The organism is Salipiger marinus, assembly GCF_035481585.1.
In the GTDB taxonomy this organism is placed as follows: Bacteria; Pseudomonadota; Alphaproteobacteria; order Rhodobacterales; family Rhodobacteraceae; genus Salipiger; species Salipiger marinus.
The window spans coordinates 1-56,406 of record NZ_JAYKSL010000006.1 but is presented as its reverse complement, the minus strand read 5'-3'; the positions used below and the strand labels follow the sequence as shown (position 1 = coordinate 56,406).

At 67.9% G+C, this 56,406-nt stretch carries 51 protein-coding genes and 1 tRNA gene (1 of these 52 only partly in view); 22 read left to right on the top strand and 30 right to left on the bottom strand.

Going from position 1 to position 56,406, the window contains the following annotated elements; translation table 11 throughout:
• Positions 1–693, bottom strand: the 5' portion of a protein-coding gene (gene gltX, locus VK682_RS09730) for a glutamate--tRNA ligase (protein WP_230794362.1). It extends 714 nt beyond the left edge of the window; only the first 693 of its 1,407 coding nucleotides appear in the window; its start codon is at positions 691–693; its stop codon lies off the left edge, out of view.
• 76 nt (positions 694–769) lie between these two features.
• Here gltX and VK682_RS09725 point away from each other — a divergent pair, with 76 nt between their 5' ends.
• Positions 770–2,824, top strand: coding sequence for a ComEC/Rec2 family competence protein (locus VK682_RS09725; protein WP_230794363.1), 2,055 nt, complete (start codon positions 770–772; stop codon positions 2,822–2,824).
• On the opposite strand, the gene lexA is transcribed toward VK682_RS09725, so the two are convergent.
• The 7 genes from lexA to VK682_RS09690 form a co-directional block, all read right to left on the bottom strand.
• Positions 2,818–3,516, bottom strand: coding sequence for a transcriptional repressor LexA (gene lexA / locus VK682_RS09720; protein ID WP_230794364.1), 699 nt, complete (start codon positions 3,514–3,516; stop codon positions 2,818–2,820). The genes VK682_RS09725 and lexA overlap by 7 nt on opposite strands.
• 78 nt (positions 3,517–3,594) lie before the next feature.
• On the bottom strand, positions 3,595–4,761 hold the full coding sequence (locus VK682_RS09715) for a molybdopterin molybdotransferase MoeA (protein WP_230794365.1): 1,167 nt from the start codon (positions 4,759–4,761) through the stop codon (positions 3,595–3,597).
• Complete coding sequence (gene moaC / locus VK682_RS09710) at positions 4,758–5,234, bottom strand: cyclic pyranopterin monophosphate synthase MoaC (RefSeq protein ID WP_230794366.1); 477 nt, start codon at positions 5,232–5,234, stop codon at positions 4,758–4,760. The genes VK682_RS09715 and moaC overlap by 4 nt, the downstream gene beginning before the upstream one ends.
• Complete coding sequence (gene trpC, locus VK682_RS09705) at positions 5,231–6,034, bottom strand: indole-3-glycerol phosphate synthase TrpC (RefSeq protein ID WP_230794367.1); 804 nt, start codon at positions 6,032–6,034, stop codon at positions 5,231–5,233. Before trpC ends, moaC begins: the two co-directional genes overlap by 4 nt.
• On the bottom strand, positions 6,031–6,690 hold the full coding sequence (locus VK682_RS09700; RefSeq protein WP_230794368.1) for a uracil-DNA glycosylase: 660 nt from the start codon (positions 6,688–6,690) through the stop codon (positions 6,031–6,033). The genes trpC and VK682_RS09700 overlap by 4 nt, the downstream gene beginning before the upstream one ends.
• Entirely contained in the window at positions 6,687–7,709 is a 1,023-nt protein-coding gene (gene trpD / locus VK682_RS09695) for an anthranilate phosphoribosyltransferase (protein WP_230794369.1), read from the bottom strand. Before trpD ends, VK682_RS09700 begins: the two co-directional genes overlap by 4 nt.
• Positions 7,706–8,287: an anthranilate synthase component II gene (locus VK682_RS09690; RefSeq protein WP_230794370.1), complete on the bottom strand. Its 582-nt coding sequence runs from the start codon at positions 8,285–8,287 to the stop codon at positions 7,706–7,708. The genes trpD and VK682_RS09690 overlap by 4 nt, the downstream gene beginning before the upstream one ends.
• A gap of 141 nt (positions 8,288–8,428) precedes the next feature.
• Between VK682_RS09690 and VK682_RS09685 the strand changes: the two genes are divergently transcribed.
• On the top strand, positions 8,429–9,925 hold the full coding sequence (locus VK682_RS09685; protein ID WP_324781730.1) for a divergent polysaccharide deacteylase family protein: 1,497 nt from the start codon (positions 8,429–8,431) through the stop codon (positions 9,923–9,925).
• Between the two features lie 145 nt (positions 9,926–10,070).
• Here VK682_RS09685 and VK682_RS09680 read toward each other — a convergent pair whose 3' ends face one another.
• Positions 10,071–10,244 (bottom strand): hypothetical protein, encoded by a 174-nt coding sequence (locus VK682_RS09680; protein ID WP_165616814.1) that lies wholly within the window; start codon positions 10,242–10,244, stop codon positions 10,071–10,073.
• A 195-nt stretch (positions 10,245–10,439) separates the two neighbouring features.
• On the opposite strand from VK682_RS09680, the gene VK682_RS09675 reads away from it, so the two are divergent.
• Complete coding sequence (locus VK682_RS09675; RefSeq protein ID WP_230794372.1) at positions 10,440–11,531, top strand: PA0069 family radical SAM protein; 1,092 nt, start codon at positions 10,440–10,442, stop codon at positions 11,529–11,531.
• A 76-nt stretch (positions 11,532–11,607) separates the two neighbouring features.
• Here the strand turns inward: VK682_RS09675 and ssb are convergent, their stop codons facing one another.
• On the bottom strand, positions 11,608–12,150 hold the full coding sequence (gene ssb / locus VK682_RS09670) for a single-stranded DNA-binding protein (protein ID WP_230794373.1): 543 nt from the start codon (positions 12,148–12,150) through the stop codon (positions 11,608–11,610).
• Between the two features lie 188 nt (positions 12,151–12,338).
• Here ssb and VK682_RS09665 point away from each other — a divergent pair, with 188 nt between their 5' ends.
• Positions 12,339–12,950, top strand: coding sequence for a lytic transglycosylase domain-containing protein (locus VK682_RS09665; protein WP_230794605.1), 612 nt, complete (start codon positions 12,339–12,341; stop codon positions 12,948–12,950).
• 20 nt (positions 12,951–12,970) lie between these two features.
• Here VK682_RS09665 and VK682_RS09660 read toward each other — a convergent pair whose 3' ends face one another.
• The 4 genes from VK682_RS09660 to miaA form a co-directional block, all read right to left on the bottom strand.
• Positions 12,971–13,579 (bottom strand): glutathione S-transferase family protein, encoded by a 609-nt coding sequence (locus VK682_RS09660; RefSeq protein WP_230794374.1) that lies wholly within the window; start codon positions 13,577–13,579, stop codon positions 12,971–12,973.
• Between the two features lie 25 nt (positions 13,580–13,604).
• Complete coding sequence (locus tag VK682_RS09655) at positions 13,605–15,281, bottom strand: ABC transporter substrate-binding protein (protein ID WP_230794375.1); 1,677 nt, start codon at positions 15,279–15,281, stop codon at positions 13,605–13,607.
• A gap of 62 nt (positions 15,282–15,343) precedes the next feature.
• Complete coding sequence (locus VK682_RS09650) at positions 15,344–16,195, bottom strand: helix-turn-helix transcriptional regulator (RefSeq protein WP_230794376.1); 852 nt, start codon at positions 16,193–16,195, stop codon at positions 15,344–15,346.
• A complete protein-coding gene (miaA, locus tag VK682_RS09645; protein ID WP_230794377.1) occupies positions 16,196–17,146 on the bottom strand; it encodes a tRNA (adenosine(37)-N6)-dimethylallyltransferase MiaA in 951 nt (316 codons plus the stop codon).
• Between the two features lie 41 nt (positions 17,147–17,187).
• On the opposite strand from miaA, the gene pyrH reads away from it, so the two are divergent.
• On the top strand, positions 17,188–17,913 hold the full coding sequence (pyrH, locus tag VK682_RS09640; protein ID WP_089847359.1) for a UMP kinase: 726 nt from the start codon (positions 17,188–17,190) through the stop codon (positions 17,911–17,913).
• 177 nt (positions 17,914–18,090) lie between these two features.
• On the opposite strand, the gene trpE is transcribed toward pyrH, so the two are convergent.
• The 4 genes from trpE to VK682_RS09620 all read right to left on the bottom strand — a co-directional run bounded on the left by trpE (position 18,091) and on the right by VK682_RS09620 (position 23,177).
• On the bottom strand, positions 18,091–19,605 hold the full coding sequence (gene trpE, locus VK682_RS09635) for an anthranilate synthase component I (RefSeq protein WP_230794378.1): 1,515 nt from the start codon (positions 19,603–19,605) through the stop codon (positions 18,091–18,093).
• A 5-nt stretch (positions 19,606–19,610) separates the two neighbouring features.
• Positions 19,611–21,458: a peptidyl-prolyl cis-trans isomerase gene (locus VK682_RS09630; RefSeq protein WP_230794379.1), complete on the bottom strand. Its 1,848-nt coding sequence runs from the start codon at positions 21,456–21,458 to the stop codon at positions 19,611–19,613.
• Between the two features lie 33 nt (positions 21,459–21,491).
• Complete coding sequence (locus VK682_RS09625) at positions 21,492–22,688, bottom strand: aminotransferase (RefSeq protein ID WP_230794380.1); 1,197 nt, start codon at positions 22,686–22,688, stop codon at positions 21,492–21,494.
• 63 nt (positions 22,689–22,751) lie between these two features.
• Positions 22,752–23,177, bottom strand: a complete 426-nt coding sequence (locus VK682_RS09620; protein ID WP_230794381.1) for a winged helix-turn-helix transcriptional regulator — start codon at positions 23,175–23,177, stop codon at positions 22,752–22,754.
• Between the two features lie 93 nt (positions 23,178–23,270).
• On the opposite strand from VK682_RS09620, the gene VK682_RS09615 reads away from it, so the two are divergent.
• On the top strand, positions 23,271–24,140 hold the full coding sequence (locus VK682_RS09615) for an SDR family oxidoreductase (protein ID WP_230794382.1): 870 nt from the start codon (positions 23,271–23,273) through the stop codon (positions 24,138–24,140).
• Positions 24,141–24,161: 21 nt separating this feature from the next.
• Here the strand turns inward: VK682_RS09615 and gpt are convergent, their stop codons facing one another.
• Together gpt and fabI are read right to left on the bottom strand one after the other, a co-directional pair.
• Positions 24,162–24,647, bottom strand: a complete 486-nt coding sequence (gpt, locus tag VK682_RS09610; RefSeq protein WP_089847369.1) for a xanthine phosphoribosyltransferase — start codon at positions 24,645–24,647, stop codon at positions 24,162–24,164.
• Between the two features lie 15 nt (positions 24,648–24,662).
• Complete coding sequence (gene fabI / locus VK682_RS09605; RefSeq protein WP_230794383.1) at positions 24,663–25,469, bottom strand: enoyl-ACP reductase FabI; 807 nt, start codon at positions 25,467–25,469, stop codon at positions 24,663–24,665.
• A 99-nt stretch (positions 25,470–25,568) separates the two neighbouring features.
• On the opposite strand from fabI, the gene pdxH reads away from it, so the two are divergent.
• The 6 genes from pdxH (at position 25,569) to VK682_RS09575 (ending at position 33,876) form a co-directional block, all read left to right on the top strand.
• On the top strand, positions 25,569–26,174 hold the full coding sequence (pdxH, locus tag VK682_RS09600; protein ID WP_230794384.1) for a pyridoxamine 5'-phosphate oxidase: 606 nt from the start codon (positions 25,569–25,571) through the stop codon (positions 26,172–26,174).
• Positions 26,175–26,290: 116 nt separating this feature from the next.
• A complete protein-coding gene (locus VK682_RS09595; RefSeq protein WP_230794385.1) occupies positions 26,291–26,824 on the top strand; it encodes a cold-shock protein in 534 nt (177 codons plus the stop codon).
• A complete protein-coding gene (locus VK682_RS09590; RefSeq protein ID WP_230794386.1) occupies positions 26,794–27,267 on the top strand; it encodes a DUF192 domain-containing protein in 474 nt (157 codons plus the stop codon). The genes VK682_RS09595 and VK682_RS09590 overlap by 31 nt, the downstream gene beginning before the upstream one ends.
• A gap of 47 nt (positions 27,268–27,314) precedes the next feature.
• A tRNA-Pro gene (locus tag VK682_RS09585) sits at positions 27,315–27,391 on the top strand.
• A gap of 213 nt (positions 27,392–27,604) precedes the next feature.
• Positions 27,605–29,731 carry a calcium-binding protein gene (locus VK682_RS09580; RefSeq protein WP_324781729.1) on the top strand — a complete coding sequence of 709 codons (2,127 nt, stop codon included), beginning with the start codon at positions 27,605–27,607 and terminating at the stop codon, positions 29,729–29,731.
• Positions 29,732–30,234: 503 nt separating this feature from the next.
• Positions 30,235–33,876 (top strand): vitamin B12-dependent ribonucleotide reductase, encoded by a 3,642-nt coding sequence (locus tag VK682_RS09575; protein WP_324781728.1) that lies wholly within the window; start codon positions 30,235–30,237, stop codon positions 33,874–33,876.
• Between the two features lie 35 nt (positions 33,877–33,911).
• On the opposite strand, the gene VK682_RS09570 is transcribed toward VK682_RS09575, so the two are convergent.
• From VK682_RS09570 to VK682_RS09545, 6 genes are all read right to left on the bottom strand, one after another.
• Complete coding sequence (locus VK682_RS09570; RefSeq protein ID WP_230794389.1) at positions 33,912–34,889, bottom strand: endonuclease/exonuclease/phosphatase family protein; 978 nt, start codon at positions 34,887–34,889, stop codon at positions 33,912–33,914.
• Complete coding sequence (gene ugpC, locus VK682_RS09565) at positions 34,889–35,962, bottom strand: sn-glycerol-3-phosphate ABC transporter ATP-binding protein UgpC (protein WP_230794390.1); 1,074 nt, start codon at positions 35,960–35,962, stop codon at positions 34,889–34,891. The genes VK682_RS09570 and ugpC overlap by 1 nt, the downstream gene beginning before the upstream one ends.
• Positions 35,962–36,804, bottom strand: coding sequence for a sn-glycerol-3-phosphate ABC transporter permease UgpE (ugpE, locus tag VK682_RS09560; RefSeq protein WP_089847449.1), 843 nt, complete (start codon positions 36,802–36,804; stop codon positions 35,962–35,964). Before ugpE ends, ugpC begins: the two co-directional genes overlap by 1 nt.
• Before the next feature lie 4 nt (positions 36,805–36,808).
• Positions 36,809–37,780 (bottom strand): ABC transporter permease subunit, encoded by a 972-nt coding sequence (locus tag VK682_RS09555; RefSeq protein WP_089847386.1) that lies wholly within the window; start codon positions 37,778–37,780, stop codon positions 36,809–36,811.
• A 114-nt stretch (positions 37,781–37,894) separates the two neighbouring features.
• On the bottom strand, positions 37,895–39,190 hold the full coding sequence (locus VK682_RS09550; RefSeq protein WP_230794391.1) for an extracellular solute-binding protein: 1,296 nt from the start codon (positions 39,188–39,190) through the stop codon (positions 37,895–37,897).
• Between the two features lie 117 nt (positions 39,191–39,307).
• Entirely contained in the window at positions 39,308–40,003 is a 696-nt protein-coding gene (locus VK682_RS09545; RefSeq protein WP_089847390.1) for a M48 family metalloprotease, read from the bottom strand.
• Positions 40,004–40,133: 130 nt separating this feature from the next.
• On the opposite strand from VK682_RS09545, the gene VK682_RS09540 reads away from it, so the two are divergent.
• Entirely contained in the window at positions 40,134–40,670 is a 537-nt protein-coding gene (locus VK682_RS09540; RefSeq protein WP_230794392.1) for a GNAT family N-acetyltransferase, read from the top strand.
• Positions 40,671–40,748: 78 nt separating this feature from the next.
• Here the strand turns inward: VK682_RS09540 and gyrA are convergent, their stop codons facing one another.
• Positions 40,749–43,517, bottom strand: a complete 2,769-nt coding sequence (gyrA, locus tag VK682_RS09535) for a DNA gyrase subunit A (protein ID WP_089847394.1) — start codon at positions 43,515–43,517, stop codon at positions 40,749–40,751.
• A 192-nt stretch (positions 43,518–43,709) separates the two neighbouring features.
• Here gyrA and VK682_RS09530 point away from each other — a divergent pair, with 192 nt between their 5' ends.
• Positions 43,710–43,979, top strand: a complete 270-nt coding sequence (locus tag VK682_RS09530; RefSeq protein ID WP_089847396.1) for an usg protein — start codon at positions 43,710–43,712, stop codon at positions 43,977–43,979.
• A 108-nt stretch (positions 43,980–44,087) separates the two neighbouring features.
• Here VK682_RS09530 and VK682_RS09525 read toward each other — a convergent pair whose 3' ends face one another.
• Positions 44,088–44,642, bottom strand: coding sequence for a lipid-binding SYLF domain-containing protein (locus VK682_RS09525; protein WP_089847398.1), 555 nt, complete (start codon positions 44,640–44,642; stop codon positions 44,088–44,090).
• Positions 44,643–44,777: 135 nt separating this feature from the next.
• Positions 44,778–45,776 carry a porphobilinogen synthase gene (gene hemB, locus VK682_RS09520; protein ID WP_089847400.1) on the bottom strand — a complete coding sequence of 333 codons (999 nt, stop codon included), beginning with the start codon at positions 45,774–45,776 and terminating at the stop codon, positions 44,778–44,780.
• A gap of 110 nt (positions 45,777–45,886) precedes the next feature.
• Here hemB and VK682_RS09515 point away from each other — a divergent pair, with 110 nt between their 5' ends.
• Both VK682_RS09515 and mfd read left to right on the top strand, forming a co-directional pair.
• Positions 45,887–46,411 carry a component of SufBCD complex gene (locus VK682_RS09515; protein WP_089847402.1) on the top strand — a complete coding sequence of 175 codons (525 nt, stop codon included), beginning with the start codon at positions 45,887–45,889 and terminating at the stop codon, positions 46,409–46,411.
• Positions 46,412–46,462: 51 nt separating this feature from the next.
• The gene (gene mfd, locus VK682_RS09510; RefSeq protein WP_230794393.1) at positions 46,463–49,936 is read left to right on the top strand and encodes a transcription-repair coupling factor; all 3,474 of its coding nucleotides are present in this window, start codon (positions 46,463–46,465) and stop codon (positions 49,934–49,936) included.
• Positions 49,937–50,159: 223 nt separating this feature from the next.
• Here mfd and VK682_RS09505 read toward each other — a convergent pair whose 3' ends face one another.
• Entirely contained in the window at positions 50,160–50,816 is a 657-nt protein-coding gene (locus VK682_RS09505; protein WP_230794394.1) for an HAD family hydrolase, read from the bottom strand.
• 211 nt (positions 50,817–51,027) lie between these two features.
• Here VK682_RS09505 and VK682_RS09500 point away from each other — a divergent pair, with 211 nt between their 5' ends.
• The 6 genes from VK682_RS09500 to VK682_RS09475 all read left to right on the top strand — a co-directional run.
• Positions 51,028–52,140 (top strand): Ppx/GppA phosphatase family protein, encoded by a 1,113-nt coding sequence (locus VK682_RS09500; RefSeq protein WP_089847408.1) that lies wholly within the window; start codon positions 51,028–51,030, stop codon positions 52,138–52,140.
• Between the two features lie 93 nt (positions 52,141–52,233).
• Entirely contained in the window at positions 52,234–52,950 is a 717-nt protein-coding gene (locus VK682_RS09495) for an RlmE family RNA methyltransferase (RefSeq protein ID WP_089847409.1), read from the top strand.
• Between the two features lie 41 nt (positions 52,951–52,991).
• On the top strand, positions 52,992–53,627 hold the full coding sequence (locus VK682_RS09490) for an SGNH/GDSL hydrolase family protein (protein WP_230794395.1): 636 nt from the start codon (positions 52,992–52,994) through the stop codon (positions 53,625–53,627).
• A complete protein-coding gene (locus VK682_RS09485; RefSeq protein ID WP_230794396.1) occupies positions 53,624–54,091 on the top strand; it encodes a lipocalin/fatty acid-binding family protein in 468 nt (155 codons plus the stop codon). Before VK682_RS09490 ends, VK682_RS09485 begins: the two co-directional genes overlap by 4 nt.
• A 118-nt stretch (positions 54,092–54,209) precedes the next feature.
• Positions 54,210–55,880, top strand: coding sequence for a CoA-binding protein (locus tag VK682_RS09480; RefSeq protein ID WP_269061870.1), 1,671 nt, complete (start codon positions 54,210–54,212; stop codon positions 55,878–55,880).
• Between the two features lie 3 nt (positions 55,881–55,883).
• Positions 55,884–56,406 (top strand): DUF4147 domain-containing protein (locus VK682_RS09475; RefSeq protein WP_324781727.1); only part of this gene is annotated, 523 nt, incomplete at its 3' end.

Sequence of the window (56,406 nt, the reverse complement as noted above, 5' to 3'; positions counted from 1 at the left end):
GTGGATCAGCGGAATATGGGCATAGACCGGCAGCGGCCAGTCCATGCTGGTGTAAATCCCCATCTGGCGGGCCGCGTTGTTCAGGTGGTCATCCCCCCGGATCACATGCGTGACGCCCATGTCGTGATCGTCCACCACCACGGCCAGCATATAAACCGGCGTGCCATCGGAACGTAAAAGAATCATGTCATCCAGCTGATCATTGCGGATGGTCACGCGGCCCTGCACCTCGTCCTCGATCACCGTCTCGCCGGTTTCGGGGGTGCGCAGGCGGATCACGAACGGGGCGTCGGGATGGCTGGCGGGATCGGCGTCGCGCCACGGGCTGCGGAACAGCGTGGACTGTCCGGCCTCGCGCGCCGCTTCGCGGAACGCCTCGATCTCGTCCTGGGTGGAGAAGCATTTATAGGCGCGGCCCTTGGCCAGCAGCTCATGCGCCACCTCGGCATGGCGGGGGGCGCGGTCGAACTGGCTGATGACCTCGCCATCATGGTCGAGCCCCAGCCACTCCAGCCCCTTGAGGATGGCGGCGGTGGCTTCGGGGGTGGACCGGGCGCGGTCGGTATCCTCGATCCGCAGCAGGAACTTGCCGCCGCGGCCCCGGGCGTAAAGCCAGTTAAACAGCGCCGTGCGCGCGCCGCCGATATGCAGATAGCCCGTGGGCGAGGGCGCGAAACGGGTGACGACCGTCATGAGATTTAACCTCCCGGTAACCGTGTTGGGCGTAGGGTCTGGCGTTCCTTAACCAGAGGGCGGCGCAGGGGCAAGCATGGGGCACGGGCTGGGCCGGATCGGGACGGCGCTGGAAGGCCAGCGCGGGCATCTGTTTCCTTGGGTGCCGGTGTTTCTGGGCGTGGGCATCGGCGTCTATTTCCTGTGGCCGTCGGAGCCTGCGGTGCTGCTGCTGGTGCTCGCGGGTGGCGCGGGCGTGCTGCCGCTGCTGGTGCAGCACCGTCTGCCGCCGGGGCTGGCCCCGCTGCCGGTGGCGCTGGGGCTCGCGCTCTGCGGTTTTGCGCTGGCGGGGGGGCGGGCGCATCTGGTGGCGGGGCCGCAGATCGACTTTCGCTACTATGGCCCGATCGAGGGGCGGATCGCGGGAATTGACCGCTCCGCCTCGGATGCGGTGCGGCTGGTGCTGGACCGGGTGGTGCTGGACATGCCCCCCGACCGTGTGCCGCAGCGCGTCCGGGTGGCGCTGCATGGCGACCAGCACCAGCTTGATCCGCAGCCAGGCCAGCGGGTCATCCTGACCGGGCATCTGGCCGCCCCCGGTGGCGCGGTGGAGCCGGGCGGCTTCGATTTCCGCCGCAATGCGTGGTTCCTGCGCCTTGGGGCCGTGGGCTATACCCGCACGCCGGTGCTGCTGCTGGCAGAGCCCGTGGGCGGGCAGGTGGTGCTGCGCTCGCGTATGGCGCTGTCGCACCGGGTGCAGGCGCGCCTGCCGGGCGAAACCGGCGCCTTTGCCGCAGCGCTGGTCACCGGGGACCGCAGCGCCATGTCGCAGGCGACGCTGGAGGCGCTGAGGCACAGCAATCTGGCGCATCTTCTGGCCATTTCCGGGCTGCATATGGGGCTGCTGGCGGGCTTCGTCTTTGGCGCGCTGCGGGTGGCGCTGCTGCTGGTGCCGCATGTCCGGCATTACTGGCCGGTCAAGAAGATCGCGGCGGCGGCGGGGCTGGCGGCGGCGGCAGGCTATCTCGCGCTGTCCGGGGGCAACGTCGCCACGGAACGTGCCTTTGTAATGGTCGCGGTGATGCTGGGGGCGGTGATGCTGGACCGTCGCGCGCTGTCGCTGCGGGCGGTGGCGCTGGCGGCGCTGATCGTGCTGGCGCTGCGTCCCGAGGCGCTGCTTGGCCCCGGCTTCCAGATGTCCTTTGCCGCCACCGTGGCGCTGGTGGCGGTGTTCGGCGCGCTGCGCGATCTGGGGCACGAGCGCGCGGTGCCGGGCTGGGCGCGGGGGGCGATGTCGCTGCTGGTTTCGTCGCTGACCGCCTCGCTCGCCACCGGCCCCATCGCCATGGTGCATTTCAACCTGCTGTCGCAATACGGGCTGCTGGCCAATCTGGTGTCGGTGCCGGTCATGGGGCTGCTCATCATGCCCATGGCGGTGATGGCGGCGCTGCTGATGCCGCTGGGGCTCGACTGGATCGCCTTTGCGGTGATGGCGCCGGGGCTGGACTGGATCCTTGCCGTCGCGCAGGAGGTGGCGGGCTGGCAGGGCGCCTCGCGGCAGGTGGTGGCGCCCGGTCCCTTGGTGCTGCCGCTGCTGGCGGCGGGCGGGCTGATGCTGGCGCTGTGGCAGGGGCATGGGCGCTGGACCGGGCTCGCACCCCTGCTGCTGGCGGCGCTGCTGTGGTCGCAGACGGCGCGGCCCGATCTGCTGATCGCCGATACCGGTGGTCTGGTCGGGCTGCTGACGCCGCAGGGGCGCGCCCTGTCCAAGGCGAAGGGCAGCGGCTTTGCCGCCGAGACATGGCTGGAAAATGACGGGCAGGCGGGCGGGCAGGCCGAAGCGGCGGCGCTGTGGCCCGGCCCGCCGGGGCCGGTGGCCCGGGCCGGTCTGGGGGGCCTGCAGGTGGTGCATCTGCAGGGCAAGCGTGCGGCGGCGGCCTTTGGCGGCTGCACCGGCGGCGAGATCGTGGTGGCGAGCACTGATCTCGACGATCTGCCGGGCTGCGAGATCTACGATCCCGAACGGCTCGCGCGCACCGGGGCCGTGGCGCTGTGGCTGACGCAGGACGGTGCGCGCCTGCGCCATGCCAGAGAGGGGGGCGCGCGCCTGTGGCAGGACCGCCGCGCCCCCCGGTCTGCGGAAGATCAGTAGGTGCGGATCAACCCGACAAGCCGTCCCTGAACCCGCACCGATCCAATCGGCAGCACCCGCGGCTCGTAAGCCGGGTTGGCAGCCTCCAGCACGATGCGGTCACCCCGGCGGCGGAACCGCTTCAGCGTCGCCTCGTAGCCTTCGACCTGCGCCACCACGATATCGCCGTTTTCGGCAGAGGTGGTTTCGCGGATGATGACCACATCGCCGTCATTGATCCCGGCTTCGATCATGGAATCTCCCTTGACCTCCAGCGCGTAGTGATGGGCGTTGCTGGCCAGCATCGACCCCGGAACCGCAACCTGCGGCGGAATTTCCGAGATGGATTCGATCGGCACTCCGGCGGCGATCCGGCCCAGCAGCGGCAGTTCCATCGCGTCCACCGCGGACTCGACGCCCTGCGCCTTGGCGGGGCGGGCATCGGGACGGTCGCCATCGACCACATGTGCCACAAACCCTGCGGCCCGGCCGCCAAGGCTTTCCGGCAGCTTCACGATCTCGATCGCGCGGGCGCGATGTGCCAGACGGCGGATGAAACCACGTTCTTCCAGAGCTGTAATCAGCCGGTGGATCCCGGATTTCGAGCGCAGATCCAGCGCGTCCTTCATCTCGTCAAAGCTGGGCGGCACGCCGTCATGCAGCAGACGCTGATTGATGAAATCCAGAAGATCGAGCTGTTTCTTTGTCAGCATATTCTATATCCCCGTTTTGCGTTCGGGTTTGTTCTAAGCATGTTCTCCTTTTGTGTCAATCCTCTGAAGGAAGTTTTGTCACAAAGGCACGAACTCGACCATCTCGCCTGCGGCGCGGGCTCCGTCACGCGGCGGACGCACCACCAGCGCATCGGCGGCCCCCAGCACCGACAGCAGCGCGCTGTCCTGCCGGTCGAACACCTCGATCCCCTGCGGGGTCAGGCGGGCGCGCATGTAATGTTCGCGCGGGCCATTCGCCTCGATGCCGCGGCTCAGCGCCATCTGGCGGCGCGGCGCGGGGGCTTTGCCCAGTCCCAGCATGGCGCGGATCACCGGCGCCAGAAACACATGCCCGCAGACCATAGCCGAAACCGGATTCCCCGGCAATCCCAACATCATGGCCTCGCCAATTCGTCCGGACATCAGCGGTTTTCCGGGGCGCATGGCCACGGTGTGAAAGGCCTGTTCCATGCCCAGATCGCCCGCCACGCGCGCCACAAGATCGTGATCGCCGACCGAGGCGCCGCCGATGGTCACCACCAGATCGGCATCCTCCACCAGCGAAAACACCATGCGCAGCGCCGCGTCGGTGTCGTGCGCAATGGGCAGCAGTCGCGGCTCCGCGCCAAGCTGCTGCAGCAGCACGTAAAGCCCGAAGGTGTTGGAGGCGATGATCTGGTCCGGCCCCGGATCCTCGCCCGGCATCACCAGTTCGTCGCCGGTGGAGATCAGCGCGACACGCGGGCGGCGGGTCACCGGCACCTCGGCCACGTTCATGGCGGCGAGCAGGGCAATCTCCTGCGGGCCCAGCAGACGTGGTGCTGCCAGTTCGGTGCCGCTGGTAAAATCGCCCCCCATGGGGCGGATATTGGGGCCGGGGCCCAGCCGGTCGGTCAGAAGGATGGTGTCGCCGTCGCGGTCGACATCCTCTTGGATCACCACGGTTTTTGCCCCCTCGGGCACCGGCGCGCCGGTAAAGATGCGCACGGCCTCTCCGGCACCGACGCGGCCAGCAAAGCGGCGGCCCGCCGCCGCCTCGCCGATCACTCGCAGGCGCAGACCCTGTGCTGCCTCGGTCACCGCGTAGCCATCCATGGCGGAGGCGGCAAAGGGCGGCTGATCGCGCCGCGCGCGCACGCTGCGGGCCAGCACGCGGCCCCCGGCCTCGCGCAGCGGCACCAGGTCCGGCTCCAGCACCGGGGCAAGGGCGAAGAGCCGGTCGAGGGCTTCGGATACAGAGATCATTCCGCCTCGTACCGCCCTGATTTTCCGCCATCTTTCAGCAGAACGCGCAGCCCGCCGATCTCCATGCCGCGATCGGCGGCCTTCACCATGTCATAGACGGTGAGGGCGGCTGTGCTGGCGGCGGTCAGCGCCTCCATCTCCACGCCGGTCTGGCCGGTGGTCTTCACGGTCGCCTCGATCCGCAGGCCGGGCAGCGCGGGATCGGCAGTGATCTCCACCGCGACCTTGGTGATGGGCAGCGGATGGCAGAGCGGGATCAGCTCGGCGGTCTTCTTGGCGCCCATGATCCCGGCCAGCCGGGCAACGCTGGCCACATCGCCCTTCTTGGCGCGGCCTTGGGTAATCAGATCAAGCGTTTGCGGCAGCATCTTCACCCATGCCGCAGCCGTCGCCACCCGCGCCGTCACCGGCTTGTCGGAGACATCGACCATATGGGCATCGCCCTTGGCGTCAAAATGGGTGAGCCCGCTCATGCCGCCACCGGATCCGCCAGCAGCGTCCGGGTGGCCTCTGCCACATCCGCCTGCCGCATCAGGCTTTCGCCGATCAGGAACGCACGCGCGCCATAGCCCGCCATATCCGCCAGATCGGCGGGGGTCGACAGCCCGGATTCCGACACCAAGAGCCGCCCCTCTGGCAGACCGCGCGACAGCTGCCGCGTGGTGTCGAGCGTGGTCTCGAAGGTCTTGAGGTTGCGGTTGTTCACCCCGATCAGATCCGATTTCAGCCGCAGCGCGCGGTCCAGTTCGGGGGCGTCATGCACCTCGATCAGCGCGTCCATGCCCCAGGACCGGGCGGCGTCCTCCAGTTCGGCGGCCTGCGCGTCGCTGACGCTGGCCATGATGATCAGGATGCAGTCGGCATTCAGCGCGCGCGCCTCGGCCACCTGATAGGGGTCATACATAAAATCCTTGCGCAGCGCGGGCAGGCGGGTGGCGGCGCGCGCCTCGGTCAGGAAGGCCTTGGCCCCCTGAAACGAGGGCGTGTCGGTCAGCACCGACAGGCAGGTGGCGCCGCCGTCCTCATAGGCGCGGGCGAGCGTCGCGGGATGGAAATCCTCGCGGATCAGGCCCTTGGACGGAGAGGCCTTCTTGACCTCGGCGATCAGCCCGTAACCGCTTGCCATGGCCCGCCGCAGCGCCGCCCCGAAGGGGCGCACCGGATCGGCGGCACGGGCGCGCGCCTCGATCTCTGCCAGCGGGGTCGCGGCCTTGTCGGCGGCGACCTCCTCCAGCTTGTAGGCCTTGATCTTGTCGAGGATCGTCTGGGTCATGGCATCCTCCGCTCGGGGGTGGTCCAGTTGAGGGGCGTGTCACCTCTGGCGATAAGCCAGTCGTTCACGCGGGAAAAGGGGCGCGAGCCGAAAAAGCCGCGCCGCGCCGACAGCGGCGAAGGATGGGCGGTGGCGATCACCAGATGCCCGTCGCCGTGGATATGTTTGGCAAAGCCCTGCGCATGGCCGCCCCAGAGCAGGAAGGCCCGCGGCCGGTCCGACAGTGCCTCCAGCACCTCCGCCGTCAGCCGCGCCCAGCCGAGCTTGGCATGGGCATTGGCCTCGCCCGCGGGCACGCTGAGCGAGGTGTTGAGCAGCAGCACGCCCTGACGGGCCCAGAACCGCAGGTCGCCGGTGTCGGGCGCGGCGCCAAGATCGGTCTGCAACTCTTTGAAGATGTTGGACAAGGACCGGGGCAGGGGGCGGACATGCGGCTCTGCCGAAAAGGCCAGCCCATGCGCATGGCCCGGGGTCGGATAGGGATCCTGCCCAAGGATCACCACCCGAATCTGCTCGGGCGGACAGGCCTCCAGCGCGGCAAAGCGCTGCGGCGCGGGGGGCAGGATCTGGCGCGTCTCCGCCTCAAGCGCTGCGGTGATGCGCGGCAGATCGCGCTGGAAGAACGGCAGATGCGCCCATGCGGCGGGAGGGGTCATGCGCCCGCCACAGCCGTCGCCGCCGCCAGCGCCGTGACCTTGCCAAGCGCCGCCCCGCTGTCGAGGCTTTCGCGCGCCTGTGCCACGCCTTCCTTCAGATCGCCCGCATGGCCCGCCACGATCAGCGCCGCCGCCGAATTCAGCAGCACCGCGTCGCGATAGGCCCCCGGTGCCCCGTCGAGCAGCGCGCGGAAGGCCGCGCCATTTTCGGCGGGGCTGCCGCCAAGGATATGCTCGAACGGGTGCAGCGGCAGGCCTGCCTCCTCGGGATGCAGTTCGAATTCGCGCACCACGCCGTCTTCAAGCGCCGCGATCCAGCTGATGCCGGAGATCGCCAGCTCGTCGGTGCCGTCGGACCCGTGCACCAGCCATGCCCGTTCCGATCCCAGCTGCGCCAGCACCTCGGCCATGGGGCGGATCAGGTCGCGGGTGAAGGCGCCGGTCAGCTGCCGGGTGACCCCGGCGGGGTTGGTGAGCGGCCCGAGGATATTGAAGATGGTGCGCGTGCCCAGTTCCATCCGGGGCGGGCCCACATGTTTCATCGCCGGGTGATGCATGGGCGCCATCATGAAGCAGATGCCCACCTCCCTCAGCGCCTTCTCGGCCACCGCAGCGGGCACCATGACATTGATGCCCATCTGCCCCAGCGCATCGGCGGATCCGGATTTGGACGACAGGTTGCGGTTGCCATGCTTGGCCACAGGCACGCCCGCGCCCGCCACCACAAAGGCCGTGGCGGTGGAGATGTTCAGCGTGCCCTTGCCGTCGCCGCCGGTGCCCACGATGTCCATGGCGCCCACCGGGGCCGCCACGCGGTTGCAGCGCGCGCGCATCACGGCGGCGGCGGCGGCATATTCATCCACCGTCTCGCCCCGGGTGCGCAGCGCCATCAGCAGCCCGCCGATCTGGGCGGGGGTCGCCTCGCCCTCGAACAGGATCTCGAAGGCGGTCTCGGCCTCCTCGCGCGACAGCGGGCGGGTGCAGGCGGCCCCGATCAGCGGTTTCAGGCGGTCACTCATGCCGGAACTTTCAGGGTCTGCAGGAAATTGCCGATCAGCGCATGGCCATGTTCGGAGGCGATGCTTTCGGGATGGAACTGCACGCCATGGATGGGCAGATCGCGGTGGCGCAGACCCATGATCGTGCCATCCTCCAGCCACGCATTGGCAATGAGCGTGTCAGGCAGATCGTCGCGCGCCACCACCAGCGAATGATAGCGCGTCGCCTCGAAGGGCGAGGGCAGCCCGGCAAAGACGCCGGTCGCGTCGTGATGCATCGTGCCCATCTTGCCATGCACGATCTCGTCATGGCGCCGCACCGTGCCGCCAAAGGCCTGCCCGATGGTCTGGTGGCCCAGACAGACCCCCAGCAGCGGGGTGCGGGTTTCGGCGGCGGCGGCGGTCAGGGCAAGGCAGATGCCCGCCTCGGAGGGCGTGCAGGGCCCGGGCGACAGCAGGATGCCCGCAGGGTTCAGCGCCATGGCCGCCTGCACGTCGATGGCATCGTTGCGGATCACCTTCGCCTCGACGCCCAGCTCCCCCACATAATGCACCAGGTTCCAGGTGAAACTGTCGTAATTGTCGATCAGAAGCAGCATGATGGTCTCTCGGGGCTGGCGGGCGGAGCCGCGGTCGGGGTATACATGCGCCCGCAGGCGGTGCAGCGTCAAGGGCAAGTCCGGCTTGCGCCCGCGCAGGGTGATCCGGCGCCGCGACCAAGGCAACAAGGGAAGAGCGAGATGGCACGAGGGTTCCTCGCAGGGATGATCTGGGGTGTGGTGGTGACGGGGGCGGTGGCGGGCACCGCGTCGGTGCTGATGCCGCTGCCGGTCCCGCCGCCCGCATCGGAGGCTGCGCCCGCGCCGCAGGTGGCGCCTGCCGAAGCCACGCCGGAGCCCGCGCCCGCCGAGACGCCGGAGCCCGATCCGGCCCCCGCCGAAACCACGCCGCCCGCCGCTACGGTCACGCCCGCGCCCACGGAGTCCGCAGAACAGACCCCGCCCGCCGCCCGCCGTCCCGCCGCCGAAGCAGGCCAGCCCGCGCCCGCTCCCGCGCCCGGCCTGTCAGAGCCGCCCGTGCCCGCCGGAGGCAGCCGCCCCGACACGGCGCCCGCCGCCCGGCCGGAGGCTGAAACCCGCGCCACGGCTCCGGAGGCACCCGGCACGCCCGAGGCGGCGGCCACGCTCAGCGGGGTCGGCGAGGCGCCGGTGCAGCCCGGCACCCCGGCCCTGCCGCCCGAGGCGCCGCTGGCCGAAGAAAAGCCCGCGCTTGCCACCGATCCCGCGCAGCCGCCCCAGCCGCCGCTGCCCTCGGAGCCGAGCGGCCTTGTCGCGGAGCCGGAAGCCCCGCCCGCCGCCGACACACCCCAGCCAGAGCCACAGCCGGAAGACGGCACCCCCCGCGTCACGCTCCGCATCCCTGACCCCGCCGCCGCGCCCGAAGCGGCCCCCTCCGGTCCCGCCATCGGCACGCCCGGTTTGTCGCTGCTGGACCGCGACGGCGACAGCCCCAGCCCCAGCCCCGATGCCGACGCCGCGCCCGCCGCCGAGATACCGCCGCTGCGCCGCTTTGCCGCCGATCCGGGCGATCTGACCGACGGCGAGCCGGAACTGTCGGTGGTGCTGCTGGACGAAGGCGCAGGCCCGCTTGGTCCCGTCACGGTAGAGGCTTTTCCCTTCCCGGTCAGTTTCGCCATCCCGCCCTCGCATCCCCGCGCGGCAGAGGCCGCCGCCGCCTATCGTGCCCGCGGCTTCGAGGTGCTGGCGCTGGCGAGCCTCCCCGAAGGCGCCAGTGCCAGCGATGTCGAGGTGACGCTCGAAGGCGCGCTGCAGGCGGTGCCCGAGGCCGTCGCGGTGCTGGAGGCGCCGGGGGGCGGGCTGCAGGCCAGCCGCGCCACCGCCGAACAGGCAGCGGGATTTCTGGCGGCTTCGGGGCATGGGCTGGTGCTGATGCCGGGCGGGCTCAGCTCCGCGCTTGGCTTTGCGCAGCGCGACGGTGTCGGCGCGGCCTTGGTCTTCCGGGATTTTGACGGATCGGGGCAGGCGCCAGAGGTGATGCGGCGCTTTCTGGATCAGGCGGCGTTCAAGGCGCGGCAGGAAGGCGCTGTGGTGATGCTGGGGCGGCTTCGGGCCGATACGGTGTCGGCGCTGCTGCTCTGGGGGCTGCAGGACCGCGCGGCCAGTGTCGCGCTGGTGCCGGTGTCGCATATCCTGCAGGCCGCCCAGACCGCGGACTGACCAGAACAAGGCCTGAGCCCGTCTTCATCTTGCCCGGCAAACTCCGGGGGGAATTGGCGCGGCACGCGCCAAGGGGGGCAGAGCCCCCAAGGCCAAGACGTCAGGCACGCCACATCGTCATCACAGTTGGAACAGAGCCAGAGGCTCAGGCGCGGCCATCATCCGCAGGCGCGCTCGACAGCGCCCAGCGTCCCAGCAGGGCCAAGGCCAGAAGCAGCGGAATCACCTTGCCCGCGCCCCAGGCGACAAAAGCCCAGACGGTCAGGCCCGCCGACGCGAGAACGGCAATGATGAGCGCCACGAAGGTTGTCACCGGCATGATCGTCTCCTTTCGCTTGGGATAAAGATAGGGTGGCTGCCCCCCAAAGGCAAAGAGAAATCCGGTATTTGCCGGATTGCCTGGACACAGCGCTAACGGCTGGTGAAGACCGCCGCGCGGCCTCCCGGCACTGCCCCTGCGCTGCGGCGCGGCAGGGGTTGCGCAAGTTCCCTATTTGTTCGTATGCTGCGCGCCATGACCCGACCCGAGCGTGACCGCCCCCTGACCGCTGACCGCCGCCCCGGACGCGGCGCCGCCTCCCGCGACAGCGGGCGGTTCGAACGGCTGAGCTATGCGGATGTGTCCGATGGCTGGGACATTCCGGAGGATCTGCCGCCGCTGCGCACCGAGGTGGCCGAAGAACGCCCGCGCAGCATCATCACCTATAACCGCTCCCCCGATCTGCCCTTTGACCGGTCGATCAACCCCTATCGCGGCTGCGAACATGGCTGCGTCTACTGCTTCGCGCGCCCCAGCCATGCCTATCTGGGCCTGTCGCCGGGGCTGGATTTCGAAACGCGGCTGATAGCCCGCCCGCAGGCCCCGCAGGTGCTGGCCCGCGAACTGCGCGCCCGCCGCTATCAGCCCGCGCCGCTGGCCATCGGCACCAATACCGACCCCTATCAGCCGGTGGAGCGGGACCGGGGCATCATGCGCGCCTGCCTGGAGGTGCTGCGCGACTTCCGCCACCCGGTCGCCATCGTCACCAAGGGCACGCTGGTCGAGCGCGACATCGACATCCTGTCGGAGATGGCGGCGCTTGGCCTTGCGCGCGTCGGCATCTCTGTCACCACGCTGGACCGCGATCTGGCCCGGCGGATGGAACCGCGCGTGCCGTCGCCCGCGCGCCGCCTTGCCACCATCCGCCGCCTGTCGGAAGCGGGCATCCCGGTGCGGCTGATGGTGTCGCCGGTGGTGCCCGCGCTGACCGATCCGGAGCTGGAGCATATCCTTGCCGCCGGGGCCGAGGCGGGGGCCTGTGCCGCAAGCTGGATCATGCTGCGCCTGCCGCTGGAAGTGGCGCCGCTGTGGCGGGACTGGCTGGCGGAACATTACCCCGATCGGGCGAGGCGGATCATGGCGCGGCTGCGCGAGATGCATGACGGCGCGGATTATTCCGCGCGCTGGCATCACCGGATGCGCGGCGAGGGCGCCTATGCCGCGCTGATCGCGCAGCGCTTTGACCTTGCGGCGCGGCGGCTGGGGCTGGACCACGCGCAGCCGCCGCTGCGCTGCGACCTGTTCCGCCCGCCGCCGCAGCCCGGCGACCAGCTTGCGCTGTTCTAGCAGCGGGTCGCGGCGCAGGAAAAAGGGCCGGTCCCCGCGGACCGGCCCTTTGCCATTTCCGCCGGGGCGGATGTGCTCAGAACGGGATTTCGTCGTCCAGATCGCGGGCCGGGGGACGCCCGCCGCCCGAGCCACCGGAGCCGCCAGAGCCGCCACCGTAATCGCGCCCGCCACCCGAGCCGCCGCCATAGTCGCGCCCGCCGCCCGAGCCGTAATCGCCCCCGCCCGAGCCGCCGAAATCACCGCCGCCGCCGCCAGCGCCGCCTGCGCGGCTGTCGAGCAGGGTCAGTTCGCCGCGATAGGGCCGCAGCACGATTTCGGTGGTGTAGCGGTCAGCGCCGGACTGGTCCTGCCATTTGCGGGTTTCCAGCTGGCCCTCAAGATAGACCTTGCTGCCCTTGCGCAGATACTGCTCTGCGATGCGGGCCAGCGGTTCGGAAAAGATCGCCACCGAATGCCACTCGGTGCGCTCCTTGCGCTCCCCGGTGGTGCGGTCTTTCCAGGTCTCCGAAGTGGCGATGCGCAGGTTGCAGACCTTGCCGCCGTTCTGGAATGTGCGCACCTCGGGATCTGCGCCCAGGTTGCCCACCAGGATCACCTTGTTCACGGAACCGGCCATGTCGTCCTCTCTGATCGTCCAATCGCGAATCCCCGGAACCGGGGGTTGGCAGACCCTACACCACAGGATCAGGCTGAACAAAAGCCTAACCCGGCAGCAAGGCGGGCGGGAAGGCTGGAACCGGCCGCTAATTTATGTATAGTCCGGCCCCAAGGGACAGGAAACGGAACAGGGACATCATGCGCAGGATGACAACGCGCGTGCTTTCGGGCGCCGTATTTTTGCTGGCGACCGGGGGCAGCCCCGCGCTGGCCGAGGTCGTGTCGACCCAGAACCGGGTCATGCTGTTTTCCAGACAGACCAGCGTTCTGGACAGCCGCGCGTCCGAGCAATACCGCAATTCGGTAAAGCTGCAGCCTGCGCGCGTGGTCACCCCCACCAAATGGGGCCCGATGGGCGCAGAGCAGGGCACAGCCCCCGCCTATCGCGGCAAATATCGCGGCGTCTATGCCGATATGGCCCGCATCGCCGCGCGCCGCCATGGCGTGCCGGAGGATCTGTTCCTGCGGCTGGTGCAGCAGGAAAGCGGCTTCAACCCCGGCGCGCTGTCGCACAAGGGCGCCATCGGGCTTGCGCAGCTGATGCCCTTCACCGCGCAGCGTCTGGGGGTGGATCCGCATGATCCCGAACAGAACCTCGAGGGCGGGGCGCGCTATCTCAAGCAGCAGTTCCAGAAATTCGGCACGTGGCGGCTGGCGCTTGCCGCCTATAATGCCGGGCCGGGTGCGGTGGAAAAGCACAAGGGCGTGCCGCCCTATGCCGAGACCAAGAATTACGTCAAGGTGATCTGGGGCAGCTGAGCCTGCCCCAGCCGCGCCGGTCAGGCGCCGGCGCGGGCCTTGTCCTCCGCGCTCACGCGCCTCATCGCGGGGCGGGACAGGCAGCGGTCCACCCAGTCGCGGATGCGGGCATCGTCTGGCATCAGCTGCGGCAGCCAGCCATAGGTGGAACTGACAAGGATGTCCGCCGCACTGAGGCGGTCATCCACCAGCCAGTCGCGTTCCGCCAGCGCCGCCTGCAGGCGCGCCACGGCGGCGGGCACGTCGCGCAGGCTGGCGCTCAGCGCCGGATGGCTCAGCTGCGCGAAATGCAGAAGATGCACCGGCTCGAACACGTTGCCATACCATGCCAGCCACGACAGATAGGCGCCGCGCGACGGATGGCCCACCGGGCGGCCAAGCGCCGTGTCGGGGTAAAGATCGGTCAGATACAGCATCACCGCATTGCTTTCGCTGACCTGCGCGCCGTCATGCTCCAGCAGCGGCACCTTGCCTTCGGGATGCGGGTTGCCGGGATCGCGCCCGCCCGATCCGTCCATCCGCGGGATCTGCGTCAGGCGCAGGTCCACCTCCGCCTCGATGCCCATTTCGGCAATCAGCTGCACGATCCGGGTGGACCGGGACTGTGGCGCGTGGTGCAGGATCAGCATGGGGCAGGCTCCCGAAAAGGTGGCGTCAGGCGGTGATGCCAAGCCGGTAAAGGTGGATTTCAAAGGACGGGTGCATGTCCGCCCCGGTCACGCCCGGGCGGCTGTGCCGGTAGAGCGAGCGCCAGAACGGCTGCACGATCACGGCATCTTTCTGCAGCAGCTGCTCGATCTCGGCCATGAGGCTGCGGCGTTCCTCGGCATCGGCGATGGTCAAGGCGCGGGCCAGCAGCGCGTCGAACTCCGGATTGGCATAGCCCGTCTCGTTCCATGCCTCGCCCGAGCGATAGGCCAGCGCGAGGATCTGCACGCCAAGCGGGCGGTGGTTCCATTCGGTGATCGACAGCGGATAGCTGCGCCAGTCCTGCCAGAAGGCCGATCCCGGCAGCACCCGGCGTCGCACCTTGATGCCCGCATCGCGCAGCATCGCCGCCGCCGCATCGCCGGTGCGTCGGGTCAGCCCGTCATCCAGCGTGACGATCTCGTGCTCGACCCCGGCCAGATCCGCCTCCTCGATCAGCGCGCGGGCGCGGGCGGGATCATATTCGGTGCCGCCCACCGGGGCGTAATCGGGATGGATCGGCGCGACATGGTGGTTCTCGGCGACCTGACCACGGCCCGCATCGCCCAGTTCCAGACAGACCGCGTTGTCGATGGCCAGCTGCAGCGCGCGGCGCACCCGCAGATCGGCATAGATGGCGCGCCCGTCCACCAGCGCGTCCTGATTGCCGCGCAGCACCACGGTGGCGCCGGTCTGCACCTCTGACCGGGTCCAGCCCATCTGATCGGCAAGGTCGATGAAATCGCCGACATTTTCATAAAGCATGTCGATCTCGCCCGCCTCGGCGGCGGCGAGCCATGCGGCGGGATCGGTGCCGTAATCCAGAAACTCGATCCGGTCGAGCGTGGCGCCGCCCCAGCCCTCGGCGGTGTCACCCCACCAGCGATGCGCGCGGTTGCGCACCAGCACGGCGCGGCGGGCGGGGTCCAGGCTTTCGGGCAGATAGGGGCCGGTGCCCACTGGATCGGTCAGCATCGACGCCGGATCATGCCGCATATGCACCACGGCGGCGGGATAGTCCGACAGCCCCGCCATCAGCGCCACATCGGGCTGCGACAGGTGCAGGCGCAGGGTCAGGTCATCCAGCACCTCCACCGCGCCTGCGCGCAGCCGGTCGGTTTCGGGATCGATGAGCGCCTGCAGCCGGCTGGCCATGGAATTGCCCTCGACGCTGCGGTCGCACCAGTAGTCGAAGTTGCGCGCCACATCGGCGCTGCCAAAGGGTTCGCCCGTGGTCCAGACCACGCCGGGGCGGACCCGCAGCACATAGGAGGTGGCATCGTCATTGGCCTGCCAGCTGTCCAGCAGCATGCCGCGCAGGCTGCCGTCATGGCTGTATTCCACCAGATATTCCAGCCAGCCCCGGGTGAAATTCGCGATCTCGGACCAGTCGAAGGTGCGCGGATCCCGAAGCGGGCGCACCTCCATCTGGATGCGCAGCGTGGTGGGTCCGGGGGGGGCGGGGTCGGTCTGTGCCATGGCGGGGCGGGGCAGGCCCGCCAGCGCATAGGCTGCGGCAGCCCCCACCCCCAGCGCGGTGACACGGGTCAGAAAATCGCGGCGGCTCTGCTGGCCCCGCGCCAGCGCCACAGCCTCGGCCCGCGCGGCGGGATGGATCCAGTGCGGATCATGGCATGGGGTCATCGCGGCCTCCTGCGGTGATGGGGCATCGGCTGCGCGTATTGCGCATGGAAGCGCCATCCGCGTCAACGCAAGATGCGCCGCACCGGCGCGGGCGGCAGCCGGGCAGGCCCGCCGGGCCGCGTGCCGGGCGACTGCTGCGCCAGCGCCCGCAGGTCGCTGGGCGACTGTCCGGTCAGGCGGCGGATGAAGCGGGTGAAATAGGCCGCACTGTTGAAGCCCAGATCCCGCGCGATCTGGCCAATGGGCGGGGCAGGCTGCGCCAGCAGGCGCCGCGCCTCGTGCAGGCGGCGTTCGGACAGGATGTCGAGCGCGCTGCGCCCGCAGGCGGTGCGGCAGGCGCGGGTCAGATGGGTGCCGGTCACCCCCAGCTCGGCAGCCAGATCGCCGGGCCCTGCGGCGCTGCGGAACCGGGCGGACACCGACCCGGCATAGGCCACCGCCAGCCGCAATGCGGCGCAGTCGGGTGGATGGTCGGCGGCGCCCGCCGCCTCCTGACGGCGCAGCCAGACGCCTGATAGCTGCACCTGCGCGGACAGCGCCTCGGCCAGATGCGGACGGTTTTGGCTGATCTCGCGCTGCATCCCCTCCAGCAGTCCGGTCAGTTCGGCCTGCGCGCGGGCATCGCGGATGCGCAGATGCAGCGGCTCGTCGGGGAACAGCGCATCTTCGGACGCGGGCGCGTGCAGGACCAGCGTCAGCGCCTGCGGGCCGGGGTCAAGCGCGAAGAGCACACCCGGCGGCACGAACACCGCGTTATGGGTGCCAAGCCCGCGCCGGATGCCGTTGACGGTGATGCGCCCCTGTCCGCGCGTGATCCAGAGCAGCGTCATGGCGGGCCGGTCGTGCAGCAGGCCGTAGTGCCAGGGCGGAAGCTGGCCGGGAGAGACAAGCCTGATCCCGGCGGGCGTAGTCATTCAGCGCAGATCCGCAGGGCTGATCCGGGGCCAGTCGGCCATCCGGGCGCGGAACCAGCTGCGCTGCCGCTTGGCGAACTGCCGGGTCAGGATGCTGGCGCGGTCGATCGCCTCTTCCAGCGGCAGGGTGCCGCGCAGATGCGCCATCAGCTCCGCTGCGCCGATGGCCTTGGCCGAAGGCAGGTCGGGGCGCCAGTGCGGCAGGTTGGCCTGCGCCTCTTCCAGCGCGCCGGTCTCGACCATCTGGCGGAAGCGGTCGGCGATGCGGGTGTTGAGCCAGTCGCGCTCCGCCTGCACCAGCACCGGCTGGACCTGCGCCAGCGGCAGCAGCGGCGGCGGGGTGTCGGCCTGCCAGCAGGCCAGCCCGCGCCCGGTGGCCTGCAGCACCTCCCACGCGCGCTGCACCCGCATCGGGTTCAGCACGTCGATGCGGGCGCGGGTGGCGGGGTCAAGCTCTGCCACCATGTCGGGGCGTTCGCCCGCCTCCAGCCGGGCCATGGCAGTGGCGCGAATCGCAGGCGGCGTGGCGGGGATGCTGGCCAGCCCCTCGGTCAGCGCGGCGAAATAGAGGCCCGTGCCGCCCACGATGATGGGCCGGGGCCCCGCGCGCAGCAGCGGCGCCAGATCGCGCAGCCAGTCGCCCACAGAATAGGCGACATCCCCCGGCACATGGCCATAAAGCGCATGGGGGGCGCGCGCCTCTTCGGCGGCGGAGGGGCGGGCGGTGAGCACGCGCCAGTCGGAATAGACCTGAATCGCATCGGCGTTGACGATCACGCCGCCCGTGGCCTCGGCCAGCCGCAGCGCCAGCGCCGATTTGCCGCTGGCCGTCGGGCCCGCGATCAGGATCGGGGCATCGGGATCGGGCGCAAGCCTGTAAAGCGGATCCGTCACGCCTGTTCTTTCCTGTCGTGCCTGTGCACCATTGCGGCGCCGGGGGTTTTCCGTCATCTATGCGCGCGATTTTGAACCCTGCCGGAACGGAGCGCAACATGGCCGATCAGCCGCAGACCACCTTCAAGCGCGTGATGCTGAAAATTTCTGGCGAGGCGCTCATGGGCGACCAAGGCTACGGCCTGCATCCGCCCACCGTCGAGCGCATCGCCCGCGAAGTCAAATCCGTGCATGACATGGGGGTCGAGATCTGCATGGTCATCGGCGGCGGCAACATCTTCCGCGGCCTCGCCGGATCGGCGCAGGGCATGGAGCGCACCACCGCCGATTACATGGGCATGCTCGCAACGGTGATGAACGCGCTGGCCATGCAGTCGGCACTGGAAGAAATGGGCGTCTTCACCCGGGTGATTTCCGCCATCCGCATGGACGAGGTGGCCGAACCCTATATCCGCCGCCGCGCCGTGCGCCATCTGGAAAAGAAGCGGGTCTGCATCTTTGCCGCAGGAACCGGCAACCCCTATTTCACCACCGACACCGCGGCCACGCTGCGCGCCAATGAAATGGCCTGCGAGGTGATCTTCAAGGGCACCAAGGTAGACGGGGTCTATGACAAGGATCCGATGAAACATGCGGATGCAGTGCGCTATGACCGGGTGAGCTATGACGACTGTCTGGCCAAGCACCTGAAAGTCATGGACGCCTCGGCCATAGCACTTGCCCGCGACAATGACCTGCCGATCATCGTGTTTTCGCTGGACGAGCCCGGCGGCTTCCGCGGCATCCTCTGCGGCGAGGGCACCTATACCACCGTGCATGCCTGAGGGCTTGGGGGCTGCGAGGGAGGGGGCGCTGCCCCCTCTTGGCCTGCGGCCAATTCACCCCCGGGATATTTGGGGTCAGAAGAAGCTGCAGAGCAGACCCCGCCGTTTCTTCTGACCAGAAATATCCCCGCCGGAGGCAGGCCGACCCGAGCCGACCGTGCCTCGCCGGGGCAAGGGTCAGCCGTTGCCGTTGCCGGTGAAGCGCGCGGCATCGGCGGCGGCGCGGCGGATGGCGTTCGATTTATGGACGGTTTCCATATATTCCGCGTCGGGATCGCTGTCATAGACGATGCCGCCGCCCGCCTGGATGTAGAGCTTTTCATCCTTCACGATGGCGGTACGCAGGGCGATGCACATGTCCATGTCGCCGCCCGCGCTGAAATAGCCGACCCCGCCGCCATAGACGCCGCGCTTTTCCGGCTCCAGCTCGTCGATGATCTGCATGGCGCGGACCTTGGGCGCGCCGGACACGGTGCCTGCGGGCATGCCCGCAAAAAACGCCGAAAGCGCGTCATGTTCGGGGGCAAGCTCCCCCACCACGTTCGACACGATGTGCATGACGTGGGAATAGCGTTCGATGATGAATTTTTCGGTCGGGCGCACCGTGCCGATCTTGGCGACGCGGCCCACATCGTTGCGGCCAAGATCAAGCAGCATCAGATGTTCGGCCAGTTCTTTCTTGTCCGACAGCAGGTCGGCTTCCAGCGCGCGGTCTTCCTCGGGGGTGGCGCCGCGCGGGCGGGTGCCCGCGATCGGGCGGATGGTCACCTGATTGCCGAAAACCCGCACGAGGATCTCCGGGCTGGCGCCGATCACCTGAAACCCGCCGAAGTTGAAATAGAACATGAAGGGCGAGGGGTTGGTGCGCCGCAGCGAGCGGTAAAGCGCGAAGGGCGGCAGCGGAAACTCCTGCGTCCAGCGCTGCGCGGGCACCACCTGAAAGATGTCACCGGCGCGGATGTAATCCTTGGCCTTCTCCACCGCCGCCTTGTAGCTGTCGCGGGTAAAATTCGACACCGGGGCTGCGGCTTCATGCGCCTCGCCCAGTTCGCGGCCCGCCTGCGGCAGGGCGCGTTCCAGATCGCGCACCGCGTCCATCACCCGTTCGGCGGCCTGCGCATAGGCGGCGCGGGCCGACAGCCCCGACTGCACCCATGCCGGGGCGACCACGGTGACCTCGCCCTTGACGCCGTCCAGCACCGCCACCACCGACGGGCGCAGCATCACCGCATCGGGCAGGCCGACCGGATCGGGATTCACATGCGGCAGATGTTCCACCAGCCGGATCATGTCATAGCCGAGATAGCCGAACAGCCCCGCCGCCGCCTGCGGCAGATCCTCGGGCAGCTCGATCCGGCTTTCGGCGATCAGCGCGCGCAGTTCGGTCAGCGGGTCGCGGTCCTGATCCTTGAACGCGTCGGGGTCAAACCGCGCCTGCCGGTTGATCCGCGACCGCGTGCCGTCGCAGCGCCAGATCAGGTCGGGCTTCATGCCGATGATGGAATAGCGCCCGCGCACCTCGCCGCCGGTCACCGATTCCAGCATGAAGGCATCCTTGGCGGCCCCCGTCAGTTTCAGCATCAGAGACACGGGCGTGTCCAGATCGGCGGCCAGCCGGGCGTGTACCACCTGATTCTGGCCGGCCTCGTAGCCGCGGGCGAAGTCGTTGAAGGTGGGAAACAGGCTGGCCATGGCGATCACTGGAAGCTGGTGTGGACGGCGGTGACCGCCTGCTGGTCGATCCGCACCCCGGCGCGGTTCTGGATGTCGGTGGTGAAGGCGCGGTAAAGGTCATTGGCCACGGCGGAGGCGGCGCGGTCGCGCAGCAGCCCGGCCAGCGCCTCGGCCTCGGGGGTGGTGCGGTCCACCGGGGTCACCGCATCCAGCCGCAGGATCAGCGCGCTGCCATCGCCGGGCAGGGTGGCGGTGGTGCCGGGCTCCAGCGTGAAGGCTTCGGGCAGCAGCGCGTCGGGCAGGCCTTCGATGCGGGCATCGCGGGTCAGACCTTCTTCGGTGACGGGCTCCAGCCCCAGATCGGCAAAGCTTTCCCCGGCGGCGATGCGGTCCGCCAGCGTGCGGGCCTGTGCCAGCAGCGCCTCGGTGGCCTGTTCGGCGTCATAGCCCTGTCCGACCTGATCGCGCACCGCGTCAAACGGCTGCGGGGCGGGCGGGCGGATTTCGTCGAGCCGCAGCGCGAAGATGCCGCCATCGCCCAGATCGCGGATCTCGGGGTAATCCTCGGCGGTGATCGCGGCGGCGGCCTCGCGGAAGGCGTCATAGCCCGCGATGCCGCTGTCGCTGGCTTCGGTCCAGTCGATCTGGCCCAGATCCAGCTCGGTCTCCTCGGCCAGATCCTCCAGCGTGGCGCCACCCGCCAGATCGTCGTCAAGGCTCTGCGCCATGCCCGCGATCACGCGGCGGGCGCGGTCCAGCGCCAGTTCGTCGCGCAGCTGCGGCACGGCATCCTCATAGGGGGTTTCCTGCGCCTCCAGCACGCCGTTTACGCGGTAAAGCGCGGGCCCCAGATCGGAGGGCAGCGGCCCGACGACCTGACCGACCTCTGCGGCAAAGACCGCAGCGCCCGCCTCGTCCAGCGCGCCCTCGGGCAGATCGCCCAGATCGATGTCCGACAGCGCCAGTCCGCGCTCGTCGACCACGGTTTCGAAATCGGTCTCGCCTGCGGTGATGCGGTCCAGCGCCGCCTGTGCCTCGGCGTCATTGCCAAAGACCAGACGTTCGACCAGCCGCCGCTCCGGCAGGTTGTATTCGGCGATCCGCTCTTCATAGGCGGCGCGCAGCGTGTCCTCGTCCACCTCGACCGTGTCGAGGATCATGTCCGGCGTGATCCATGCATAGGTCACGGCCTTGGCTTCGGGCAGGGTGAAGAGGTCGATGTTTTCCTCATACCACGCCTGCAGATCCGCCTCTGACGGCACGGGCAGGCCGGTGTTCAGGCTGTCGCGGCCAAGCCGGGCCCAGGTGAAATTGCGGGTCTCGCCCGCCCAGGACAGCAGCGTGTCCACATAAGTGTCGGGCAGGGCGGTGCCGGACAGGATCGCGCCGGTCAGCAGCGAACGCGCGCTTTCGCGGCGCAGATCCTCTTCGAATTCCGCCTCGCTCAGCCCGGCATTGCGCAGCGCCATGGCGTAGCCGTCGCGGCTGAAGCTGCCATCGGGGCCCTGAAACGCGGAGATTGCCGCCAGTTCCTCGGCCACCTGCGCGTCGCCCACCGACAGGCCGATGCGGCGCGCTTCCTCGTCCAGCGCGGCACTGGTGACCACCTGCGCCAGCGCGCGGTCGGTCAGCCCCCATTGCTGCGCCTGCGCCATGGTGACCGGCTGGCCGGTCTGGGCCTGCAGCGCCTGCATTTCATTCTGCAGCGTCCGCGCATAGGCGTCGGAGGTGATCTCGGTCTGGCCGACATCGCCCAGTCCCCGCACGCCGCCCGAGAAACTGACCGTGCCGAAGGCGCCGAAGCCCATCACCACAAGGATCAGAAGGCCCCAGACAAGGGTCTTGGTGATGCTGCTTTTGCCGCGTGCCATGGAAGCCTCGTGTTGTCTTGGTTCTGGCGTGGTCTACTTGGCCGGACCCGGGGTCGCAAGAGCCCAGTCAAGCGCTGCGAGCCGGTCGAAGAGCGTGGCGATCTGCGCGCGGTCCACATTTGCGAAGGCCAGCCGGAACTGCCGGGCGCCGCGCGGGTCGTCCTCGGGCATGAACATGGTGCCGGGCAGGGCCAGCACCGAAGCCTCCGCCACCAGCCGGGGGGCAAGCTGCGCGGAGCTTTCCGCGAAGGGATGTTCCAGATAGGCGAAATAGGCGCCAAGGCCCAGCAGGCGCCAGCCCTGCGCCTCCAGCTGCGGCATGTGTTCGGCGATGGCGGCGCGGCGGTCAAGGATTTCGGCCCGTTCACCCGCCACCCAGTCGCCAAGGTTGCGCAGGCCCCAGAGGGCTGCGCGCTGGCCCAGCTGCGGCGCGCAGATGGTCACGGTATCAAGGAATTTCTCGATCTCGGGCAGCAGCGAGACGGGGCCGATCACTGCGCCCACCCGATGCCCGGTCAGCCGATACGCCTTGGAAAAGCTGTAAAGCTGCACCAGCGTGTCGCCCGCATCGGCCAGCAGGTCATGCGGCGCGCCGCTGCGGCTGTCGAAATCCTTGTAGGTTTCGTCAACGATCAGGTGAATCCCCGCCTCGCGCGCCAGATCCAGAAAGCCGCGCAGCACCTCGGCGGGATATTCCGCGCCGCCGGGATTGTTGGGCGAGACCAGCACGATGGCACGGGTGCGCGGGGTCAGCAGGGCGCGGGCGGTGTCGGGCTGCGGGATCAGGTGGTCATCGGCGGGCAGCGGCACGGCGCGCACGCCGTCCATGTCGAGCCACATCTTGTGATTGAAATACCACGGCGTCGGCAGCAGCACCTCGTCGTCTTCGCCGCAGATCGCCGAAATGGTCGCGGCAAAGGCCTGATTGCAGCCTGCGGTGATGGCCACCTGTTCGGCGGCGACCGGCGCGCCGTAATGGGCCGACCAATGCGCGGCAAGCTCCGCGCGCAGCTCGGGCAGGCCCAGCACCGGGCCGTAAAGATGGGTGGCGGGATCGGCCAGTGCCTCCGCCATCGCGGCGACAAGCGGCGCGGGCGGCGGCTCCACCGGGGCGGCTTGGCTTACGTTGATAAGCGGACGGTCGGCGGGAAACTCCACCCCGGCCAGCCAGCGCCGCGCCTCCATCACCGGGGGGGCAAAGGTGGTCTGGGTGCGGCTCATGCGGCTCATGTGGTGGTCTCCCTGTCGATGCCGGCGGACGCTAGCAGCGGGAGGGGGCGGGGAAAAGGGGGGTCACCCTTCGGCAGCGTCAAAGCGGGCGCGGGCGGCGCGGATCGCGCCATGATGCCGGTCGGCCCAGACCAGCAGCAGGCCGATCGGATCCAGCGCCGACCGGCCCAGATCGGTCAGGCTGTATTCCACCGCAGGAGGTTTGGTCGGAAACACCTGCCGCGCCACCATCCCGTCGCGTTCCAGCTGCCGCAGCGTCTGGGTCAGCATCCGCTTGGAGATGTCGCCGACCTGCCGGTGCAGCTGCGAAAACCGGCGCGGGCCGGGTTCCAGCGCCACAAGGATCAGCAGCGTCCATTTCTGGCCGACCCGGTCCAGCACGTCGCGCACCGGGCATTGCCCGGCATCGGCGGGCGCCCCCGTCCACTGCGCCATGCTGTTCAGCATCCCGCGCACCGCCACAAGGTTCCCTTGCTGTGCCTTGGTCATCAAAAGGTGCCTCCTTCACGGATCGCCGGGGGTGGTCTAGATCAGAGACCATAGACCGTCTGTGAACCGCAGACCATATGCAAGGATGCTGCCATGACCCCTTCGCTTGACTATCTCGTCACCGGCGCCAGCGGACAGCTGGGCGCGCTGGTGCTGGCCGGGCTTCGGGCCGCAGAGCCCGGCGCGCGGATCGGCGCGCTGGTGCGCCGCCCCGAGACCGCCGAGGCGCTGGCGGCGCAGGGCTTTGAGGTGCGGCTTGCCTCTTATGACGACAGCGCGGCGCTGGAGGCGGCGCTGCAGGGCGTGGGCAAGCTGCTGCTGGTCTCCTCCAGCGAGGTGGGCAAACGCGCGGCACAGCATGCCCGCGTGATCGAGGCCGCCAAGGCCGCAGGCGTGGGCTTTGTCGCCTATACCTCGATCCTGCGCGCCGACAGCTCGCCGCTGTCCATGCTGCCGCCGGAACATCTGGAGACGGAGCGCGCGCTTGCCGCCTCGGGGCTTGACCATGCCGTGCTGCGCAATGGCTGGTATACCGAGAACCACGTGATGAGCGCCGCCCCCGCGCTGGCCCATGATGCGCTGATCGGCGCGGCGGGCGAGGGGCGGATTTCCTCTGCCGCGCGGGCGGATTACGCCGCCGCCGCCGTGGCGGTGCTGACCGGGCCGCAGCCCGCGTCCGGCACCGTCTATGAACTGGCGGGGGATGACAGTTACAGCCTGTCCGACTTTGCCGCAGCGCTGTCTGATCTGGCGGGAAAGCCTGTGCCTTACGTCAGCATGACCGAAGCGGCCTATGCGGCGGCGCTGACCGGGGCGGGGCTGCCCGCGCCGCTGGCCGAGATGCTTGCGGACAGCGATGCGGGCGCGGCGCAGGGCGGGCTTTACAGCGACGACCACACGCTGTCGCGGCTGATCGGGCGGCCCACCACACCGTGGCGCGACACGCTGCGCGCGGCGCTGTAGACGCGGGCAAGGCCGGGGCGCTCAGGCGCCCCGGTAAGGTTCCACATATTGCAGGGCCATGTCCCACGGGAAGAAAATCCACGTGTCCTGGCTGACCTCGGTCACATAGGTGTCGACCATGGGCCGCCCCTTGGGCTTGGCATAGACCGTGGCCACATGCGCCTTGGGCAGATGGGCGCGCACCACTTCCAGCGTGCGCCCGGTATCCACCAGATCGTCGACGATCAGCACGCCCTCGCCATCACCCATCACCTCCATGTCGGGAAACTTGATGACGCGCGGTTCGGACTGGGTCTGGTGGTCATAGCTCTTGACCGAGATCGTATCGACCATGCGGATGTCCAGCTCGCGCGCGACGATCATCGCCGGGGCCATGCCGCCCCGGGTGATCGCGATCACGGCGCGCCAGTCGCCTTGCCCCTGCAGCCGCCACGCCAGCGCGCGGCTGTCGCGGTGCAGCTGGTCCCAGCTGACGTGGAAACCTTTTTCGTGGGGCAGACGGTCCATGCGCGTGTCTCCGGCTCAGGTTTTGGTGATGTCGGGGGCGTCGACGGCCTTCATGCCGACAACGTGGTAGCCAGCGTCGACGTGATGCGTCTCGCCGGTGACGCCCGACCCCAGATCGGACAGCAGATAAAGCGCGGAGCCGCCGACATCCTCGATGGTCACGTTGCGGCGCAGCGGCGAATTGTATTCGTTCCACTTCATGATGTAGCGGAAATCGCCGATGCCGGAGGCGGCCAGCGTCTTGATCGGACCCGCCGAGATGGCGTTGACGCGGATGCCGTCCTTGCCCAGATCCTCGGCCAGATAGCGCACGCTGGCTTCCAGGGCCGCCTTGGCCACGCCCATCACGTTGTAATGCGGCATGATCCGTTCGGCGCCGTAATAGGTCAGCGTCAGGGCCGAGCCGCCCCGCGTCATCATCTTTTCGGCGCGCTGCATCACGGCGGTGAAGCTGTAGACCGAAATGTCCATGGTCATGGTGAAGTTGCCGCGGCTGGTGTCGACATAGCGCCCGCGCAGCTCGTTCTTGTCGGAAAAGCCGATGGCATGCACGATGAAATCGAGACTGTCCCAGCGGTCGCGCAGGCCGTCGAACAGCCCGTCGATGGAGGCCTCGTCGCCCACGTCGCAGGGCAGCACGATGTCAGAGCCCAGTTCCGCCGCCAGCGGACCGACCCGCTTTTTCAGCGCCTCGCCCTGATAGGAGAACGCAAGCTCGGCCCCGGCCCCGCGCAGCGCCTTGGCGATGCCCCAGGCAATGGACTTGTCATTGGCAAGTCCCATGATCAGGCCGCGTTTGCCCGCCATCAGAGTGTTTGACATCCCGCATCTCCACCCGGCATTGAAATTCTCGAACCCTTTAGGCGATTGCCGGGGGGGCATCAAGAGCAGCCTCTTCCCAGAGGCAGAAGGAGCAGGATCATGACCGACCGGGACGGGATTTTTGCCGGGGACGACCCCTTTGCCATCGCGCGCCGCTGGCTGACCGAGGCAGAGGCGACAGAGCCCAACGACCCCAATGCCATCGCGCTGTCCACCGTGGATGCCGATGGCATGCCCAATGCGCGCATGGTGCTGCTGAAAGAGATCGAGGCCGCAGCTTTCGTCTTTTACACAAATTACACCAGCACCAAGGCGCGGGAGATCGAACAGGCGGGCAAGGCCGCCTTCGTGATGCACTGGAAGTCGCTGCGCCGCCAGATCCGCGTTCGCGGTACGGTTGTGCGCGAAGAGGGGCCGCAGGCGGATGCCTATTACGCCTCGCGGTCGATGAAGTCGCGGCTGGGGGCGTGGGCCTCGGCGCAGTCGCAGCCCCTGTCCTCCCGCGCGGCGCTGATGGCGGAGGTGGCGAAGGTCACCGCGACCAAAGGTCCGAACCCGCCGCGGCCGCCATTCTGGGGCGGATTTCGCGTGACGCCGACGGAGATTGAATTTTGGGCGGACGGCGCCTTCAGGTTGCACGATCGCTTTGTCTGGCGTAGGAATTCCGAGGCCGATCCGTGGGCTATCCACAGGTTAAATCCATGAATTTCACGTCGCGTGAACGGCTGGCAGGCAGAAAATACAGGTTGCAATGACTTGCATTCCCGCATCCGCTTGGCGAAAGAGGGACGGGGATACGCAGACTACCAGTGGAAACGCATTTGACACAGAACGAGAGCGAGACGCGCCGCGTACTTGGCCGCGTGAAGTGGTTCGATCCCGTCAAGGGTTTCGGCTTCGTCATCGCGGACGAGGGTGGTCCGGACATCCTGCTGCATGCGAATGTGCTGCGCAATTTCGGCCAAAGCTCGGTGGCCGATGGGGCGCGGATCGAAATTGGCGTGCAAAAGACCGAACGCGGGATTCAGGCCACCGAGGTTCTGAAGATCGAGCCGCCCGAAGCGCCCCCGGGGGCGCCTCTGGCCGATTTCGAAGGGATCGACCCCGAAGTGATGCGCGCCGCACCGCTGCAACCGGCGCGGGTGAAGTGGTTCGACAAGGCCAAGGGCTTTGGATTTGCCAATATCTTCGGCAAATCCGAGGACGTGTTCATTCACATTGAAGTGTTGCGCCGCTCGGGTCTGGCGGATCTGCAGCCCGGCGAAGCGCTGGCGATCCGCGTGATCGACGGGCGCCGCGGCCAGATGGCAACGGAGGTTTCGGCATGGGAAACGGCACTTTCCGTCTCTGTCTGAGCGCGCTTGCGTTCGCACTGATCGGGCAGGGGGCGCAGGCCGCGTGCCGGGACGATACCGTCTGGCTGCGTGGCGACTGGGGCTCTGCCAGCTTCCGCGTGGAGATCGCCGATGATGCCGCGTCCCGCGCGCAGGGGCTGATGCATGTCGAAGAGATGCCCGCCAGCGCGGGGATGCTGTTTGTCTATGAGCGCGAGGCGCCGGTGTCGTTCTGGATGAAGAACACGCTGATCCCGCTGGATATGGTGTTTGCCGACGCGCAGGGCCGCGTGGTGTCCGTGCATGACCGTGCGGTGCCGGGCGATCTGACCCCCATCCCCAGCGGGGCGCCGTCGCAGTTCGTGCTGGAAATCAACGGCGGGCTCGCGGACCAGCTGGGCATCGTGCCGGGCAGCGAGATGCGCCATCCGGCGATTGCCGAACCTGTTTGGCCCTGCGAGTGATTTCGTGTCTTTCCAATCCGCGTTCCCGGTTGTAAGCGGGTCCGCGTCGGGGCGTAGCGCAGCCTGGTAGCGCGACGGTTTTGGGTACCGTAGGTCGTAGGTTCGAATCCTATCGCCCCGACCAGTTTTCTTCCCTGCCGCAGCCTGCGGTCCTCCGGACAGAGGGGGTCATGCGGGCGACACAGCAGGCGGATTGCCAGTTCACAGCTTCGTGTATCAGAAAAAGTCGTGGCCCGTCAGGGGCTTGGGCTAATTCCGCATGGGCGCTGAAAAAGCTTCTGAAACTCCTGTCGCGTGCCATCCGTGCCTACGGGGCCACGTTGCTACAGGAGGACTCATGGCACATCTTGCGAACAGCTACACGTCTTACGCGGCCTTCCTTGAAGGGGCGGATGCGTTCTGGAAAGTCGACTTCGATGCGCTCAACAGTTCCGGCGTCTCCGGAACCGCAATCCTGGCCACGGCCACCGAGGAGGATGGCACCCAATATCTGAACGTCGCGATCACCGCTGAAGGGCTGACGCCCGGCATCGGCCATATCCAGCACATTCATGGCCGGTTTGACGAGGCGGGCAATCCGATCAATTCGGTGTCCCCGACGCTGGCCAATGACACCGACCGCGACGGCATGGTCGAGGTTCTGGAAGGCGTGGGGCAGTATGGCGACGTGCTGCTGACGCTGCAGGACGCTGACGGCGAATTCACCCCCAGCGATGCCATGGGGCAGCTGAGCTTCTTCCAGTCCTACGATCTGGGCGATGACAGCCAGTTCATGAGCCCGGTGACCGGCACGCAGTATGAAGCGTCCGACATCATGCCGCTGGCCCTGCGCGAGATCGTTCTGCACGGCGTCACCGTGCCGGATGGCATCGGCGAGGGCACGATGGGCGAGGTGAATGGCGGTGAAAACGGCTTCATCCCGATCCTTCCCGCCGCTGCGGGCGAGATCGAAACCATCGACATGGCCGAAGCCATGCGCCTTCTGGGCGTGCAGCGCGACATCGCCAGCGACATGTTCAACCTTGGCAACGGCAACGACACCTTTGGTGCCGGGCCGGGCGATGACACGGTCTTCGGCAATGGCGGCGACGACTTCCTGAATGGCGGCGCCGATGACGACGTGATCTCCGGCGGTGCCGGGAATGACCGGCTGATCGCCGGGTCGGGCCGCGATGCCGTTGATGGCGGCGACGGCAATGACCGGATTGATGCCGGGGTGGCCGATGACAACCAGATGGATGCCGCAAGCACGGCTGCTGCTGGCAACCTGCCGCTGTCGGAATATGACAACGGCCTGACCGGCGGGGCGGGCAATGACCTGATCCGCGGGCGCGACGGCGATGACATCATCACCGGCGACGATGACAGCCGTGTGCAGGCCGTGACTGGCCGCGCCTTTGATGCCATGGCTGATGGCTCTGACACCATCTTTGGTGGTGCGGGCAATGACGAGATCCACACCGGCAGCTGGGCCGATAGCGATCAGGGCTTTGCCAACGTGTCCACCGGCAGGATGGGCGACGTGGCCTATGGCGAAGACGGCAACGATATCCTGCGCGGTGCGGGGGGTGACGATTACCTGCATGGCGGCAATGGCAATGACAATATCGGCGGCGGTCTTGGCGCTGACACGCTGATCGGCGGCGAAGGGTCGGACACCTATCTGGTGGATGACGCGGCGGCGATGGTCATGGAAAGCCGCAAGTGGGAAGGCACCGATACCGTCATCTCCACCGTGGACTTTGCGATGGGCCGTCAGCACATCGAAAACCTGACCCTGTCGGGCACGGCGGATCTGACCGGTGTGGGCAACGGCCTTGCGAATGTCATCACCGGCAATGCGGGCAGCAACACGCTGGACGGCATGGGCAACCTTGACACCCTCGTGGGTGGCATGGGTGATGACATCTACCGTGTGCGCAACGGTGCCGAAACCATCGTCGAGATGGACGGCGAGGGCACCGACAGCGTCTTTGCCTTCAACAGCTACCTGCTGGCCGACAATGTCGAAAACCTTGCGCTGCAGACCACGGCCGATCTCAACGGTATCGGCAACGCCATGGACAACATGATCACCGGCAATTCCGGCGACAACGTTCTGGCGGGCCGGGGCGGCAATGACTGGCTGCGCGGTGGCGCCGGTGCCGACAGCTTCGTGTTCGACATGACCCCGAATGCCGAGTCCAACGTCGACATCGTCGCCGACTTCGGTGTGGGCGACGACATGATCGTTCTGCGCAGCAAGGTCTTCTCGGGCCTTGATGCCGAAATGGACGGCACGCTGATGGCGGACCAGTTCGCCATGGGCAGCATGGCCATGGATGCAGATGACCGCATCATCTACGACGCCGAGCTGGGCAATGTCTATTACGACGCCGATGGCGCGGGTGGCATGGACCAGATGCTGTTCGCCCGCATCTCCAACGGGGCGATGCTGGAAGCCGACGATTTCATGATCGTCTGATCCTGATCGCGACTCACGTCGCGCGGGACCGGGGGGCAGCGGGCGACCGCTGCCCCTTTTTTGCGTCGGAATGCGCAAACCCGCTGTGGCATTGCTGCAGCGCGGGTCGGCGCTTTTGGCGCGGGTCGTGCGCGGTCCGGGGGGCTTGTGGATAAGCCGGGCACCGGGGGCGGAATTGTGAGGATTTGCCGCCTGCTTGGCCCGGGACGGGGATGTGGATGAAACCGGGACTAACCGGGGATAGCCGCCGGATAACCCATATCCCTAGTGGTCGAGGGGGTTATGACCTACCAAATATATCGCAGACGCGGGTCAAAATCCCGTTGACCCTGTCTGCTGATCTGCGTCAGTTTGACCCTGCCGGATCAGCGCCCGCCTTGTCTGGCGGGGCTCGGCGGGGACAGGACGGACCAGCAGATCACCCGATGACCCGGGGCGCGCGCCGCGCCCTGCGGGACGGCTGGCAGGTCCGGGTGTAGTGCGATTTCTGAGGCGAGGCAGCGATGAAGATCGAGAGGAAATTCACCACGGCGGGCAAGGATGCCTATGCCGGGATCGAATTTGTCACCACGAGTTCGGAAATCCGCAACCCCGACGGCAGCACCGTGTTCCGGCTCGACGCGCTGGAGGTGCCCGCAGGCTGGAGTCAGGTCGCCTCTGACGTGCTGGCGCAGAAATACCTGCGCCGCACCGGGGTGCCGCAGGCGCTGCGCCCGGTGCCCGAAGCGGGTGTGCCGGACTTCCTGTGGCGGTCCGAACCTGCGCAGGCCGACACGCCCAAGGGCGGCGAAAGCTCTGCCCGGCAGGTCTTTGACCGGCTGGCGGGGGCATGGACCTACTGGGGCTGGAAGGGCGGCTATTTCAGCACCGAAGCCGATGCGCAGGCCTATTACGACGAGATGCGCGTGATGCTGGCCCGGCAGATGGCCGCGCCCAATTCGCCGCAATGGTTCAACACCGGGCTGCACTGGGCCTATGGCATCGACGGTCCGGGGCAGGGCCATTATTACGTCGATCACGTCTCCGGCGATCTGGTCAAATCCCGCTCTGCCTATGAACGTCCGCAGCCGCATGCCTGCTTCATTCAGGGCGTCTCCGACGATCTGGTGAACGACGGCGGCATCATGGATCTGTGGGTGCGCGAGGCGCGGCTCTTCAAATACGGATCCGGCACCGGCACCAATTTCTCGGGCCTGCGCGCCGAGGGCGAGCGGCTGTCGGGCGGCGGGCAGTCCTCCGGCCTGATGGGCTTTCTCAAGATCGGCGACCGTGCGGCGGGGGCGATCCGGTCGGGCGGCACGACGCGGCGCGCGGCCAAGATGGTCATCGTCGATGCCGACCACCCGGATATCGAAGCCTTCATCAAGTGGAAGGTCACCGAAGAGCAGAAGGTCGCGGCGCTGGTCGCCGGGTCCAAGATGCATGAAAAGATGCTCAACGGTCTTTTCGCGGCAATCCGGAGCTTTGACGGCAGCGCCGAGGGCGCCCATGATCCCGCCGCCAATCCCGCGCTGAAACAGGCCATGCGAGAGGCGAAGAAGCTCGCGATCCCCGAAACCTACGTGAAGCGCGTGCTGGATTACGCGCGGCAGGGGTATGACAGCATCGAATTCCCGGTCTATGACACCGACTGGGATTCAGAGGCTTATGCCAGCGTGTCGGGGCAGAATTCCAACAATTCCATCCGCGTGACCGATGCCTTCCTGCGCGCGGTGCGCGAGGATGCCGACTGGGCGCTGATCCGCCGCACCGATGGCGGCGTGGCCAAGACCGTCAAGGCGCGCGATCTTTGGGACCAGATCGGCCATGCGGCCTGGGCCTGCGCCGATCCGGGGATCCAGTTCCACGACACGGTGAACGCGTGGCACACCTGCCCGGCGGATGGCGAGATCCGGGGATCGAACCCCTGTTCGGAATACATGTTTCTGGACGACACCGCCTGCAACCTCGCCTCGATGAACCTGCTGGCCTTCCTGACCGAGGGCCGGTTCGATGCCGACAGCTTTGTGCATGCCACCCGGCTCTGGACGCTGACGCTGGAAATCTCGGTGCTGATGGCACAGTTCCCGTCGCGCGAGATCGCGCAGCGGTCGCATGACTTCCGCACGCTGGGGCTGGGCTATGCCAACCTTGGCGGTCTCCTGATGACGCTGGGCCATGGCTATGACAGCGCCGAGGGCCGCGCGCTCTGCGGCGCGCTGACCGCGATCCTGAGCGGCGTGGCCTATGCCACCTCGGCAGAGATGGCGGCGGAGCTGGGCGCCTTTGCGGGTCATGCCCGCAATGCCGACGCCATGCTGCGGGTGATCCGCAACCACGCCCGCGCGGCAGAGGGGCAGGCCGAGGGTTACGAGGGGCTGGCCGTGCCGCCGGTGCCGCTGGATCACGCCCATTGCCCCGATGCGCGGCTGGTGGCGCTGGCGCGCAGCAGCTGGGACGAAGCGCTGCGGCTGGGGCAGCGCCATGGATTCCGCAACGCGCAGGTGTCGGTCATCGCCCCCACCGGCACCATCGGGCTGGTGATGGACTGCGACACCACCGGGATCGAGCCGGATTTTGCGCTGGTGAAGTTCAAGAAGCTGGCGGGCGGCGGCTATTTCAAGATCATCAACCGCGCGGTGCCCGCAGCACTGGACCGGCTGGGCTATACCCCCGCCCAGATCGAAGACATCGCGGGCTATGCCGTGGGCTATGGCACGCTCGCCACCGCCCCGGGCGTCAACCACACCGCGCTGATCGGCCATGGTTTTGGCGCGGCGCAGATCGACCGGATCGAAACCGCCCTGCGCGGCGCCTTCGACATCCGCTTCGTCTTCAACCAGTGGACGCTGGGGGCAGAGTTCTGCCGCGAGGTGCTGGGCATCCCGGCGGAGGAGCTGGCCGATCCCACCTTCGACCTGCTGCGCCATCTGGGCTTTTCCAAATCCGACATCGAGGCCGCGAACATCCATGTCTGCGGGACCATGACGCTGGAAGGCGCGCCGCATCTGGATCCGGCGCATTACCCGGTTTTCGACTGCGCCAATCCCTGCGGCAAGCACGGGCGGCGCTTCCTGTCGATGGAGGCGCATATCCGGATGATGGCCGCCGCACAGGGCTTCATCTCGGGCGCCATTTCCAAGACCATCAACATGCCCGGCACCGCCACCATCGCGGACTGCCAGCGCGCCTATGACCTGAGCTGGTCGCTGGGGCTGAAGGCCAACGCGCTGTATCGTGACGGATCGAAACTGTCGCAGCCGCTGGCCTCGGTGCTGGTGGAGGAGGATGACGAGGCCGCCGAGGTCATGGAGACCGGCACGCCCGCGCAGAAGGCGCAGGTGCTGGCCGAGAAGATCGTGGAGAAGGTGGTGATCCGCGAGGTCATCCGCTCGCATCGCGAAAAGATGCCCGACCGCCGCAAGGGCTATACCCAGAAAGCGATCATCGGCGGGCACAAGGTCTATCTGCGCACCGGCGAATATGCCGATGGCAGCCTTGGCGAGATCTTCATCGACATGCACAAGGAAGGCGCGGGCTTCCGCGCCATGATGAACAACTTCGCCATCGCGGTGTCAGTGGGCCTGCAATATGGCGTGCCGCTGGAAGAGTTTGTCGATGCCTTCACCTTCACCAAGTTCGAACCGGCGGGCGTGGTGCAGGGCAATGACAGCATCAAGAACGCGACCTCGATCCTTGACTACATCTTCCGCGAACTGGCCGTGTCCTATCTGGACCGCACCGATCTGGCGCATGTGAAGCCCGAAGGGGCAAGCTTCGACGATCTGGGCCGGGGCGAGGAAGAGGGCGTGTCGAACCTGCGCGAACTGTCCGAAGGCGCGGCGTCGCGGTCGCTGCAGGTGCTGAAGCAGATCAGCTCCACCGGCTATCTGCGCAAGCGGCTGCCGCAGGAACTGGTGGTGCTGCGCGGCGGTGCCGATCCGATGGCAGCACTTGGCACGCTGGTGCCGGAAACCCGCGCGGCGGCGGGCAATGTCACCACGCTGACCGGCAGCAGCTCGGCCATGGCGCTGGATGCGCGGACCAAGGCGCGGATGCAGGGCTATGAGGGCGAGGCCTGCGGCGATTGCGGCAATTACACGCTGGTCCGCAATGGCACCTGCCTGAAATGCAACACCTGCGGCGCAACCTCCGGCTGCAGCTGATCCATGGCGGGGGGCGTCACCGCCCCCCATGCCTCTTAGTCGAGGCCGAGGATCTCGGTCACCAGCGCGTCGTGATCCGACAGCGGGCGGCCGCCTGCATCCAGCGAGGGGCGGATCACCGTCTCGCCCATGCGCAGGCCCCGGCTCAGGAACCAGTCCAGCTTCATGGCGCGGTCGGGCCAGCGGGTGATCAGGCTGGGCCGGGTGGTGGTCTGTTCCTCCGGTCCGCCATGGGCGGTGAAGCCCGCGCGGCGGGCATGATCGAACAGCCCTTCGGCGCGCCAGTCGCCATTGTTATGGTTGCCGGTGTTCAGATCGCCGCCGATCAGGCAGGGCAGGCCGGGAAATTCCGCGTCGATCTGCGCCAGCAGCCCCGCGACCTGTGTCGCGCGGTGATCGGGGCCGCAGGCGCTTTCCAGATGGGTGGAGACCATCAGCACCGGCCCGGCCTCGGTCTGGATCTGTGCGCCAATGGCGATGCGTTCGCCAAGGCGCGGCTGTTCGGCATCTTCGAACCACTGCCGCCGCCCCCAGAGCCGCAGCGCAAACGGCGCCTCAAGCGCCGTCTTCGCCATCAGCCCGTTGCCGTGATAGCCGCGCGTATTGTGATCGTCGGTGCAGAATTCCAGCTCCACCGGAGAGCCAAGACCCAGTTCCAGAAACTCCACCGCATAGGCATAGCCCATGCCCAGCGAGGCGGCCATCTCGCAGGTGGTGTTGCGCTGGCTGCTGCGGGCCATGCCGTGATCCATCTCCGACACCAGCACCACGTCGCAATCGGCGACATGCCGGGCGGCAGGTTCGGGGAACAGGCAGCGTTCAAGGTTCCATGCCGCCACCCGCACCGGCAGCGCCAGCGGGACAGCGCCCGCCACACCGCCAGTTTCGATCAACGACATCCCCGGCACCTGCGCCATATGCGCATCATGCGCGGCGATGGTGCGGGGCAGGTCGTGGAGCGCCAGATCGGCGGCTGTGGGCACGGGCAGATCGGGGGTGGTGGCGCGGAACATCAGAGCACGGCTTCCGGCTGCCGCTGGTGGGCGTCCTCCAGCCGCCGCCCGGTGGCGGTGTCGAACAGATGCAGCCGCGCGGGATCGATCGCCACATGCACCGCGCCCGACACGCGCTGGTCGCCGGTGTCGATCACCGCCAGCGGCTGGCCGCCGATGCTGCCATGCACGATGCGCTGCGCGCCCAGTTCTTCGACATGCTCCACCACCATGGGCACGCCTGCGGGGGCCAGCCGCAGATCCTCGGCGCGCAGGCCCAGCGTGACCGGCCCCGCGGCCCGGCCCACGGGACCCAGCCGGTGCCCGTCCAGCATCACCGCGCCGTCGGTCACGACCGCGTCGAGCAGGCTCATGGCGGGCGCCCCGATGAAGGAGGCGACAAAGGTCGAGGCGGGACGGCGGTAGATGTCCAGCGGGGCGCCGATCTGTTCGATGCGCCCGCCGTTCAGCACCACCAGCCGGTCGGCCAGCGTCATCGCCTCCAGCTGGTCATGGGTGACGTAAAGCGAGGTGGTGCCCAGCCGTTTCTGCAGCTTGCGGATTTCCATCCGCATCGACACGCGCAGCTTGGCATCCAGATTGGACAGCGGCTCGTCGAAGAGGAACGCGGCAGGCTGGCGCACGATGGCCCGGCCCATGGCGACGCGCTGGCGCTGGCCCCCCGACAGGGCGCGCGGCTTGCGGTCCAGATAGGGCCCAAGCTCCAGCATCCGCGCGGCTTCGGCCACCCGTTCCGCGATCACCGCCTTGGACTCGCCGCGGTTCTTCAGCCCGTAGGCCATGTTGTCGCGCACGGTCATATGCGGATAAAGCGCGTAATTCTGGAACACCATGGCGATGTCGCGCTCGGCGGGGTCAAGCTGGTTCACCAGCCGGTCGCCGATGTGGATCTCGCCTTCGGAGATGGTTTCCAGCCCCGCCACCATGCGCAGCAGCGTGGATTTGCCACAGCCCGAAGGCCCGACCAGCACGATGAATTCGCCATCGGCAATGTCGATGTTCACGCCCGCGACGGCGGCCTGCGCCCCGCCCGCATAGGTCTTGCCGACATTCTTGAGGGTTAGGTTCGCCATCACTTGTCGCTTTCCGTCAGGCCCTTGATGAACATGCGCTGGAAGATCACCACCACCGCAACGGGGGGGAGCATGGCCAGCACGGCAAGGGCGAAGGCTTCGTTGTAATCGGGGATCTGGCTGCCGATCCAGACCTGCAGGATCGACTTGATGCCCCGCATCAGCGTGTAGAAACTTTCATCGGTGGTCATCAACAGCGGCCACAGATACTGGTTCCAGCCATAGATGAACATGATGATGAAGATGGCCGCCATCATCGTGCGCGACAGCGGCACAAGGATGTCGATGAAGAATTTCAGCGGCCCCGCGCCATCGATGCGCGCCGCCTCCAGCAGCTCGTCGGGGACAGAGCGGAAGAACTGCCGGAAAAAGAACGTGCCCGTGGCCGAGGCCAGCAGCGGCACGACCAGCCCGGTATAGCTGTTGAGCAGGCCCAGCGTCGACATCACCTGATAGGAGGGCATGATGCGCACCTCCAGCGGCAGCAGCAGCGTGGTGAAGATCATCCAGAACAGCAGCGTGGCAAAGCGGAAGCGGAAATAGACCAGCGCATAGGCCGCCATCATCGACAGCACGATCTTGCCCACGGCAAAGGCGATGCCCATGATCAGCGAATTGGTCAGCATCCGCAGCCCGGTCACGTCGCCGGTAAAGCCGCCGCGATGGGTCAGCACCTTGGTATAGGTGGCCAGCGCGTCGCTGCCGGGGGTGAGATAGACGCCGTTGCTGTGGATCTCGACCGCGCTGTGGGTCGAGGACATCAGCGCCATCAGCACCGGCGCCATCAGGAACAGCGTGCCAAGGATCAGGATCAGGTGATCCAGAGGTTTTGTGCGTTGCATCATGTCACCCGTAATGAACGCGGCGTTCAAGAAAGCGGAACTGCAGCACGGTCAGCGCCGCCACCACCACCATCAGGATCACCGACTGCGCGGAAGACCCGCCGATGTCGTTGCCCTTGAAGCCGTCCAGATAGACCTTGTAGACCAGCGTGATCGGGTTGTTGGCGGGCTTGTCCTTCACCACCACGTCGATGATCGGGAAGGTGTCGAACATCGCATAGGTGATGTTGATGACCAGCAGGAAGAACGCGGTGGGGGCCAGAAGCGGCAGGGTCACGTCGCGGAACCGCCGCCAGCCGGAGCGCGCGTCGATCAGTGCCGCCTCGCGCACCGAAACCGGCACGGATTGCAGCCCCGACAGGAAGAAGATGAAGTTATAGGGGATCTGTTTCCAGACAGAGATGGTGATCAGCGCGATGGCCGTATCCCAGTAATTGATGCCCACCTGCAGGTCATAGCCGAAGAAGGCGGCCAGATCGGTCAGCGGGCCGATATGCAGGTCAAAGATCATCATGCCGATCAGCCCCGCCACCGGCGGCGCGATGGCATAGACCGAAATCAGCAGCGTCTTGTAGCTGGATGCCCCCCGGATCACCTTGTCGGCCTTGACCGCCAGCAGCAGCCCCAGCCCCAGCGACAGCGCGGTGACCACAAGGCAGAAAAAGGCGGTGAAGAGCGCGGTGCTGGCATATTGGCTGGACTGCAGCGCGTCGGCGTAATTGTCGGTGCCCACGAAAGTGGCGCCAAAGCCGAACGGATCCTCCAGATAGAACGAGGAGGTGACGGCCTGCACCGAGGGCCAGTAGAAGAACACCACCACCACCGCCAGCTGCGGCAGCAGGAACAGCCACGGCGTCAGCGGCGCGTCGAACTGCACGCGCTTGGCGGGGTTCGGGGTTTCGGCGCTGTGCCAGGCGCGCAGGCGGTCCAGCAGGGAACGGTGGCTTGCGGCGGTGCGAAGCGATGTGTCGGTCACGAGGCAACCCGATCTTTCCGGAGGGGCGGGCGGGCAGGGCAGGCCTGCCGCGCCTATGGCAAACGGGGGCCCGGACAGATGCCCGGGCCCCCGCCATCAGGGCAGGTGAAGCGGTCAGCCAGCGGTCTTGGAGAAACGCTCCAGCAGCTGGTTGCCTTCGTCCTCGATGGTCTGGAACGCGTCCGGCACGCTGACTTCGTTCGAGAAGATGCGGTTGAACTCGCGCTCCATCACGGTGCGGATCTGCGGGTAAAAGCCCATGCGATAGCCTTTGGACCATTCGCCGCCTTCCAGCATCAGCTGCTGGATGCCGACTTCGGCCACGGGCTTCTCGTCGTAATAGCCTTCGCTCTTGGCCAGCTCATAGGCGGCTTCGGTGATCGGCACATAGCCGGTGGCCTTGTGGTAGAACACCTGCGTTTCCGGCGAGGTCAGGAAGGAGAAGAACTTCGCGGTGCAGGTGTTTTCGGCCTCAGGCTTGCCGGACATGGCGAACAGCGCCGCGCCGCCGATGAAGCTCTGGGTGCCAGCGCCTTCGATGACGTCCCAGTAGGGCATGAAATCGGCCGAGAATTCGAAATTGGCCGTCTGCTGCAGGCCGCCGAACGACCCCGAGGAGCCGATCCACAGCGCGGATTCGCCCTGCTCGAACGGCTTCTGGTTGTCGGCCCAGCCTGCGCCGTAGAAGCCGAACAGACCGGCATCGGCCCATTCCTTCAGCTTCTCGAACATCATGACCTGATTTTCGTCGGTCACGAGGATCTGAGTGCCTTCGACGCTGTCATAGCCGTTGTTGTTGGTGGCGAACTGCTGGTTGTTCCGCGACTTGAAGTTTTCCACCATCATCCATGTCAGCTGCGACGCGGTGAGCGGCAGATACCCGGCTTCCTTCAGCGCGGGGGCCACGGCTTCGAATTCTTCCCAGGTCTTCGGCGGCTCGACCCCGGCCTTCTCGAAGGCCTCGACATTGTAATACATGATCGGCGCCGAGGAGTTGAACGGCATGCCGATGAACTTGCCGTCGCTGTCGGCGTAGAAATTGCGCACGCCCGCGATGAACGCTTCGCGGTCGAACTCTTCGCCTGCGGCGGTGATCAGGTCTTCGGCGGCGACGGTGGCGCCTTCGGCGGCGATGATGGTGGCCGCGCCGGCGTCAAACACCTGCAGGATGTTCGGCTGTTCGCCCGACCGGAAGGCGGCGATGCCCGAGGACAGCGCCTCTTCGTAGGTGCCGCGCGACACCGGGGTCAGCACGCATTCGGACTGCGCGTCGTTGAACATCTGCGAGATCTCGTTGATGACCTCGCCGTTGCGGCCGCCCATGCCGTGCCACCAGCTGATCTCGGTCTGCGCCATGACCGTGGTGCCCATCAGGGCGAAGGCAAGTGTCGTGGTTGCGGTCTTCATCATGTCGCTTGTCCCTTGGCGATACGTTTCGCGCGACGCATAGACCCGCTTCTTGACGGTTCCGTTTTGCTTTGATGACAGTTCGATGATGTCGCGCGGGCAGGGACGGGCCCGCAGCGGTCAGGTCCGGGGCGCCGGGGTCCAGCGCGCTTCCAGCGCCTCGAGGGCGGCGATGCGCTCCTCGGTCTTGGGATGCGACAGCAGCCATGCGGGCGTGCCGCCGCCCGCGCCGCCGGTCAGCGCGCCCAGCTTGCGGAACAGCGATTTCTGCGGCGCGGTGCCGATGCCCGCCTTGGCCAGCAGGGCGGCGGCATAGGCATCGGCCTCGTATTCGTCACCACGCGACAGCCGCGCCGCCAGAAGCGAGGTCACCAGCCCCGCCAGCATCGGGCCAATGCCGGGGATGAACCGGCCCAGCACCATGGCCAGCGCGGTGCGGATGGCATTCTGCCCGGAAAAGTCGATCATGCGCCGCCGCGAATGCCCCAGCGCCACATGGCCCAGCTCATGCGCGATGACCGAGGCGAGTTCCTCCGCCGTCACCTCGCCGGCCTTGTAACGGTTGAAAAAGCCGCGCGTGATGAAGATGCGGCCATCCGGCGCCGCAAGCCCGTTGACCGGGGCGATTTCATAGATGTTGACGCGGATGCGCGGCAGATCCAGCGCTTTCGCCATGCGGTCGGTCAGCGCCTTCAGCTTGGGATCGGCAAGCTCCGTCGACCGCGCGTCCAGCTCTCGCTTCGTCCGCCATGCGGAGAAGTGATAGGCCACCACGGCATAAAGGATCGCAAGCAGGATGGGGGCAAAACGCAGCATGGCTCAGATATGGGGGTTCTGCGCCAGCGAGGGAAGCGGCGATGTCGAAAAAAGCCGCGCAGCCCGCCTTGTGCGAGGGCGCGCTGCGCGGGGGCTGTCCCGGCATCGCGAACCGTGCTTAAACCCCCGCATGACCCGGCCCGAGATCGAAACCGCGCGGCTCCGGCTCAGAGGCTGGAGGCCAGAGGACCACGCGCCCTTTGCGGCGCTCTGTGCGGATCCGGATGTCATGCGCCATATCGGCAGCGGCGCCACCCGGACCCCGGAGGAGGCGGCGCGCGCCATCCGGTCGTTCGAACGGGGATGGTCCACGCGCGGCTACGGGCTGTTTGCGGTCGCAGACAAGCGGAGCGGCGGTCTGATCGGCTTTGCGGGCCTCTCATCGCCGCAGTTCCTGCCCGAAATCCTGCCTTCCGTCGAAATCGGCTGGAGGTTTGCCAAGGCAAGCTGGGGCAGGGGTTACGCCACCGAAGCCGCCTCCGCCGCGCTGGCCTTTGGGGTCACCGATCTGGGCCTCACCGACATCGTGAGCATCTGCCAGACCGGCAATGCCGCGTCAGAGCGCATCATGCAGAAGCTCGGGATGTGCCTTGACCGCAGAACCATCGATCCAAGCTGCGGGCGCGCGGTCACCGTCTACCGTCTGCCGCGACCGGAGATGCCGTAAGGCAAGCCGCCCCGGATGCAAAAAGGCCGGACCCTGCGGTCCGGCCTTTCCTGTCGTCACGCGCCTGTCGGCACCGGATCAGGCTTCGGGCTCCGGCTCCGCCTCGTCGCCCTGATCGGCGATCCATGCCACCGAGACCACGGTCTCTCCCTCGCGGGTGTTGAACACCCGGACCCCGCCCGCGCTGCGCGAGCGGAAGGAAATGCCCTCGACCGGCACCCGGATCGACTGGCCGGTGGAGGTGGCCAGCATGATCTGGTCGTCCATCTCCACCGGGAAAGAGGCCACGATCTCGCCGCCGCGCATGGATTTCTCCCACGCGGTGACGCCCATGCCGCCGCGTCCGCGCACCGGATAATCGTGGCTGGAGCTGAGTTTGCCCAAGCCCCGCGCGGTGATGGTCAGGATCAGGTTCTCTGCCGCCGACATTTCGGCATAACGTTCGGGCGGCAGCGGGCTGTTGGCATTGCCCTCGGTGCCCTCGTCCTCTTCGGGTGCCTCGACGGCGTCGACATCATCCGCCAGCCCCGCCATGGCGCGGCGCATCTTGAGATAGGAGGCGCGTTCATCCGCCTCCGCCTCGAAATGCCGGATCACCGACATGGACACGACCTCGTCGCCATTGGACAGCTTCACGCCGCGCACGCCGGTGGAATTGCGCGAGTTGAACACCCGCACCTCCGGCACCGGGAAGCGGATGGCGCGGCCCGAATTGGTGACCAGCATCACGTCATCGCTTTCCGAACAGATGCGGGCGTTGATCAGCCGCGTCTCGGCATCCTCGCCCTCGAACTTCATCGCGATCTTGCCGTTGCGCATGACATTGGTGAAATCCGACAGCCGGTTGCGGCGCACCGAGCCCTTGGAGGTGGCGAAGACGATCTGCAGATCGGCCCAGTCGGCCTCATCGCGGTCCACCGGCATGATCGCGGCGATGGACACGCCCGTGGGCATGGGCAGGATGTTGACGATGGCCTTGCCCTTGGAGGTGCGGCCCCCCTGCGGCAGGCGCCAGCATTTTAGCTTGTAGACCATGCCGTCGGTGGTGAAGAACAGCAGTTGCGTGTGGGTATTGGCCACGAACAGCTGGGTCACCACGTCGTCATCCTTGGTCGACATGCCCGACAGGCCCTTGCCGCCGCGCCGCTGCGCGCGGAATTCCGACAGCGGCGTGCGCTTGATCCAGCCGGACTGGGTGATGGTCACCACCATGTCCTCGCGCTCGATCAGATCCTCGTCTTCCATGTCGCCGGCCCAGTCGGCGATCTCGGTGCGGCGCGGCACGGCGAACTGGTCGCGCACGGCCTTGAGCTCGTTGGAGATGATCTCCATGATCCGCTCGCGCGAGCCAAGAATATCAAGGTATTCCTTGATCTTGCCCGCCAGATCCTCCAGCTCGTCGGTGACCTCCTTGACGCCAAGCTGGGTCAGGCGCTGCAGGCGCAGATCCAGAATGGCGCGGGCCTGAATTTCGGACAGGTTATAGGTGCCGTCCTCGTTGGCCTTGTGGGTCGGATCGTCGATCAGCGCGATATAGGGCAGGATGTCGCCTGCGGGCCAGCGCCGGGTCATCAGCTTCTCGCGCGCCTCGGAGGCATCGGCGGAGCCGCGGATGGTCGCCACCACCTCGTCGACATTGCTGACCGCCACGGCCAGACCGCAAAGCACATGCGACCGCTCGCGCGCCTTGCGCAGCAGATAGGCGGTGCGGCGGGCGATGACCTCCTCGCGGAAATCAAGGAAAGCGGTCAGGAAGGCGCGCAGCGTCAGCTGTTCCGGCTTGCCGCCGTTCAGCGCCAGCATGTTGCAGCCAAAGCTGACCTGCATGGGGGTAAAGCGGAACAGCTGGTTCAGCACCACATCGGGCGTCGCGTCGCGCTTCAGCTCCACCACCACCCGCACGCCGGACCGGTCGCTTTCGTCCTGCACATGGGCGATGCCTTCGATCTTCTTGTCGCGCACGCATTCCGCGATGCGCTCGATCATCGTGGCCTTGTTCACCTGATAGGGGATCTCGTCGATGACGATGGCGTAGCGGTCCTTGCGCAACTCCTCCACCCGCGTCTTGGCGCGGATGATGACGCTGCCGCGCCCCTCCAGATAGGCCTTGCGCGCCCCCGACCGGCCAAGGATCACGCCGCCCGTGGGAAAGTCCGGGGCGGGCACATACTCGATCAGCTGTTCGGAGCTGAGATCGGGATTCTCGATCAGCGCCAGCGTGGCATCGGCCACCTCGCCCAGATTGTGCGGCGGGATCCGCGTCGCCATGCCGACCGCGATGCCCTCGGCGCCATTGACCAGCACGTTGGGATAGCGCGCGGGCAGGACGGTGGGCTCCATCCGCTCGTTGGCGTAGTTGGCGACAAAATCGACCGTGTCCTTGTCGATATCCTCCAGCAGCGCCTCGGCGGTGCGCTCCAGCCGCGACTCGGTATATCGATAGGCGGCGGGCGGATCGCCATCCATGGAGCCGAAATTGCCCTGACCGTCGATCAGCGGCAGCGACATGGAAAAGTCCTGCGCCATCCGCACCAGCGCGTCATAGACCGCGCTGTCGCCATGGGGGTGATAGCGGCCCATGACGTCACCGACGGCGGTGGCGCATTTGCGGTAGGACTTGGATTTGGTCTGCCCGTTTTCCCACAGCGTATAAAGAATGCGCCGGTGCACGGGTTTCAGGCCGTCGCGCAGATCGGGGATCGCGCGGCTGACGATCACGCTCATCGCGTAATCGAGGTAGCTCGACTTCATCTCGTCGATGATCGAAATCACCGGCCCCGCATGCACGGCACGCTGGGGGCGGGGAATTTCGTCATCGGTTTCAGGAGTTTCCGGCGTATCGCTCAACTTGCCCGCCTGTCTGTTCTGGCTCTATATCTGGGTGTCCCTGCTTATATCAGAGGCAAGCTGTAGACCGCAATGGCAGCGCCAGAGGTTTTCTGGCAGCCACCGTGCCTGCTGGCCAACATACTGTTTTTATTGAAAACTAACAAATCCCGCTGCACCCTGTCAGAACGAGCGACCAAAAGGGGACACGCGATGGAGCATAGCGAAACCGATCTCATGCTGAAGGGCTACGGGCTGACCACGGCGGAATTCTTCTACCGCATGCCCGATTACACCCATGTGCTCAACACGTTCGTCTGGCAGGAGTATGATCTGGCGCCCGATCATCCGCGGCTTTTCCGCTTCATCGAGTTCTGGCAGGACAGCATCGAGGGCAAGCTGCATTCGGTGCGCTTCAGCCACCGCCGCCCGCTGGCCAGCGGCGACTGGCGTCAGGTGGTGGGCGAATTCCGCTACCACTGACCGCGCGTCCACGGACCTTCCGGTTTCCTTCGGCCTCAAATATCCCGGGGGACGCCCCGAAGGGGCGGGGGGCAGCGCCCCCTGCCACCATGGCGCCCGCAGGCGGGCTCAGGGAATGATGCGGGTGTATTTCACGCCTTCCAGCGTGGCGCCCACATGCAGCCCGGACTTGCCGAAGATCACCGCGATGATCGGCGCCAGCGAGGTGGTGGTCTCTGCCGCCAGCGTCTCGCCGCCCTCGGGGATCGCATATTCGATGTTCGCGCCCGCAGCCCAGCCCGGCGAGCGGCGGAAGTTCATCAGCGCGCTGTCGGTCATGAAGAACAGCACATGCGCATATTGCTGCGCGCCGATCTGCAGCCCGCCGCTGCCCTTGACCAGCGAATAGTAATCCACCGTCGCCCCGCCCACGCGCAGCGCGCCGCGCCCATAGGCGCCGCCAAAGCCCAGCCCGGCCTCGGTGACCAGCGGCATGACCAGCATGCCCGCCGCCTTCTGCCCCAGCGCCCGGGTGCCGGGATACTGGCTGTACATCTGGTTGACGGTGCTGTCGGCGCGCGCGTCGATGGTGGCGGCACCCGCGCCGCCCACGCCATTGCCGCAGGCCGCCAGCGCCGTGGCGGCGCCCATGCCAAAGATGAGGGCTCGTCTTGTCTGTGTCATGCTGCTCTGTCCTTCGCTGCGCGTGGCCCTCCGGGCCGTATCTTTGCTCTCCGGCCTTGCCGCCGGTTATGCGCGGACTATACGCCGGGCCTCCGGACCTGTCATCCGCGAAGCGCCGCCCTTGGCGCCAAACCGCTAGCCGTTGAGCAGCCGCGCGGCGGCGGGGGCGAAATAGCTCAGCACGCCATCGCAGCCCGCGCGTTTGAACGCCGTCAGACTTTCCAGCATCACCTTGTCACCGTCGAGCCAGCCGCGTTCCACCGCCCCCGCGATCATCGCGTATTCGCCCGACACCTGATAGGCGAAGGTGGGGGCGCCGAACATGTCCTTGGCGCGGCGGCAGATGTCCAGATAGGGCATGCCGGGCTTGACCATGATCATGTCGGCGCCTTCGGCGAGATCGCGTTCGATCAGCCGCATCGCCTCGTCGGAATTGCCGGGCTGCATCTGATAGGTGAACTTGTCGCCCTTGAGCGCGCCCGAGGCCCCGACCGCGTCGCGGAACGGCCCGTAAAAGGCCGAGGCATATTTGGCGGCATAGGACAGCAGCAGCACGTTGTGGAAGCCCTCGCGCTCCAGCTCCGACCGGATGGCGCCGATGCGCCCGTCCATCATGTCCGACGGCCCGATGATGTCGGCGCCCGCCCGGGCCTGACTCAGCGCCTGCTTCACCAGCGCCTCCACCGTCTCGTCATTGACGATCTCGCCCTCGCGCACGAAGCCGTCATGCCCGGTGGAGGAATAGGGATCGAGCGCCACATCGGTCATCACCGCCAGTTCGGGCACCGCGTCCTTGATGGCGCGGGTGGCGCGGTTCGACAGGTTGTCGGGGTTCCATGCCTCAGAACAGCATTCGCTGCGCTTGGCAGGCTCGGTATAGGGGAACAGGCACATGGCCGGGATCCCCAGCGCATAGGCCTCGCGCGCGGCCTCCACCACCTTGTCTACCGACAGCCGGTTGACCCCGGGCATCGACACCACCGGCTCCACCACGCCCTCGCCCTCGCGCACGAAGACCGGCCAGATGAAATCCTGCGGCGCCAGCACCGACTGCATCACCAGCGCGCGGATGGCGGGGGATCTCCGCAGGCGGCGCAGGCGTGTGGCGGGAAAGGCGGCAATCACGGGTTTCATCGGGGGCTCTCCCTTGTAAAGGCCCCTCTTGGGTGGCATGGAAAGACGGCTGTCACAAGAGGCCCAGATTGCCGCAGCAACAGGGTCCGCCGGGAAGGAAAACGAAAAGCATGGACTGGTATCGTATCGTTTTCGAGACCATCGACATGCGGTCCTTCTCGAATCTGTGGTTCTGGATCGCCCTTGCGGTGCTGTGGTCCACCACCAGCCACTGGGTGCTGGGCGTGCCTTTCGACATGGTGGCCCGCGCCCGGCGCGGTGGCGGACAGGCCGCGCAGGATCTGGAAGACATGACCCGGATCTGCGTCAACCGGCTGCTCTTCATCACCGAAGAGGCGGGGCTGTGGATCACCGGGCTTGGGGCTGCGATGCTGACCGTGCTTGCGGTGCTGGGCTTTGTCTATGACATGGAATTTGCGCAGGCGCTGTTCCTGCTGGCCCTGCCGATGAGCGGGGTCGGCGTGCTGAGCATCGCCACCGCCGCCCGCATCCGCCGCGACGGGCTGTCGGGGCCGCAGCTGTGGCGCAGGCTGACGCTGCACCGCTTCTTCACCCAGCTCATCGGCATGATGTCGATCTTTGTCACGGCACTCTGGGGGATGTTTCAGAACATGTCGGCGGGCGTTCTGGGATGACGCTGCCGTTCTAGGTTGACGCCGCTCGGGCGCCGGGCCACATCAGCGGCCATGGTTCAGTCCCGTATCCTGATGGGCGGCGCGCCCGAGGGCTTCGATGCGAAGCTCATCCTCTCGGAGGTCGCAAAGGCCGCCGGTCCCGTCCTTCATGTCGCCCGCGATGACAAGCGGCTGGCGGCGCTGCGCGAGGCGCTGGCCTTTTACGCGCCCGCCATGCCGGTGGTCACCTTCCCCGGCTGGGACTGTCTGCCCTATGACCGGGTGTCCCCCAACCCCGAAATCTGCGCCACGCGGATGGCGACGCTCGCCGGGCTGGTGCATGGCATGCCGGAGCGGTTCATCCTGCTGACCACGCTGTCGGCGGTGACCCAGCGGCTGCCCGCCCGCGCCGTGCTGCGCGAGGCGGCGTTCAGCGCCCGCGTCGGGTCGCGCATCGACGAAAAGGCGCTGCGCAATTTCCTTGTGCGCATGGGCTTCGTGATGGCGCCCACCGTGACCGAACCCGGCGATTACGCGATCCGGGGCGGCATCATCGACATCTATCCGCCGGGTCCGGGCGGGCCGGTGCGGCTCGATCTGTTCGGCGACGTGCTGGACGGGGCGCGGCGGTTCGATGCGGCCAGCCAGCGCACCACCGAAAAGCTTGATCTGGTGGAACTGGCCCCGGTGTCTGAGGTCATTCTGGACGAGCCCGCCATCACCCGGTTCCGGCAGAATTACCGCATCGAATTCGGCGCGGGCGGCACCGACGACCCGCTTTACGAGGCGGTAAGCGCGGGCCGCAAGGCGCAGGGGATGGAGCACTGGCTGCCCTTCTTCCACGAGCGGCTGGAAACCCTGTTCGATTACCTGCCCGACGCGCCGGTGCTGCTGGATGACCAGCTTACCCCCTCGCGCATCGCCCGCTGGGACAGCATCGAGGACCAGTATCAGACCCGCCGCCACGCCATGGCGCAGAAGGGGCGGATGGACACGGTCTACAAACCCGTGCCGCCGGGGCTGCTTTATCTCGACGATGCCGCGTGGGAGGCTGCCGTGGCCGACCGCCGCGTGGTGCAGTTCCACCCGCTGCCGCAGGCGCCGGGGCCGCAGGTCGCGGATGCGGGCGGGCGCATCGGGCGCAGCTTCGCCCCCGAACGCCAGCAGGAAAGCCTCAGCCTTTTCGGGGCGCTCGCCACCCATGTGAAGGCCAAGATGCAGGCGGGCCCGGTGCTGATCGCCTCATGGTCCGAAGGCGCGCGCGAACGTCTGACCGGGCTCATCGAGGATGAGGGTCTGGCCGAGGCGATCCCGGTCGCCGACGCCACCCGCATCGGCAAGCGCGGGCTGCATCTGGCGGTCTGGGGGCTGGAGCAGGGCTTCGAGGCGCCATGGGGCGATCCGAAGGACAAGCTGCGGATCACCGTGATCTCGGAACAGGACGTGCTGGGCGACCGGCTGATCCGCGCGCCGAAAAAGCGCCGCAAGGCCGAGAATTTCCTGACCGAGGCGCAGGCGCTGACCCCGGGCGATCTGGTGGTGCATGTGGATCACGGCATCGGGCGCTATCAGGGGATGGAGGTCATCACCGCCGCAGGGGCCGCCCATGAATGCCTGCTGCTGGAATATGCCGAACAGGCGCGGCTCTATCTGCCGGTGGAAAACATCGAACTGCTGTCGCGCTACGGCCATGAGGACGGGCTGCTCGACAAGCTGGGCGGCGGGGCATGGCAGGCCAAGAAGGCGCGGCTCAAGGAACGCATCCGCGAGATGGCGGACAAGCTGATCCGGGTTGCCGCCGAACGCGCGCTGCGCCGCGCGCCGGTGATCGATCCGCCGCCGGGGGCATGGGAAAGCTTCTGCGCGCGCTTTCCCTATACCGAAACCGACGACCAGCTGCGCGCCATCGAGGACGTGCTGGCCGACATGACCAGCGGCAATCCCATGGACCGGCTGATCTGCGGCGATGTGGGCTTCGGCAAGACCGAGGTGGCGATGCGCGCCGCCTTTGTCGCCGCCATGTCCGGCGTGCAGGTGGCGGTGATCGCGCCCACCACGCTGCTGGCGCGGCAGCATTACAAAAGCTTCGCCGAACGGTTCCGGGGCTTTCCGCTCAACGTGGCGCCGCTGTCGCGTTTCGTGTCGGCGGGCGACGCGGCCAAGACCCGCGACGGCATCACCAAGGGCACGGTGGACATCGCCGTGGGCACCCATGCGCTGCTGGCCAAGGGCATCCGGTTCAAGGATCTGGGCCTGCTCATCATCGACGAGGAGCAGCATTTCGGCGTGGGCCACAAGGAACGGCTGAAAGAGCTGCGCACCGACATCCATGTGCTGACCCTGACCGCCACGCCGATCCCGCGCACGCTGCAGCTGTCGCTGTCGGGGGTGCGCGATCTGTCGATCATCGGAACGCCGCCGGTCGACCGGCTGTCGATCCGCACCTATGTGTCGGAATTCGACGGCATCACCATCCGCGAGGCGCTGCTGCGCGAACATTACCGCGGCGGGCAGAGCTTCTTTGTCGTGCCGCGCCTGACCGATCTGCCCGAGATCGAGGCCTTCCTCAAGGAACAGGTGCCCGAAGTCTCTTATGTGGTGGCGCATGGCCAGATGGCGGCGGGGGAACTCGACGACCGGATGAACGCCTTTTACGACGGGCGCTATGACGTGCTGCTGGCCACCACCATCGTGGAATCCGGGCTCGACATTCCCACCGCCAACACGATGATCGTGCACCGCGCCGACATGTTCGGTCTGGCGCAGCTTTACCAGATTCGGGGCAGGGTGGGCCGGTCCAAGACCCGCGCCTATGCCTATCTGACCACCAAGCCGCGCGCCAAGCTGACCGATACGGCGGAAAAGCGGCTGCGGGTGCTGGGCTCGCTCGACACGCTGGGGGCGGGGTTCACGCTTGCCTCGCAGGATCTGGACATCCGCGGCGCGGGCAATCTCTTGGGCGAGGAACAGTCCGGGCAGATGCGCGACGTGGGCTACGAGCTTTACCAGCAGATGCTGGAGGAGGCGATCGCCAAGATCCGCTCCGGCGAGGGCGAAGGCCTGCTGGAGGAAAGCGGCCAGTGGGCGCCGCAGATCAATCTGGGCGTGCCGGTGCTGATCCCCGAGGACTATGTGCCCGATCTCGACGTGCGGCTGGGGCTTTACCGGCGGCTGTCGGAACTCTCCACCAAGGTGGAGCTGGAGGGCTTTGCCGCCGAGCTGATCGACCGCTTCGGCAAGCTGCCGCGCGAGGTCAACACGCTGCTGCTGGTCGTGCGCATCAAGGACATGTGCAAGAAGGCGGGGATCGCGCGGCTGGATGGCGGGCCGAAAGGCGCCACGATCCAGTTCCACAACGACCGCTTCGTCCGGCCCGAGGCGCTGGTGACCTTCCTGCAGGACCAGAAGGGCGACGCCAAGATCAAGGACAACAAGGTGGTCATCCGCCGCGACTGGGCCAGCGAAGGCGACAAGATCAAGGGCGCCTATGCCATCGCCCGCGATCTGGCCGAAAAGGCTGGCGCGATCCGGCTGCGCAAGGCCTGAGACCGGACGGGGCGCTGGTTCTGGAAAAAGGGAGGGAGCGCTGCCCCCTCTTGGCGCTGGCGCGCCAATTCACCCCCGGGATATTTTTGCCAAGAAGAAGCGGCAGACGCGCGGTCCCTCCTTCTTCTTGGGTCAAATATCCCCGCCGGAGGCAGGCCGGAACGGGCCGAAAGCGCAAGGCCCGGCAAGCCGGGGGACGGCCGGGTCTGGCCTGCTTCGGGCCTCAGGCGGCGGCGAGCCGGTCGAGCAGGGCGGTGAGCGCGGGATCGGTGAAATCGGCGATGGTGGTCGCGGCGCCGTGGCGGCGCAGGGCGTCCTCGGTCAGGCCGGCGGAGCGCACCGCGACCACATGGGCGCCCGAGGCGGCGGCGGCGCGCAGGCCGGAGGCGCTGTCCTCGAAGGCGATGCAGCTTGCGGGGGCTGCGCCAAAGGCGCGCATCGCGGCAAGATAGGGTTCGGGATCGGGCTTGGCGCGGCTGCATTCCTCGCCGATCACCAGCAGCTCCATATGGGCGCCAAGGCCGATGGCGGCCAGCATCGCCTCGGCATTGATCCGGGGCGCGTTGGTGACGGCGGCGCAGCGCCAGCCGCGCGCGCGGGCGAGATCGAGCAGGGCCTCTGCGCCGGGCATGGGTGCGTGGCCCGCGCCGAGCATGTCGCGGAACTGCGCCTCTTTCTGCAGCGACAGGGCGGTGGCGTCCTCGTCGGGGAAGAGTTCGGGGAAGCTGTCCTCGTTGTGCCGGCCATGGATCCGGTCGAGATAGAGCGCTTCTGTCAGCACCCGGCCCCGTTCGGCGAACATCGTCTCGAACACCCGGTAATGCAGCGGATCGGAATCGATGAGCGTGCCGTCGAGGTCGAAGAGGAGTGCTGCGATCATGCCCTGTCCTTTGCTGCGCGAGGCGGCCCCGCCTCCTTGGCGCAAGCCATGCCCTGTCCGGTGCGGGGATGCAACCGGGCAGCGGGGCGCGGGCCCCTGCGGATCCGGGGCATTTTGCCGGAGAGCCGCCGCAGAGGCGGCGGGCTCTCTTGCACCCTCCCGCCGCCCCGCGTATCCTGTCCCCAACCAGACATCCGGAAAGGCGCAAACAATGGCGCCAAGGCGTCCCAAGGGTGCGGCCGCTTTCCCCCTCCCGGTCGAGAGCCCCGCGCCGCTACCGCCCGATCCAACCGCGCTTTATGCGGCGCTGGATCTGGGCACCAACAGTTGCCGCATGCTGATTGCCCAGCCGAAGGGCAGTCAGTTCCATGTGGTTGATTCGTTTTCGAAATCCGTCCAGCTGGGCCAAGGGCTCGAGCGGACGGGGCGGCTGTCGCGTGCCTCCATGGCGCGGACGGTCGCGGCGCTGCGCGTCTGCCAGAGCAAGATCGCGCGTCACGAGGTGACCAAGATGCGGCTGGTGGCGACCGAAGCCTGCCGCCGCGCCAAGAACGCCCGCGATTTCATCCGGCAGGTCAAGCAGGAGACCGGGCTGGAGCTGGAGATCATCCAGCCCGAGGAAGAGGCGCGGCTGGCGGTGATTTCCTGCGCGCCGCTGGTTTCGACGCGCACCGAGCAGCTTCTGGTGGTGGATATCGGCGGCGGCTCCACGGAACTGGTGTGGATCGACCTGTCCTCGGTGCCGCATCGCGACCGGCCCCGCGCCATCATGCGGCTGCATGCGGGCTTCCATCCGCCCGAAAGCCCGTTTCCCGCCGCCAAGGTGGTGGACTGGATTTCGGTGCCGCTGGGGGTGGCGACGCTGCGCGACCAGTTTTCCGACGTGGCCGATGACGCGGCGCGCTATGCGCTGATGAGCTGGTTCTTCGAGGAGAACCTGTCGGAATTCGCCCCCTACAAGGATGCGCAGAGCCGCGAGGGATTCCAGATCGTCGGCACCTCGGGCACGGTGACCACGGTGGCGGCCTCGCATCTGGGGCTGCGGCGGTATGACCGCACCAAGGTCGACGGGCTGCGCATGTCCTCTGACCAGATCGAGACGGTGATCCGCCGCTATCTGGAGATGGGACCGGCGGGGCGCAGGCGCGATCCGCGCATCGGACAGGACCGGCAGGCGCTGATCATGTCGGGGGCGGCGATCCTGCAGGCGCTGCTGCGGCTCTGGCCCACCGACCGGCTGTCGGTGGCCGATCGCGGCCTGCGCGAGGGGCTGCTTTACGCGCAGATGTCGGCGGATGGCGTGCTGGAGGACGGACCGCTGTAAGGGCGGCGGGGGAAGGGGGCGCTGCCCCCTCCTGGCGCGTGCCGCGCCAGCCCCCGGGATATTTTGGCCAAGAAGAAGATCGGGAACGGGCGCATGGCGAAGACACCGGATGGCAAGAACACCTCGGGGCGCGGGCAGCGTGACCTGAAGGTGAAGGTCAAGACGGCGCGGGGGCGGACCACCTCCTCGACGCGCTGGCTGCAGCGGCAGCTCAATGACCCTTATGTGAAGCGGGCGAAGGTCGACGGCTATCGTGGGCGCGCGGCTTACAAGATTCTGGAACTGGACGACCGGTTCCATTTTCTGGTGCCGGGGGCGCGGGTGGTGGATCTGGGCTGCGCGCCGGGGGGCTGGTGTCAGGTGGCGGTGCCGCGCGTCAACGCGCTTGGCGACCGGGCGGGCAAGCCCGTGGGCCGGGTGCTGGGCATCGACATTCAGGAAGTGACGCCGGTGGCGGGGGCGGAGATTCACCAGCTCGATTTCCTGAGCGACGGCGCCGATGCGCTGGTCAAGGACTGGCTGGGCGGGCCTGCCGATGTGGTGATGTCGGACATGGCGGCGGCCTCGTCGGGGCACAAGCAGACCGACCACCTGCGCATCATCGCGCTGTGCGAGGCGGCGGCGGATCTGGCCTTTGACGTGCTGGAAGAGGGTGGCACCTTTGTTGCCAAGGTGCTGGCGGGCGGCGCCGAACAGGGGCTGCAGCTGCTGCTCAAGCAGCGTTTCGACAAGGTGGTGAACGTGAAGCCCGGGGCGAGCCGGGCCGATTCCTCGGAGAAATTCGTGGTGGCGACCGGCTTTCGCGGCTGAGCGCCGCGCGGGCCGGGACAGGACATAAGGGAGACGAGGGCATGGGATCCATTCTGTGTTACGGCGACAGCAACACGCATGGCACGCTGCCGATGGCAGCGCCGGGCCTGCTGGAACGGCATCCGCGCGGCGCACGCTGGCCGGAGGTGATGGCGCGGCATCTGGGGCCGGAGGCGGAGGTGATCGCCGAGGGCCTGCCCGGGCGCACCACCGTGCACGAGGATGTGGTGGAGGGTGGAGAACGCAATGGCCTCAAGGTTTTGCCCGCCATTCTTCAGTCGCACCGTCCGGTGTCGCTGCTGGTGCTGATGCTGGGCACCAATGATCTGAAGCCGCGGTTTTCGGTGACCGCGCTGGAGATCGCCCGGTCGGTGGAACGGCTGGTGCTGCTGGCCCGGACCGAGGGCGTGGTCGAACGGGTGCTGGTGGTGTCGCCGGTGCCGGTGCGCGAATGCGGCACGCTCTCGGGCGTCTTCGCCGGGGCCGAGGCGCGGCAGCGCGGGCTGGAGGCGCATCTTCGCGCCATGGCCGAGCGGCAGGGCTGCGGCTTTCTGGAGGCCGGGGCGCATGTGACCGTGTCGCCGCGCGATGGCGTGCACTGGGACGAGGCGGCGCATCAGAGCTTTGGCGCGGTGATGGCGGAGGCGGTCGCGGCAGAGCTTGGCCGGTCGGCATGATCCGCGCCCGGCGCCTGCTGCTGCTGGGTCTGCCGCTGCTGCTGCTGGCCTGCGGCGCGCGCGCGCCGTTGCCGCCGGTGGCGGCGGGCCCGCTGCGCGAGGCCTCGGCGCCGGTCGGCTCGCAGGTTGATGTCACCGAGGCGCGGCTCGCGGGCGACTGGCAGGTGATCGAGGGCGCGGGGCTGGCCCCCGGCACCCGGCTGAGCTTTGCCCCGGGCAGGCTGACGCTGGCGGGCAGGACGCTGCCGCTCAAGATGACGGCGCCGGGGCGGTTCGATCTGGCGGGGCAGCAGATCTGGGTGCACTGGCTGGATGCCGACAACCGCACCGCCGCCATGGGCGATCCGCAGGGCGGGCGGGTCTGGATCATGGACCGCAGCGGCCAGCCGGGCGAACGGCTGGGGGCCGCGCGCGAGATCCTCGACTGGTATGGCTATGATCTGGCCCGGATGACCCGGGGCTGAGCAGAAGGACCACAGGGCGCACAGCGCTGCGGCAATTCTGCCGCAGGCCGCAGGCTCCTGTGCAAATCCGCTCGCAGGGCGGGGCGCTTTTGCGCGACCCTGCGGCGGAGGGGGCAGCATGGCGCAGCAGATCACACGGTTTCTTGACCCGCGGTCCATCGCGGTGATCGGCGGCGGGGCGGACAGCCTTGCCGTGATCGCGGCGCTGCGCGCCATGGGCTATGTCTGGGACATCTGGCCGGTGGTTCCGGGCGTGGCCAAGGTTGCGGGCATCCGGGCGCGGGCGCGCCTGTCGGATCTGCCGCGCCCGCCCGATGCGGCCTTTGTCGGCGGCACAGGCGAGGATGCCGCGCAGGCGCTGGCGGATCTGGCCCGGCTGGGCGCGGGCGGCGCGGTCTGCCCGGCGGCGCAGGATCCGGCGGTGGCGCAGGCGGCGGGCGGCATGCCGGTCTTTGCCGGGGCGGTGGCGCTGCCCGCCGCGCGGGTGCTGCTGTCGCCGCAGCCGACGGGGCTGCTGCCGGTGCCGCGCGGGGTGGCGGTGCTGGGGCAGCTTGATCAGGACTGGCGCGGCCTGCCGGTGGCGGCGGTGCTGCCGCGGGGTCAGGGCGCGGGCACCGGCTGGCTGCCGCTGGGTCTGCAGCTGCTGGCGCGCGACCGGGTGTCGGCGCTGGGGCTGCGGCTGGACCGGCTGGGTGATGCGCAGGATCTGCTGCAGCTGGGGGCCGAGGCGCAGCGGCTTGGCAAGCCGCTGCTGGTCTGCCTGCCCGAGGCCTCTCTGGGCCAGCGGGCGCTGGTGACGCGGGCCGGGGCCGCGCTGGTCGAGGATGAGGCCACGCTGGTGGAGGCGCTGCGGCTCGTGCATCTGATCGGCCCCTTGCCCGCCAACGCGCTGGCGGGGCTGGGCTGCAGCGGCGCGGCGCGCGATCTTCTGGCGGCGGAGGCGCAGGCGCGCGATCTGAGCTTCGCCGCGCTGAGCCCGGCGCAGCTGGCGCGCATGGCCGAGGATCTGCGCGGGCGCACCCCCCCGGCCAACCCGCTGGAGGCGGGCGCGCTGCTGCATGCGGAAGACGGGCTGCTGGCGCGGCTCATGGCCGAGATGATGGCAGGGGCGGCGGTGCTGACGCTGGCGGCGCTGGACGGCGCCGCTCCCGGAGACTGGGCGCGGCTTGCGGCGGCGGGGGCTGCGGCGCGGGACCGGCTGGGCATGCCTGTGGCGCTGCTGTCGGTGGATGCCGCGCAGATGGATGCCGCCCGCGCCCGCGCGCTGGCCGAGGCCGGGCTGATCCCGCTGGCGGGGCTGGGGCCGGGGCTGGGCGCGCTGCGCGCCGCCATCGATCTGGGGCGCGCGCCGCGCCGGGTGACGCCGCTGCTGCGTCCCGTCCTGCCGCCCGAGGGCGCCGGGGTGGAGGAGATCTCGGGATCGGTGGCGCGGGCGGCGCTGGGGCTGGCGCTGGCGGGGCCCTCCGATCCGCCGCTGCTGCGGCTGATGCTGGTGGCGGAGCAGGCCACCGGCTACGTGCTGCGGCTGGGACGCGCGGGGCCGGTGGCGCTGCTGCCACAAAGCGTGCGGGAGATCGCGCAGATGGCCGAGCGCGCCCGCCGCGATCCCGTCGAGGCAAAGGCGGTTGCAGAGGCGGTGCGGGCGGTGCAGGACTATGTCACGGCGGAAGCGGGGCTGGTGGCCGGGATCGAAGCCGATCTCTGCCTTGGGCGCCACGGGGCTGCGGCGCTGGCGGATCTGCGGATCCGGCGCTGGCAGGGCGATGCCGAGGCATGGAGGAGGATGTAGGATATGGGGCTGGACAAGAGCTTTCTGGCGGGGCTGTTCGACGCGGCGGTGGCTGCTGCCGATCCGGTGCAGGCGCTGCGGGCGCATCTGCCTGAGCGGCCGGAGGGGCGCACCGTGGTGATCGGCCTTGGCAAGGGGGCGGCCCAGCTGGCGCAGGCGTTTGAACAGCTCTGGGACGGCCCGCTCGAGGGCGTCGTGGTCACGCGCTACGGCTATGGCGCGCCCTGTGCCACGCTGCGGGTGATGGAGGCCGCGCATCCGGTGCCCGATGCGGCGGGCATGGCGGCGTCAGAGGCGCTGTTTGACGCGGTGCGGGGCCTGACCGAGCATGATCTGGTGGTGGCGCTGGTCTGCGGCGGCGGCTCGGCGCTGCTGCCCGCCCCGCCCGACGGGCTGACGCTGGCAGAGGAACAGGCGCTGAACCGGGCGCTGCTGGCCTCCGGCGCGCCGATCGGGGTGATGAACGCCATCCGCAAACATGCGAGCCGCATCAAGGGCGGCAGGCTGGCCGCCGCCTGCGCGCCCG

What these genes read in the sequence shown, in the direction of transcription:
- VK682_RS09725 (WP_230794363.1), top strand. Translation starts at nt 770, where the DNA reads ATGGGGCACGGGCTGGGCCGGATCGGGACGGCGCTGGAAGGCCAGCGC.
- lexA (WP_230794364.1), bottom strand. Translation starts at nt 3,516, where the DNA reads ATGCTGACAAAGAAACAGCTCGATCTTCTGGATTTCATCAATCAGCGT.
- VK682_RS09715 (WP_230794365.1), bottom strand. Translation starts at nt 4,761, where the DNA reads ATGATCTCTGTATCCGAAGCCCTCGACCGGCTCTTCGCCCTTGCCCCG.
- moaC (WP_230794366.1), bottom strand. Translation starts at nt 5,234, where the DNA reads ATGAGCGGGCTCACCCATTTTGACGCCAAGGGCGATGCCCATATGGTC.
- trpC (WP_230794367.1), bottom strand. Translation starts at nt 6,034, where the DNA reads ATGACCCAGACGATCCTCGACAAGATCAAGGCCTACAAGCTGGAGGAG.
- VK682_RS09700 (WP_230794368.1), bottom strand. Translation starts at nt 6,690, where the DNA reads ATGACCCCTCCCGCCGCATGGGCGCATCTGCCGTTCTTCCAGCGCGAT.
- trpD (WP_230794369.1), bottom strand. Translation starts at nt 7,709, where the DNA reads ATGAGTGACCGCCTGAAACCGCTGATCGGGGCCGCCTGCACCCGCCCG.
- VK682_RS09690 (WP_230794370.1), bottom strand. Translation starts at nt 8,287, where the DNA reads ATGCTGCTTCTGATCGACAATTACGACAGTTTCACCTGGAACCTGGTG.
- VK682_RS09685 (WP_324781730.1), top strand. Translation starts at nt 8,429, where the DNA reads ATGGCACGAGGGTTCCTCGCAGGGATGATCTGGGGTGTGGTGGTGACG.
- VK682_RS09680 (WP_165616814.1), bottom strand. Translation starts at nt 10,244, where the DNA reads ATGCCGGTGACAACCTTCGTGGCGCTCATCATTGCCGTTCTCGCGTCG.
- VK682_RS09675 (WP_230794372.1), top strand. Translation starts at nt 10,440, where the DNA reads ATGACCCGACCCGAGCGTGACCGCCCCCTGACCGCTGACCGCCGCCCC.
- ssb (WP_230794373.1), bottom strand. Translation starts at nt 12,150, where the DNA reads ATGGCCGGTTCCGTGAACAAGGTGATCCTGGTGGGCAACCTGGGCGCA.
- VK682_RS09665 (WP_230794605.1), top strand. Translation starts at nt 12,339, where the DNA reads ATGACAACGCGCGTGCTTTCGGGCGCCGTATTTTTGCTGGCGACCGGG.
- VK682_RS09660 (WP_230794374.1), bottom strand. Translation starts at nt 13,579, where the DNA reads ATGCTGATCCTGCACCACGCGCCACAGTCCCGGTCCACCCGGATCGTG.
- VK682_RS09655 (WP_230794375.1), bottom strand. Translation starts at nt 15,281, where the DNA reads ATGACCCCATGCCATGATCCGCACTGGATCCATCCCGCCGCGCGGGCC.
- VK682_RS09650 (WP_230794376.1), bottom strand. Translation starts at nt 16,195, where the DNA reads ATGACTACGCCCGCCGGGATCAGGCTTGTCTCTCCCGGCCAGCTTCCG.
- miaA (WP_230794377.1), bottom strand. Translation starts at nt 17,146, where the DNA reads ATGACGGAAAACCCCCGGCGCCGCAATGGTGCACAGGCACGACAGGAA.
- pyrH (WP_089847359.1), top strand. Translation starts at nt 17,188, where the DNA reads ATGGCCGATCAGCCGCAGACCACCTTCAAGCGCGTGATGCTGAAAATT.
- trpE (WP_230794378.1), bottom strand. Translation starts at nt 19,605, where the DNA reads ATGGCCAGCCTGTTTCCCACCTTCAACGACTTCGCCCGCGGCTACGAG.
- VK682_RS09630 (WP_230794379.1), bottom strand. Translation starts at nt 21,458, where the DNA reads ATGGCACGCGGCAAAAGCAGCATCACCAAGACCCTTGTCTGGGGCCTT.
- VK682_RS09625 (WP_230794380.1), bottom strand. Translation starts at nt 22,688, where the DNA reads ATGAGCCGCATGAGCCGCACCCAGACCACCTTTGCCCCCCCGGTGATG.
- VK682_RS09620 (WP_230794381.1), bottom strand. Translation starts at nt 23,177, where the DNA reads ATGACCAAGGCACAGCAAGGGAACCTTGTGGCGGTGCGCGGGATGCTG.
- VK682_RS09615 (WP_230794382.1), top strand. Translation starts at nt 23,271, where the DNA reads ATGACCCCTTCGCTTGACTATCTCGTCACCGGCGCCAGCGGACAGCTG.
- gpt (WP_089847369.1), bottom strand. Translation starts at nt 24,647, where the DNA reads ATGGACCGTCTGCCCCACGAAAAAGGTTTCCACGTCAGCTGGGACCAG.
- fabI (WP_230794383.1), bottom strand. Translation starts at nt 25,469, where the DNA reads ATGTCAAACACTCTGATGGCGGGCAAACGCGGCCTGATCATGGGACTT.
- pdxH (WP_230794384.1), top strand. Translation starts at nt 25,569, where the DNA reads ATGACCGACCGGGACGGGATTTTTGCCGGGGACGACCCCTTTGCCATC.
- VK682_RS09590 (WP_230794386.1), top strand. Translation starts at nt 26,794, where the DNA reads ATGGGAAACGGCACTTTCCGTCTCTGTCTGAGCGCGCTTGCGTTCGCA.
- VK682_RS09580 (WP_324781729.1), top strand. Translation starts at nt 27,605, where the DNA reads ATGGCACATCTTGCGAACAGCTACACGTCTTACGCGGCCTTCCTTGAA.
- VK682_RS09575 (WP_324781728.1), top strand. Translation starts at nt 30,235, where the DNA reads ATGAAGATCGAGAGGAAATTCACCACGGCGGGCAAGGATGCCTATGCC.
- VK682_RS09570 (WP_230794389.1), bottom strand. Translation starts at nt 34,889, where the DNA reads ATGTTCCGCGCCACCACCCCCGATCTGCCCGTGCCCACAGCCGCCGAT.
- ugpC (WP_230794390.1), bottom strand. Translation starts at nt 35,962, where the DNA reads ATGGCGAACCTAACCCTCAAGAATGTCGGCAAGACCTATGCGGGCGGG.
- ugpE (WP_089847449.1), bottom strand. Translation starts at nt 36,804, where the DNA reads ATGCAACGCACAAAACCTCTGGATCACCTGATCCTGATCCTTGGCACG.
- VK682_RS09550 (WP_230794391.1), bottom strand. Translation starts at nt 39,190, where the DNA reads ATGATGAAGACCGCAACCACGACACTTGCCTTCGCCCTGATGGGCACC.
- VK682_RS09545 (WP_089847390.1), bottom strand. Translation starts at nt 40,003, where the DNA reads ATGCTGCGTTTTGCCCCCATCCTGCTTGCGATCCTTTATGCCGTGGTG.
- VK682_RS09540 (WP_230794392.1), top strand. Translation starts at nt 40,134, where the DNA reads ATGACCCGGCCCGAGATCGAAACCGCGCGGCTCCGGCTCAGAGGCTGG.
- VK682_RS09530 (WP_089847396.1), top strand. Translation starts at nt 43,710, where the DNA reads ATGGAGCATAGCGAAACCGATCTCATGCTGAAGGGCTACGGGCTGACC.
- VK682_RS09525 (WP_089847398.1), bottom strand. Translation starts at nt 44,642, where the DNA reads ATGACACAGACAAGACGAGCCCTCATCTTTGGCATGGGCGCCGCCACG.
- hemB (WP_089847400.1), bottom strand. Translation starts at nt 45,776, where the DNA reads ATGAAACCCGTGATTGCCGCCTTTCCCGCCACACGCCTGCGCCGCCTG.
- VK682_RS09515 (WP_089847402.1), top strand. Translation starts at nt 45,887, where the DNA reads ATGGACTGGTATCGTATCGTTTTCGAGACCATCGACATGCGGTCCTTC.
- mfd (WP_230794393.1), top strand. Translation starts at nt 46,463, where the DNA reads ATGGTTCAGTCCCGTATCCTGATGGGCGGCGCGCCCGAGGGCTTCGAT.
- VK682_RS09505 (WP_230794394.1), bottom strand. Translation starts at nt 50,816, where the DNA reads ATGATCGCAGCACTCCTCTTCGACCTCGACGGCACGCTCATCGATTCC.
- VK682_RS09500 (WP_089847408.1), top strand. Translation starts at nt 51,028, where the DNA reads ATGGCGCCAAGGCGTCCCAAGGGTGCGGCCGCTTTCCCCCTCCCGGTC.
- VK682_RS09495 (WP_089847409.1), top strand. Translation starts at nt 52,234, where the DNA reads ATGGCGAAGACACCGGATGGCAAGAACACCTCGGGGCGCGGGCAGCGT.
- VK682_RS09490 (WP_230794395.1), top strand. Translation starts at nt 52,992, where the DNA reads ATGGGATCCATTCTGTGTTACGGCGACAGCAACACGCATGGCACGCTG.
- VK682_RS09485 (WP_230794396.1), top strand. Translation starts at nt 53,624, where the DNA reads ATGATCCGCGCCCGGCGCCTGCTGCTGCTGGGTCTGCCGCTGCTGCTG.
- VK682_RS09480 (WP_269061870.1), top strand. Translation starts at nt 54,210, where the DNA reads ATGGCGCAGCAGATCACACGGTTTCTTGACCCGCGGTCCATCGCGGTG.